Consider the following 50,914-nt stretch of genomic DNA (forward strand, 5'->3'; position numbering starts at 1 on the left):
ACCGCAAGGAAGCCAAGGACCACGGCGAAGGCGGCACGCTGGTCGGGGCCAAGCTGCAGGGCAAGGTGGTCATCGTCGACGACGTGATCTCCGCCGGTACCTCGGTGCGCGAATCGGTAAACATGATCCGCGCCGCCGGCGCCGAGCCGGCCGCGGTGCTGATCGCACTGGACCGCATGGAGAAGAGCGGTACCGCCGAGCAGGTCGGCACCCATTCCGCCGTGCAGGACGTGCAGCGTGAGTATGGCATCCCGGTGATCGCCATCGCCAGCCTGAAGGACCTGCTGGCTTACCTCGATGCGTCGCAGGACCCCGCGCTGTCGGCCTCGCGCGAGGCGGTGGCGGCCTATCGTCAGCGCTACGGCGTCTGAAACCGTTGATGGCAAGGGGCGCCGCCAAGCGGCGCCCGTTAAGCATCTGGCGGGCAGGCGGACTTTCCAATCGGCAGGAGCGCGGCGTGGCGGAAAAAGAACGGCAGGAGCGGCAAGTACGGCAAGTGCCGCAAGAGCGGCAGGAAAAGACGGCACGGCAGATGGCACGGCAGCCAACGCAGGCCAAGGCTGAAAGCGGCGCCAATGCCGATTCCCTGGCCGAACGCGGCGCGCAGGTGCAGCCGCGCAAGCCGGTGCGCCGGGCCGCCAAGGCCCCGGACCGGCCGGCGCACGAGGCCTATGCCGTGCGCGCGCTGGTGCTGCAGGGCGGCGGCGCGCTCGGGGCCTACCAGGCCGGCGTGTACCAGGGCCTTGCCGAGGGCGGCATCTACCCGAACTGGGTTGCCGGCATCTCGATCGGTGCGCTCAACGCCGCCATCATCGCCGGCAATCCGCCCCGGCGCCGCGTGGAACAACTGCGCGCCTTCTGGGAGTACATCTGCGCGCAGCCGTGGCTGCCCAGCCTGTCGCATTCCTGGTTCGCCGACCATGCCGAAGGCTGGCCCGAGCCAATGCGGATCTGGTTCGATGGCCTGCATGCAGCGCGTGCCATGCTGGAAGGCCAGCGTGGCTTCTTCCAGCCGCGCGGCTGGCCGGAGCTGATGTCGCGCTACTCGGACCCGAGCCATGTCAGCTTCTACGACACCACGCCGCTGAAGGCGACGCTCGAGCGTTTTGCCGACTTCGACCTGATCAACCACCGCCCCGACCTGATGCGCGTCTCGGTGGGGGCGGTCAATGTGCGCACCGGCAATTTCGCCTACTTCGACAATACCCGCGACAAGCTCTGCCCCGAGCATTTCATGGCCTCGGGCGCGCTGCCGCCGGGCTTTCCGGCGGTGGAGATCGATGGCGAGTACTACTGGGATGGCGGGCTGGTATCGAACACGCCGCTGGCCGAGGTGCTGACGGCGCAGCCGCGGCGCGACGCGCTGATTTTCCAGGTCGACCTGTGGAGCGCGCGCGGCAAGCTGCCGCACGACCTGGTCGACGTGGCCGAGCGCCAGAAGGACATCCAGTACTCCAGCCGCACGCGGGCCATTACCGACTACATGCGCGAGCAGCAGAACATGCGCCGCATGCTCAACGAGGTAATGGCGCTGGTGCCGCCGTCAAAGCGCGACAACGCCTGGTACCGCCGCGCGGCGGAGCAGGCCTGCGACGCGCGCCGCAACGTAATCCAGCTGATCTACCGCGACAAGTCGTTCGAGAACCTGGCCAAGGACTACCAGTTCGGCGCGCTCACCATGCATGAGCACTGGACCAGCGGGCTGGACGATATCCGCCAGACCCTGCGCCACCCGCAATGGCTGGCGATGCCCAGCCGCGAGCACCCCTTCGTCACGCACGACGTGCACCGCGGCAACGGTGGCTGAGGCGGCCGGGCGGCTCAGTCGACCTTGGTACTGGCCAGTTCCGGCCGGGCGGGCGGGTAGGCCGGCTTCAGGTCCTCGAAGACCCTGGTCAGGATCTCCGCCACCATCAGGTTGCGGTGTGTCTTGGAGTCGGCCGGCACCACGTACCACGGGCATTCGGGCGTGCTGGTCGCCATGATGGCAGCCTCGTAGGCGTCCATGTAGGCCTTCCAGTGCTTGCGCTCGGCGAGGTCGTTGGTGTCGAACTTCCAGTGTTTCTCCGGATCCGCCAGGCGCGCTTCGAGCCGTGCCTTCTGCTCGTCGCGTGATATGTGCAGGAAGCACTTGACGATGGTGGTGCCGGTCTCGGTCAGCATCGACTCGAAGTCCCGGATCTGGCGGAAGCGCCGCTCGCACTCGGCGGCGTCGATCCAGTTGTGCACGCGCGTGATCAGTACGTCTTCATAGTGGCTGCGGTTGAAGACCACGATCTCGCCCGTCTTCGGAACCTGCAGGTGGATGCGCCATAGAAAGTCGCGCGCCAGTTCCTCCGGCGACGGGGACTTGAAGCCCACCACGCGGATGCCCAGCGGATCGAAGCTGCGGAACACGCCGCGCACGGTGCCGTCCTTGCCGCTGGTATCCATGCCCTGCAGCACCACCAGCAGCCTGCGCCGGTGCTCGGCGTAAAAGATATCCTGCTGCGCGTCGAGGGCGTTGCTCAGCTCGATGATGCGGGCCAGGTCTTCTTCTTTCTTGCCGCACGACAGCGGCTTGCTGCCCGGGTCGAAGTCGGCAAGGCGAAAACGCTTGCCCGAGGTAATGCGGAAATCGTCCAGCGGCATGGGCGCTCCATCGGTCTGACCAGCAAGATCAAGGGAATGAGCGCCCCGGCTGGGGCTCCGCGGCAAGGAATGCGGGGCGTGTGGACAGGGGCGCACAGCCCCTATGGTCAGGCCGGCAGGGCTGCCAGGTCAATGCTGCCTTCAAACACGGTGGTGGCCGGGCCGGTCATGCGCACCGGTTCCGCGCCGCCGTCCCAGGCAATGGTCAGATCGCCGCCGTGGGTATGCACCCGCACCGGCGAGTCCAGCAGGCCGCGCCGGATGCCGGCCACCACGGCCGCGCAGGCGCCGGTGCCGCAGGCCAGGGTTTCGCCGGCACCGCGTTCGTAGACGCGCAGCCGGATGGCATGGCGGTCCTGCACCTGCATGAAGCCGGCATTGACGCGGTTGGGGAAGGCGGCATGGTGCTCCACCACCGGGCCGTCCTGCAGCACCGGGAAGTTCTCCACGTCGTCCACCACCTGCACCGCGTGCGGATTGCCCATCGATACCGCCGAGATCCATTCGGTGCGGCCGTTGACCTCCAGGCCGTACAGCGTGTCCGCGCCTTCCGCGCGGGTGGGCAGGCCTTCCGCACGGAACGGCACGCGCGCCGGTTCCAGTTCGGGCGCACCCATGTCCACCGTGACCTGGCCGTCGTCCTGCAGCGTCAGGGTAATGACGCCGTTCATCACTTCGACGCGCACCGAGCGCTTGTCGGTCATGCCCTTGTCGGTGACAAAACGCACAAAGCAGCGCGCGCCGTTGCCGCAGTGCTCCACCTCGCTGCCATCGGCATTGACGATCCGGTAGCGGAAGTCGACATCGGGGCGGGACGGCTTTTCAACGATCAGGATCTGGTCAGCGCCAACGCCGAAATGCCGGCTGGCCAGCGCACGCCATTGCGCCGGGGTCAGGTCGATCTGCTGGTGGATGCCGTCGAGCACGACAAAGTCGTTGCCCGCGCCGTGCATCTTGGTGAACTGGAGTTTCATGGTGGGGATTGTAGCTGCGCGGCGCCGGACGTGCCGGCGCGCTCAGTAGATCTCGGGCTCGCCCGGCAGGCGGTGCTTGAAGCGCTTGTGCACCCAGTAGTACTCGGGTACGCGCGGGCGGATGCAGTCCTCGAAGAAGGCATTCATGCGGCGCGTGTCGTCGGTGACGCTTGCGCCGGGGTAGTCTTCCCAGGGCGGCAGGATGCGCAGCACATAGCCCTGGTAGTCGGGCAGCATCTCGGTGTAGATCGGCACGACCTTGGCCCCGGTCAGGCGCGCCAGCCGCGACACCGAGGTCAGTGTCAGCGCCTGCACGCCGAAGAACGGCACGAACTCCGAGTCGCGCTCGCCGAAATCCATGTCGGCGATCAGCTGCAGCGCCTCGCCCTTCTTCAGGCAGCGCAGGATGTCGCGCGCGCTGTCGTTGCGCGAGATCATGTTGGCGCCGAAGCGCCCGCGCGCGTGCTTCAGGAAGTGGTCGAACAGGTCGTTCTTCTGCCTGGTATAGAGCGATGCGCCGGAGCGGCCGAGATGCTCGCGCAGGTCGATGGTGAGTCGGATCGCACCGGCTTCCACGCCCGACAGGTGCAGCGTCACCAGGATATGCGGGGTGCCATCCAGGGCCACCAGGCCGGCCTGGTCGTCGATCTGCACCCAGCGGCGCATCTGCGCCTCACTGCCGGTCCAGAAGATGCCGCGTTCGGCAAAGCTGCGGAACAGGATGCGGAAGCTCTGCCGCGACAGTTCATCGATTTCGGCCTCGGTCCGGTCCGGGAAACACAGGCGCAGGTTGGCCTGCACCACGCGGCGCCGCTCGCTCGGCACCAGGTAGAGCAGGCTTCCCAGCGCCTCGCCGAAGCGCGCGACGAACGGATATGGCAGCTTGCCCAGCACCGTCAGCAAGCCGATGCCAAGCCACGTGAACACACGGCTCATGAAATCGATCGATCAGTGGCCGGCTCGGTATCATTGCCCGGCGCGTCCGGGGTACCCGCTCCGGCGGGTTGCTTGTAGCGGTTGTAAGCCCACAGGTACTGCGTGGGGCACAGGCCCACCAGTTCCTCGATAGTCCGGTTGATGACCGCGGCAGCGGCGGCAGGATCGTCCGGCAGCATGCCGCCGTCGTTGATCACGCGCAGGTGACCGCGATAGCCGGCGCCGCGCGGCAGGCGCTCGGCAAAGACCGCCACCACCGGCGCGCCGGTCAGCTGCTGCAGCCGGTGCACCAGTGCCATGGTATAGGCCGGCTTGCCGAAGAACGGCGCCCAGTTGCCCTCGCCGCCGCTGGGCACCTGGTCGGGCAGGATGCCCACCGCCTGGCCGCGCTTGAGTGCCTTCACCAGCATGCGCACACCGCGCGGCGTGGCCGGCGCCATGTGCATGCCGGGCCGGGTGCGCATTTTTTCGATCCAGTCGCGCAGCCAGGGCTGGTGCGGCGGCTTGAACAGGGCGGTGACCGGGCGCTGCAGCGCGTGGGACTGCGGCAGCACTTCAAAGCAGCCCAGGTGCGGGGTCAGGATGATGATGCCCTTGCCGCGCGCCTGCAGCTTGCCCAGCTCGGGCCACAGGTAGTCGTCAAAGCCATGCAGCTTCGCACCGATCTTGCTGCGGCTCCAGAAGTAGGGCATCTCGACGATCATGCGTCCGGCCGAACGGGCCGCTTCGTCGATCATCGCATCGGTGGCGTCGGGAAACGCCTGGCGGAAGTTCTCCCGCAGGCGCTGGCCGTAGCGGCCGGGCAGGCGCGCGCTCAGCAGTCCGAGCGCGCCGCCCGCGGCTTGCAGCAGCCGCAGGGGAAAACGGGAGATCAGCCAGAATAAAAAGGTCATCAGGCGCGAAAAGCGGGTCTGCTACGGGTCTGTGCCGGGGAACAGACGGGCAGGCAGCGTTTTTTCTATGGCGGTATTCAGTTCCGCGCGCAGCGTGCCGTCATCGGATTCATCTGGGCACGGTGCCCCCGGCTGGTTGGCAGGGTGCCGTACCGTACCGTTGGCGCGCTGCAACGAGCCCGGCAGGCGCGTATAATAGCGTGTATCGCCGAGTTAACTGACAACTTGCGGGGCGATGCGGCTCTAACCGGGCTGCTTGAAATACCGCTAAAGCGTCGCCGCCATGAACTGATCGGGCTGGCACGCAATAGCCAACCTGGAGAATAAGTTCGTGGCAAACGACTTCCTTTTTACTTCGGAATCCGTCTCCGAAGGCCATCCCGATAAGGTCGCCGACCAGATTTCCGACGCCGTCCTCGACGCCATCCTGGCCCAGGACAAGTACGCGCGTGTGGCGGCCGAGACGCTTTGCAACACCGGTCTGGTGGTGCTGGCTGGGGAAATCACCACGACCGCCAACGTCGACTATATCCAGATCGCGCGCGACACGATCAAGCGCATCGGCTACGACAACACCGATTACGGCATCGACTACAAGGGCTGCGCGGTGCTGGTCGCCTATGACAAGCAATCGCCCGACATCGCCCAGGGCGTGGACCGCGCCTCCGACGACTACCTGAACCAGGGTGCCGGCGACCAGGGCCTGATGTTCGGCTACGCCTGCGACGAGACCCCGGAACTGATGCCGTTCCCGATCTACTATGCCCACCGCCTGGTCGAGCGCCAGTCGCTGCTGCGCCGCGACGGCCGCCTGCCCTGGCTGCGCCCGGACGCCAAGTCGCAGGTGACGGTGCGTTATGTCGACGGCAAGCCGCACAGCGTGGATACCGTGGTGCTGTCGACCCAGCATTCGCCGGACATCACCCAGGCCCAGATCCGCGAAGCCGTGATCGAGGAAATCATCAAGCCGGTGCTGCCGGCCGAGATGCTGAAGGAAACCAAGTACCTGGTGAACCCGACCGGGCGCTTCGTCATCGGCGGCCCGCAGGGCGACTGCGGCCTGACCGGGCGCAAGATCATCGTCGATACCTACGGCGGCGCCTCGCCGCACGGTGGCGGCGCGTTCTCGGGCAAGGACCCGTCCAAGGTCGACCGCTCGGCCGCCTACGCCGCGCGCTACGTTGCCAAGAACGTGGTGGCTTCGGGCCTGGCGCGCCAGTGCCAGGTGCAGGTCAGCTACGCCATCGGCGTGGCCCGCCCGATCAACGTGACGGTCTACACCGAAGGCACCGGCAAGATCCCCGACGCCAAGATCGCCGAGCTGGTGCAGGAGCACTTCGACCTGCGCCCGAAGGGCATCGTGCAGATGCTGGACCTGCTGCGCCCGATCTACGAGAAGACTGCCGCCTACGGCCACTTCGGCCGCGAAGAGCCGGAATTCTCTTGGGAAGCCACCGACAAGGCGGCTGCCCTGCGCGCCGCGGCCGGCCTGTAAGCGCCACCCGCGCCAGCAGCACTGACGGCAAGCCCCGCCGGCCCGCAAGGGCCCGCGGGGTTTTTTTACGCGGGCTTGATCCTGGTCCAGTCGCCGCGTGACGCCGGCGCCACGGCTGACGGCAGGGAGTAAAATCCCGCCATCCCCAGCCGCCACGCCGGCGGCCGACCCCAAACACTGGTGACCGTTTCCAGAGGATGCCATGTCCGAAGCGCCTGTCCTTGCCCCCTCGACCTCAACCCAGCCGCCCGCCGCCGGCCAGCTCAACCTGATCCGCCCGCAGCCATATGCCGACTGGGCGCCGCAGGTCACGGCCGAAGAACGCGCCACGCTGCGCCGCGAGCTGGAGCAGGGCGCCGTGCTGTACTTCCCGAACCTGAATTTCCGCTTCCAGTCGGGCGAAGAGCGCTTCCTTGACAGCCGCTATTCCGACGGCAAGTCCAAGAACATCAACCTGCGCGCCGACGACACCGCGGTGCGCGGCGCCCAGGGCAGTCCGCAGGACCTGGCGGACCTGTACACGCTGATCCGCCGCTACGCCGACAACAGCGAATTGCTGGTGCGCACGCTGTTCCCTGAATACATCCCGCACATGACGCGCGCCGGCACCTCGCTGCGGCCCAGCGAGATCGCCGGGCGCCCGGTCAGCTGGCGCAAGGACGACACCCGCCTGCACGTGGACTCGTTCCCGTCCAACCCGATGCTGGGCAAGCGCCTGTTGCGCGTGTTCCACAACATCGACCCGGCCGCGGCGCGCGTGTGGCGCGTGGGCGAGCCGTTCGGCGATTTTGCGCAGAAGTTCGTGCCCAAGACCCATGGCATGTGGCCGGGGCAGGCGGCGCTGATGAAGCTGCTGCATATCACCAAGCGCAAGCGCTCGGAATATGACCACCGCATGCTGCAGCTGCATGACTTGGCCAAGGCCGACCTGGATTACCAGGCCAAGGTGCCGCAGCAGGAATTCCACTTCCCGCCGGGTTCCACCTGGATCGTCTTCAGCGACCAGCTGCTGCACGCGGCCATGCGCGGACGGGCGATGATGGAGCAGACCATCTACCTGGCGCCGCAGGCGATTTCCGACCACACCCACTCGCCCGAGGCGGTGCTGTCGCGCATGCTCGGGCGGCCGATGCTGGTGTCCTGATCAACGCAGAAGCAGGCGCAACATGGTTTCGAAGGTCTTGCCGTAAGGCGGCTTGAGCAGTCCTGCGCCGTTCAGGCCGGCCTGGTGGAACACCGGCTTCACCTTGGAGAAGGTGTCGAAGCCCGCCTGGCCGTGATAGGCGCCCATGCCGCTGGCGCCGACCCCGCCGAAGGGCAGGCCGTCCTGGGCGATATGGAACAGGGTGTCGTTGACCGTGACGCCGCCGGCAACGGTCTGCCTCATCACATGGCCGATGGCGCCGCGGTCGCGCTCGAACAGGTATAGCGCCAGCGGCCGCGGGCGCGCATTGATGTAGTCCACCGCCTCGTCCAGGGTGCGGTACGTCACCACGGGCAGTACCGGCCCGAAGATCTCCTCGCGCATCGCCGTGACGCCTTCGGGCACATCCAGCAGCAGCACCGGTGGCAGGCGCCGCGCGTGCGCGTCCGGCTGCGCATCGGACAGCGGCACCACGGTCGCGCCTTGCGCCGCGGCTTCATCCACCAGCGCCGCCAGCCGCGCGAAGTGGCGCGGGCTGATGATGCTGGTGTAGTCCCGGTTGCGCGCCAGGTCCGGATAGAGCCGGTCAACGCACCGGCGTGCCGCCTCCACCAGCTGCCCGCGCAGGTCTTCCGGCACCAGCACGTAGTCTGGCGCGATGCAGGTCTGGCCCGCGTTCATCAGCTTGCCCACCAGGATGCGTTCCACCGCACGCGGCAGGTCAGCGCCGGCGCCGATAATCGCCGGCGATTTGCCGCCGAGTTCCAGCGTCACCGGGGTCAGGTTGGCGGCCGCCGCGCGCATCACATGGTGGCCGACCGCGGTCGAGCCGGTGAACAGCAGGTGGTCGAAGGGCAGCGCGGTAAAGGCGCTCGCCACCTCGGCATCGCCATTGACCACCATGATCTCGTCCGGCGCAAAGTGCTGCGGCACCAGTTGCGCGAACAAGGCCGCAAAGCGCGGCGTGTATTCCGACAGCTTCACCATGGCGCGGTTGCCCGCCGCCAGCGCGCCGGCCAGCGGCCCCACCGTCAGGTACAGCGGATAGTTCCAGGGCACCACGATGCCCACCACTCCCAGCGGCTGCGGCACCAGCCGCGAGCGGCCCGGGCGGAACCAGAAGCCGGTGGCGGCGCGGCGCACGCGCATCCAGCGCTTGCCGTGGCGCAGCGCGTCGTCGATGCCGCCGAGGCTCGGGAATACCTCCAGCAGCGCAGTTTCTTGGCGCGGCCGGTTGGTGAAGTCCGCGTGAATGGCGGCGGCAATGGCAGCCTCGTTCTCTGTCACCAGCCGGCGCAGGCGCTGCAGGCGGTCGGCGCGCACGGCCCAGGCGGGCAGCTGGTCGCGCCGCGACGCGGCGTGCATGGCGCCAAAGACGGACGACAGGTCGGGGACTTCTCGCATTGCTGCGCTCCTGGGCAAGGGACGTGCGGGGAAAGTGGATGTGGATCGCGGCGAGTGGCGCTGCAGCGGTCCGCGTGTTCCCGCGCACGATAAGGTAGCGTGCCAGCCATGGCAATGGAAGTTTCCTACCAGAAGGACAATTCAAACGCCCGTCTGCGCAGCGCCGGCGGCCCGCGCCACCGGGCTTCTCCACCGTCCGGGCTAGCGCCTACACTGAATCTCACAGCTTGCCATCCGCTGGACGGACAGGGCGCGCATGCACCGGCGCGGCCCGGCTCACGCACGCGCGCCGCCTGCGGACTCGCGGGGAGACAGATGGAAACCACCTTTGACTACGTCATCGTCGGCGCGGGCTCGGCGGGCTGTGCGCTGGCGGGGCGGCTTGCCGACAGCGGCGACGACACCATTGCCCTGGTCGAGGCCGGGCACCACGATCACCATGTGCTGGTACGCACACCCGCGGCGCTTGCCGCGCTGCTGCCGCGCGCGGGGGCACGCAACTACGGCTATGAAACCGTGCCGCAGCCAGGCCTGAACGGCCGCCGCGGCTACCAGCCGCGCGGGCGCGGGCTGGGCGGCAGTTCCTCGATCAACGCCATGATCTACACGCGCGGCCGCGCCGCCGATTATGACGCGTGGGCCGCCGCCGGCTGCGACGGCTGGTCGTGGGACGACGTGCTGCCGTACTTCCGCCGCGCCGAGTGCAATGAACGCCTGGCCGGCAGCGACGACGACCCGCTGCACGGCGGCAACGGGCCGTTGCACGTGAGCGACCTGCGCACCCCCAACCCCTTTGCCGAACGCTTCATCGAGGCCGCGCAGCAGGCGGGCTTCCCGCGCAACGACGATTTCAACGGCGAAGAACAGGAGGGCGTGGGCTGGTACCAGGTCACGCAGCACGCGGGCGAGCGCTGGAACGCGGCGCGTGCCTACCTGCACGGTGGCAACAAGCGCGACCGGGCCTGCAATGGCGGCCGCGCGCACCTGCGGGTGCTGACCGATACGCAGGCGCTGCGCATAGTCTTTGAAGGCCGCCATGCGGCCGGGGTGCAGGTGGTGCGCGAGGGCCACCGGCAACTGCTGCGCGCGCGCCGCGACGTGATCGTGTGCGCGGGCACGTTCGGCTCGCCGCAGCTGCTGATGGTGTCGGGCGTCGGCCCCGCCGCGCACTTGCGCGAACATGGCATCGCCGTCGTGCATGACCTGCCCGGCGTGGGCGCCAACCTGCAGGACCACCTGGACATCGTGCTGCACAAGCGCGTGGCCGTGCCTGAATTGTTCGGCGTGTCGTTCGGCGGCCTGGCGCGGCTGGTGCCTGAAATGCTGCGCTACCGGCGCGAACGCACCGGCATGATGTCAAGCAACTTCGCCGAGGCAGGCGGCTTCCTGCGCAGCCGCCCGGACCTGCCCGAGCCCGACCTGCAGCTGTATTTCGTGGTCGGCATGGCCGATGACCACATGCGCCGGCTGAACTTCGGCCACGGCTATTCCTGCCATGTCTGCGTGCTGCGCCCGCGCAGCCGCGGCGAGGTGCGGCTGGCCTCGCACGATATCCGGCGCGCGCCGCTGATCGACCCGCAATACCTGAGCGATGCGCGCGACCTGGACGACATGGTCGCCGGCGTTCGCATCGTGCGCAGCATCTTTGCGCAGCCGCAACTGGCCGGCTTCGGCGGGCGCGAACTCTATTCCGCCGGCCTGCGGGCCGATGGCAGCGACGACGCTGCCGTGCGCGAGATGATCCGCGAGCATGCCGACACCATCTACCACCCGGTGGGCACCTGCCGCATGGGCATGGATGCGATGGCGGTGGTGGACCCGCAACTGCGCGTGCGCGGCGTCGAGGGTTTGCGCGTGGTCGATGCATCGGTGATGCCGACCCTGGTCGGCGGCAACATCAATGCGCCCGCGATCATGATCGGCGAGCGCGCGCATGACCTGATCCGCTATGCGCCGCGCGTGATGCTGCGGGTGCTGGAATCGATGGAGGCTTGAATCGCTAGCCTTCGAAGCCGCGCGAGAACACCCGCTTGAGCACGTCGGCATCCGCATCCAGGGTGCCGAACACGCGCCCGTGCTGCCGTCCCAGCCGGCTGGCGACGAACAGCTCGGCATTCTCGGTATCGGCATGCGCCAGCATCAGCGCGGCCTGTGCGGTCAGCACCAACCCCTGCGCAAAGCGTCGGGCGCTGGCTTCCAGCAATTCCGGCGGCTGGCGCAGCAGCGCCTGCAGCGATGCCAGTTCCGCGCGCACCGCCGGATGGCCGCCGGCGCGGCGCGACAGGTCTTGCAGCAAGCGCGCGGCATCGTCGGGATTGCGCTGGATCGCGCGCAGCACGTCCAGGCACATGATGTTGCCCGAGCCTTCCCAGATCGAGTTGACCGGCGCCTCGCGGTACAGCCGCGCCATCGGGCCTTCTTCCACGTAGCCGTTGCCGCCCCAGACTTCCATGGCTTCGCCGGTGGCTTCCAGCGTGCGCTTGCAGACCCAGAATTTGGCCGCGGGGGTGACCACGCGCTTCCACGACGCCGCGAGCGGATCATCGTCAGCGTGCTCGAAGGCGTGGCCCAGTTCCATCATCAGCAGCGTGGCCGCTTCGGATTCCAGCGCCAGGTCGGCCAGCACATTGCGCATCAGCGGCTGGTCGGCCAGCAGGCGCCCGAAGGCGCTGCGGTGGCGCGCATGGTGCAGCGCCTGCACAAAGGCGGCGCGCAGGATCGCGGCACTGCCGATCACGCAGTCCAGCCGCGTGCTGGTGGCCATCTCGATGATGGTCGGGATGCCGCGGCCTTCCTCGCCGATCAGGATGCCGGTGGCGTCGCGGAACTCCACCTCGCTGCTGGAATTGGAGCGGTTGCCTAGCTTGTCCTTGAGCCGCTGGATCAGCACCGCGTTCTTGCTGCCGTCGTCGCGAAAGCGCGGCACGAAGAAGCACGACAGCGGGCCGTCTTCGGCGCCCATGCGCGCGACCACCAGGTGCGCATCGCACATCGGCGCGGAGAAGAACCACTTGTGCCCGGTCAGCGCGTATTCCGCGCCGCGGCCCTCGCCGCGCACCGCGCGCGCCACGGTGGTGTTGGCGCGCACGTCCGAGCCGCCCTGTTTCTCGGTCATGCCCATGCCGATCATGATCGCGCTCTTGCTGCGCCACGGCAGGTCGCGCGCATCGTGTTCGGTCGCATACAGCCGCGGCTCAAGCTCGGCAAACAATGCGGTTTCCTTGCGCAGCACCGGGATGCTGGCGAAGGTCATGGTCGGCGGGCACAGCGAGCCGGATTCCACCTGCGCCTGCAGGAAGTAGCCGGCGGTGCGCGCCACCCATGCGCCCGCGCGCGGCTGCGCGAAGGGCAGGGCCTGCAACTGCTGGCTGCGCAACAGGGCCAGCAGCGCGTGCCAGCTCGGGTGGAAATCCACGGCGTCGATGCGCTCGCCGGTGCGGCTGTGTGTGTGCAGCTCGGGCGTGTGGCGGTTGGCATCGGCTGCCCATTGCTGGACTTCCGGCTCGCCCAGGCGCGCGCCGAACTGGCCCAGCGTGCCGGCGTGCCAGCCGCCTCCCAGCCGTTCCAGCGCGCCGCGCAGCGCCGGATCGGTGGCGAACAGGTTGTAGTGCGCGAGATCGGGCACCTGGTTGAACACGCGGTGGGTGGCAGCTTCGGTCATGGCGGGATCGGAAGATGGACGCGTCTTACTGCATGGTAGAGCACGTCGCCGGCGTTTGAGTGCGCGGTTGTCCCCTTGTGAGTGATTATTGCGCTGCAGCATGCGCGATTCGATACCTTTTCGAACAGGTGTGGCACCACAAACGGCAGGGAACTGGCACTGGCGCCCACCGGCACCTTGTGCTTAAATTCACCCCGTTGGATGAAACAGGGGTGCCGTACGGATGGGCCGTGCGGCTGAGAGAGTCCCTTCGAACCCGATCCGGCTAGTACCGGCGTGGGAAGTTTCACAAGACCAAGTCTCCAGTCCCTCCGGGACTCGCCGCCTCAGGCCTCAGGCCCCGGGCAGCGCTCACAAGGCTCCTGGTTTCGTCCACCCCGCAAGAGAGAGGACGACACCCATGGCCCGTACTGCCCCCGCTGCATCCTTCGAATCGCTCGAAAGCGACCTCGACCAGAAATTCGCCTACCCGGCTTCCAGCAAGACCTACCTGACGGGCAGCCGCCCCGATATCCGCGTACCGCTGCGCACCATCCTGCAAACGTCGACGCGCACCGACAAGGGCGAGATGCAGAATCCGCCGATCCCGGTGTACGACACCTCGGGCCCGTACAGCGATCCGGACGTGCATATCGACCTGAAGGCCGGCCTGCCCGCCGTGCGCGCCAAGTGGATCGAAGAGCGTGGCGACACCGAAGTGCTGCCGGGCCTGTCGTCGGAATACGGACGCGACCGTGCCAACGACCCCGCCACCGCACACCTGCGCTTTGCCCAGCTGACCAATCCGCGCCGCGCCAAGGCCGGTGCCAACGTGTCGCAGATGCACTATGCGCGCAAGGGCATCATCACGCCTGAAATGGAGTATGTGGCGCTGCGCGAATCGCTGAACCTGCAGGCGCTGTACGACAAGCCCGACTACAAGGCGCTGCTGCGCCAGCATCCCGGCAATGCGCTGGGCGCCGGCCTGCCGCTGCGTCCGGAAGACATCACGCCGGAATTCGTGCGCCAGGAAATCGCCTCGGGCCGCGCCATCATTCCCGCCAACATCAACCACACCGAGCTGGAGCCGATGGCGATCGGGCGCAATTTCCGCGTCAAGATCAACGGCAACCTGGGCAACTCGGCGGTGACCTCGTCGCTGGCCGAGGAAGTGGAAAAGATGGTGTGGTCGATCCGCTGGGGCGCCGACACCATCATGGACCTGTCCACCGGCAAGCACATCCACGAAACCCGCGAATGGATCCTGCGCAACTCGCCGGTCCCGATCGGCACGGTGCCGATCTACCAGGCGCTGGACAAGACCGGCGGCATCGCCGAGGACCTGACCTGGGAGATGTTCCGCGACACGCTGATTGAACAGGCCGAGCAGGGCGTGGACTACTTCACCATTCACGCAGGCGTGCTGCTGCGCTACGTGCCGCTGACCGCCGACCGCGTCACGGGCATCGTTTCGCGCGGTGGTTCGATCATGGCCAAGTGGTGCCTGGCACACCACAAGGAAAACTTCCTGTACACGCACTTCGACGAGATCTGCGAAATCATGAAGGCCTATGACGTGTCGTTCAGCCTCGGCGACGGCCTGCGTCCGGGTTGCATCGCCGACTCGAACGACGACGCCCAGTTCGGCGAACTGCGCACACTGGGCGAACTGACCGCCAAGGCATGGAAGCACGACGTGCAGGTGATGATCGAAGGCCCGGGCCACGTGCCGCTGCAGCGCATCCAGGCCAACATGGACGAAGAGCTCAAGCATTGCTACGAGGCGCCGTTCTACACCCTGGGACCGCTGGTGACGGACATCGCCCCCGGCTACGACCACATCACCAGCGGCATCGGCGCGGCCAATATCGGCTGGATGGGCACCGCCATGCTGTGTTACGTCACGCCCAAGGAGCACCTTGGCCTGCCGGACAAGGAAGACGTGCGCGAAGGCATCATCACCTACAAGATCGCTGCCCACGCTGCCGACCTTGCCAAGGGCTGGCCCGGCGCGCAGCTGCGCGACAACGCGCTGTCCAAGGCACGCTTCGAGTTCCGCTGGGAAGACCAGTTCAACCTGGGCCTCGACCCGGAACGCGCGCGTTCCTACCACGACGCCACGCTGCCGGCCGAGGGCGCCAAGATCGCCCACTTCTGCTCGATGTGCGGGCCGAAGTTCTGCTCGATGAAGATCACGCAGGAAGTGCGCGACTACGCGGCGTCGCTGCCCAAGGAAGCGCAGCAGGGCATGGAAGAGAAGTCGATCGAGTTCCTGAAGAAGGGCAGCAAGATCTACTCGTGATGCAGTGACTGGCAGTACGGGCATGGCTTCGCATCCATGCCCGCTCGTGTTTCGCCGCCGCGCAGCGCCTCGCGCGGCGGCACCGACAACAAGGAGGCCGGCGCGGCCGCACGCGCCGTCCGGCACAACACCCCTCATGACAGCAGTGCAGTCGTTTGACGTCGCCATTCTCGGGGCCGGTCTTGCCGGGCGCCTGGCCGCCTGGCAACTGGTACGCAGCGGCGCCCGCGTGGCGCTGGTGGAGCGGGCCGGTCCGGACGGCGCGGGCTCGGCCGCCTATGTGGCCGCGGCCATGCTGGCGCCGCTGGCGGAATCGGCCATCGCCGAGCGCCGCATCGTCGACCTGGGCATCGCCAGCGTCGACCTGTGGCGCGCGTGGCTGGCCGAGTTGCCTGAGCCGGTCTTCTTCCAGGAGGACGGCACGCTGGTGGTCTGGCATGCGCGCGACCGCGCCGAGATGTCGCTGTTCACCAGCCGCGTGCGCGCGGTGGCGCCGCCCGAACTGGTGTCGCAGCGGCTGCGCGCGCTGGACGGCAAGGGCGTGGGCGAAGTCGAGCCCGCGCTGGCGGGCCGCTTCCCGCAGGGCCTGCTGCTGGCCGGCGAAGGCCAGCTCGACAACCGTGGCGCGCTGCGCGCGCTGTTGTCGTGCGCGGTCAGCGAAGGCGTGCATTGCGTCTGGGAGGCTGGCGAGGTCGATGCCGAATCGCTGCCCAAGCTCGGCATCCGTGCCGACGTGGTGCTGGATTGCCGCGGCCTGGGCGCGCGCTCGGCCTGGCCCGCACAGCCGGGCGGCGACAAGCCGGGCCTGCGCGGCCTGCGCGGCGAAGTGGTGCGCGTGCATGCGCCCGACGTCAGGCTGCATCGGCCGGTGCGGCTGCTGCATCCGCGCTACCCGATCTATATCGCGCCCAAGCCCAACGACCTGTACGTGATCGGTGCCACCGAGCTGGAAAGCGAGGATGATTCGCCCATGAGCGTGCGTTCCGCGCTGGAGCTGCTGTCGGCGGCGCATTCGCTGCATCCCGCCTTCGGCGAGGCCCGCGTGCTGGAACTGAACGTGCAGCGGCGCCCGACGCGGCCCGACCACCTGCCGGCGATCCGCGTGGACCAGCGCGCGCGCGTGGTGCGCGTCAACGGCTTGTACCGGCATGGCTTTCTGATTGCGCCGGCGGTGACCGAGGCCGCGTGCGCGGTGGTTGGCGCGCTGCTCAAGGGCGATCCCGCGGCCCATGCCGTGCCGGCCGCGCTGCGCTGGCCTGGCATGATCGAAGCCGTGACCGAAGCGCCCGCTGCCGCTACCATGGCCGCACCCGGCGGGCTGCTGCACTAACGCATGACTGACATGGAAATCCTGCTCAACGGCCGACCGCTCGCCCTTGCCGATTCCGCCACGCTGGCGGACGCGGTGAGCGTGGCGCAGATCGTGCCCCCCTTTGCCGCGGCGGTCAACGGCCAGTTCGTGCCGCGCGGCGCCCACGCCAACACCCTGCTTGCGGCCGGCGACCGCATCGACCTCGTGCAACCCGTAACGGGAGGCTGACCCATGACATTCGAACCTTCCGAAACCTTGCGCGACCCGTTCGTGCTGTATGGCGAGTCGTTCGGCTCGCGCCTGCTGCTGGGCACCGCGCGCTACCCGTCGCCGGCCACGCTGGAGGCGGCCGTGCAGGCCTCCAGGCCCGCCATGATCACCGTTGCGCTGCGCCGCCAGGGCGCGGTCGGCGCCGGCGAGGGCGGCCAGGCCTTCTGGCAGATGCTCAAGGCGCTGGACGTGCCGGTGCTGCCCAATACCGCCGGCTGCTTCACCGCGCAGGAAGTGATCACCACTGCGATGATGGCGCGCGAGGTCTTCGAAACACCGTGGATCAAGCTGGAGCTGATCGGCGACGACTACACGCTGCAGCCCGATACGCTGAACCTGCCGGCCGTGGCCGAGACCCTGATCAAGGAAGGCTTCAAGGTGCTGCCGTACTGCACCGAGGACCTGGTGCTGTGCCGCCGCCTGCTCGACGTGGGCTGCCAGGCGCTGATGCCATGGGCCGCGCCGATCGGCACCGGCCGCGGCGCGGTCAACCCGCACGCGATGCGCGTGCTGCGCGAGCGCCTGCCCGACACGCCGCTGATCGTCGATGCCGGCCTGGGCCTGCCGTCGCATGCGGCGCAGGTGCTGGAGTGGGGCTACGACGGCGTGCTGCTCAATACCGCGGTGGCGCAGGCCGCCTACCCGGTCAATATGGCGCGCGCCTTTGCGCAGGCCGTTGAGGCTGGCCGCACCGCCTACCTGGCCGGGCCGATGCCCGAGCGCGAGGTGGCGCAGGCCAGCACCCCGGTGGTCGGCATGCCGTTCTGGCACGCCGACAGCACGGAGCAGCGCGCATGACCCGCCGCGCCGTGCATGCCGCCAGCGACGGCCCGCTGCGCCAGGCGGTGCTGGAACACTATGGCGAGACCTTCGGCGTCGATGACAAGCCGTGGCAGGCCTGGCGCCTGGCCGACGCGCCCGCGCAACCCGGCGCCCACGACGTGCTGCTGTTCGACGGCGAAGCCGACGCAGGCACGATCGCGCGCGTCGCCGCCGCGGGCGCCACGCTGATCGAGACCGATCGCGAGGGCGGCCAGTGGATCGACACCGTGCGCTCGCCGATGGGCACGTGGGTCTTCTCCGTCGCCGCCGACACCGACCAGCCGCATTCGCCCGCCTTCGTCGCGGTGCTGCTGGCCAGCCTGGCGCTGCATTTCCCCGCGCACGACGCGCTGTGCCTGGCGCGCGCCTGGGAGCCGGGCTCGGCCGACTGGCCGTCTGACTTTGCCCGCTTCCCGCATGTACGGCACGCCGCCCTGGTGGCACCCGAGCAGGCCGCGGCGCCGTTCGCGCCGTGCCCCGCGCTGGGCCTGTACGTGGTGGTGCCAAGCGCCGAATGGATCGAGCGCCTGGCGCCACTGAACGTACCGACGGTGCAGCTGCGCTTCAAGTCCGAAGACCCGGCCGCGGTGCGCGCCGAGATCGCACGCGCGGCGAAGGCCATGCAGGGCTCGTCTTCGCGCCTGTTCGTCAACGACCACTGGCAGGCCGCGATCGACTACCGCGCCGCCAACGGTGGAGATCAGAGCGGCATCTACGGCATCCACCTTGGCCAGGAAGACCTGGATGATGCCGACCTCGATGCGATCCGCGCTTCGGGCCTGCGCCTGGGTGTCTCCACCCATGGCTATGCCGAGATGCTGCGTGTGGCCGCGATCCGCCCCAGCTACCTGGCGCTGGGCGCGATCTTCCCGACCACCACCAAGGTGATGCCGACCCAGCCGCAGGGCATGGGCCGCTTCCGCGCCTACGTGAAGCTGATGCAGCCGGTGATCCCGTCGCTGGTGGGCATCGGCGGCGTCAACGCGGCCAATATGCGCGAGGTGCTGGCGGTGGGCGTCGGCAGTGCCGCCGTGGTGCGCGCGGTGACCGAGGCTGACGACGTGCCGGCCGCGGTGGCCCAACTGATCAGCCTGTTCCCGGCTGCCTGAGCGCGGAGCCAGCCATGGCTGCTGCTGCGCACATCCGCCTGGCAGCGGCGGACGAGGTGCCGCGCCTGGCCGATATCGAACTGGCCGCCGCGGCGCTCTTCCCTGATACGGACCTGCCGGCACTGCTGCGCCTGGTCAGCACGCCCGAGCCGGTGCTGGCCGCCGCGCAGCGCGAAGCGCGCCTGTGGGTAGCCGAGCGCGATGGGGAACTGGCCGGCTTTGCGCTGGCCAGCCGCAACGGCGAGTGCGCCTACCTCGATGAAATGGATGTGCACCCCGACCACGGGCGCCGCGGCATTGGGCGGGCGCTGGTAGGGGCGGTGCAGGGCTGGGCGCGGGCGGGGGGATCGCACTCGCTCAACCTGACCACGTTTGCCCACCTGCCCTGGAATGCGCCGTTCTATGCATCGCTCGGGTTTCGCCAGTTGCGTGACGACGAGCTGTGTCCGCTGCTGGCCGATGCATTGGCGGCGCAGCGTGCTGCGGGGCTGCGGCAGCGGGTGGCGATGCGGCAGGTGCTCTGAAGGGCGCGCGCGGTGCCAGGATTTGTGCGACATTCGCCCAGCCGCGGGAACCGAACGGGACCCCGCCGTTATGATGTTGGGCAGCATTCCCCGCCAACCACCCAGCATCCCCCATCATGTCCAGCCAGACCGCCCCCGAAATCACCCCCGTCGCCCCCGGCACGCCCGAGAAGCCCTACTTCGGCATCGACGTGCCGCTGATGCGCTATTTCGGCCTGCAGCCGGAGCTTATCGAGGAGGGCTATTGCCGCACGCGGCTGCCGGCGCACCCGTCGCTGGTCAACAGCCGCGGCGATGTGCATGGCGGCACGCTGATGGCGACGCTGGACTTCACCCTGAGCGGCGCCGCGCGCTCGCATGCGCCGCTGGAAACCGGCGTGATCACGATCGACATGTCCACGCATTTCCTGGCGGCAGCGCGCGGCGAGCTGATGCTGGAGGCGCGCTGCCTGCGCCGCGGCGCGCGCATTGCATTCTGCGAGGGCGAGGTCAAGGATGCTGCCGGCACCGTGGTGTGCGTGGCGCGGGCCGCGTTCAAGCTGGTGCCGCTGTCCGCCGGCGGCAACTGACCCCGGCATCGGCCTGGCCGCTCAGTCCTGCAGCGGCCGGTACACCTGTTCGAAGCGTGCGCGCTCGGTGATGCCATAGTCGCCGGGCGCGTATTGCATCAGCCAGTCGCCCGGCTTGCCGTGCAGCACGTCGCCGCCGGCGCTGCGCGCGATGCTGAAGGCCTCGTGCATCTCGCGCGCCAGTACCGGGATCGGCTTGTTGCGGTAGGCGCCGTCCTGGCCGTGCGCGAGCGGCGGCACGGCCTCGTACTTGGGGTCGAAGCGGTCGCGCGAGACGCACCAGCGGTCGCCGCCGCGGCTGGTGATGAGCGCATCGCCGGGTTGGTAGCGGTTGGGTCCCTCGCGGCTGATCAGCTCCCCGGGCCCGGTGGCGAACACCACGTCGACGACCTCATGCTTGAGGTAGAACGCGGCAGCGGGGTCGCTGCGCAGGTCAATATCGGCCAGCATCGTCATGTCTGTCAACCCAGCGCGCGCGGCGCGAACAAATGGTTCAGCGGCCCGTTGCCGGCGCCCAGCCGCAGCCCTGCGCCCGCGGCGATGGCCTGCGCCACATAGTCCAGCGCCGTGCCCACTGCCGCCTCCAGCGCATCGCCGCGCGCCAGCTGCGCGGCAATCGCCGCGGCCAGCGTGCAGCCGGTGCCGTGCAGGTTGCGGGTATCGACACGCGGATGCGTGAACACGCGCACGCTGCCGTCGGCCAGCATCAGCAGGTCATCCAGGCCGCCGGCGGCGCCGTCTTCGAGGTGGCCGCCCTTGAGCAGCACCGCGGGGCAGCCCATCGCGATCAGCTCGGTGGCGGCCTGTTCCATCTCGGCGCGGCGCGTGATCCTGCGGCCCAGCAGGTACGAAGCCTCGGGCAGGTTGGGCGTTACCAGCAGCGCGCGCGGGAACAGCAGCCGCACCATGGCCTGCGTGGTGGCATCATCGGACAGCGTCGCGCCCGAGGTCGAGATCATCACCGGGTCCACCACCAGCTTGCGGATGCCGTGCCGGTCCGCCGCCGCGGCCACGGCCTCGACGATGGCGGCGGTGCCCAGCATGCCGGTCTTGGCCGCGTCCACGCCGATATCGCCGGCCACGGCATCGATCTGCGCGGCCACCATGTCGGCGGGAATGGCGTGCACGCCGGTCACGCCCAGCGTGTTCTGCGCGGTGATCGCGGTGATGGCGCTCATGCCGAAGCAGCCCAGCGCGGAAAAGGTCTTCAGGTCGGCCTGGATGCCGGCGCCGCCGCCGGAGTCGGAACCGGCGATGGTCAGGGTGCGGGGTGGCGTTGGGATCATCTGTGCAGGAATCGGAGGGAGCCGGTGCGCAAGGCGCCCGGGCACGCTACAATACCGCCACTCCGAGGAGCGTTGCAACGGATGGAGGCCTGCGAAGCACATCGCGCGGCCGGCGGCACAGCCGCCCCATGCCATCCGCCAGGCTCGGACTGTCTTCAACGGCGCTCGCTGATCCGTGGTCCGCACGGAGGCGAGTCGACCTATCCGCGAGCTTCGCATGTGCCCTTGCGCCATGCCACAGCTGCCAGATTCCCCGTACTCGTCACCTGCGTGCCACTCTTCACCGGGAGTGAAACATGAACGCTGTGACCGACCTGAAGCAAGACTACCTCGTCGCCGACATCAACCTGGCCGGCTGGGGCCGCAAGGAAATCGCCATTGCCGAGACCGAAATGCCCGGCCTGATGGCGATCCGCGACGAATTCGCCGCCGCGCAGCCGCTCAAGGGCGCGCGCATCGCCGGCTCGCTGCACATGACGATCCAGACCGCCGTGCTGATCGAGACGCTCAAGGCACTGGGCGCCGACGTGCGCTGGGCCTCGTGCAACATCTACTCGACCCAGGACCACGCCGCTGCCGCGATCGCCGCCGGCGGCACGCCCGTGTTCGCCTTCAAGGGCGAATCGCTGAAGGAATACTGGGACTTCACGCACCGCATCTTCGACTGGTCGGACGGCGGCACCCCCAACATGATCCTGGACGACGGCGGCGACGCCACGCTGCTGCTGCACCTGGGTGCGCGCGCCGAGAAGGACGCGTCGCTCATCGCCAAGCCGGGCAGCGAGGAAGAGACCTACCTGTTCGCCGCCATCAAGGAAAAGCTGGCCAAGGATCCGAGCTGGTACAGCCGCAACCTGGAGGCCATCCGCGGCGTGACCGAGGAAACCACCACCGGCGTGCACCGCCTGTACCAGATGGCTCAAAAGGGTGAGCTCCGTTTTCCGGCCATCAACGTCAACGACTCCGTGACCAAGAGCAAGTTCGACAACCTGTACGGCTGCCGTGAGTCGCTGGTGGACGGCATCAAGCGCGCCACCGACGTGATGATCGCCGGCAAGGTTGCCATCGTGGCCGGCTACGGCGACGTGGGCAAGGGCAGCGCACAGGCGCTGCGCGCGCTGTCGGCGCAGGTGTGGGTGACCGAGATCGACCCGATCTGCGCGCTGCAGGCCGCGATGGAAGGCTACCGCGTGGTGACCATGGACTACGCCGCGGAGCATGGCGATATCTTCGTCACCTGCACCGGCAACTACCATGTCATCACCCATGACCACATGGCCAAAATGAAGGACCAGGCCATCGTCTGCAATATCGGCCACTTCGACAACGAGATCGACATCGCCTCGATCGAGAAGTACGAATGGGATGAGATCAAGCCGCAGGTCGATCACGTCAAGTTCCCGGACGGCAAGAAGCTGATCATCCTGGCCAAGGGCCGCCTGGTGAACCTGGGCTGCGCCACCGGCCACCCGTCGTACGTGATGAGCAGCTCGTTCGCCAACCAGACCATCGCCCAGATCGAACTCTGGCAGGAACGCGACAGCGGCAAGTATCCGGTCGGCGTCTACACGCTGCCCAAGCATCTGGACGAGAAGGTGGCGCGCCTGCAGCTGCGCAAGCTGAACGCGCAGCTGACCGAGCTGACCGAACAGCAGGCCGCGTATATCGGCGTGAAGAAGGAAGGCCCGTACAAGGCCGACCACTACCGCTACTGATCCGCGCAGGAAGGCAGGGCTCCCCCTCTCCCGCTTGCGGGAGAGGGGGAGAAACCAAATTCAAGGAGCCGTCATGAGACTACTGGTCGTCTGGATCATCAACGCCGTTGCGCTGTTCGTGTTGCCGTACCTCATCTCGTCGATCCACATCAAGAGCTTCGGCTCGGCGATGCTGGCGGCGCTGGTGCTGGGCCTGGTCAATACGCTGATCCGTCCGATCCTGGTGATCCTGACGCTGCCGGTCACGCTGCTGACGCTGGGGCTGTTTATCTTCGTCATCAACGCGCTGCTGTTCCTGTTTGTCGGCAACCTGCTGTCGGGCTTTACCGTCGGCGGCTTCTGGGCGGCCCTGCTGGGCTCCATCCTGTACAGCGTGATCTCGTGGCTGCTGGCCAGCCTGCTGCTGGGCGAACGCACCGCCTGAGGCGGCCTGCACTGACACGAATCCCATACCGCGCGCCGCGCCAACGCGGCGCGCCACCATCATGCAAGACCGCTACTTCAGCTTTGAATTCTTCCCGCCCAAGACGGCGGAGGGCACGGAGAAACTGCGCAACACGCGTGCGCAGCTGGCTCCGCTCAAGCCCAAGTACATCTCGGTGACGTTCGGCGCCGGCGGCACCACGCAGCAGGGCACGCTGGACGCGGTGCTGGAAATCCAGCGCGAAGGCATCGAGGCCGCGCCGCACCTGTCGTGCGTGGGCTCGTCGCGCGACAGCATCCGCGAGATCCTGAAAAAATACCGCGAGGGCGGCATCCGCCATATCGTCGCGCTGCGCGGCGACATGCCCTCGGGCATGGGCGAGATCGGCGAGTTCCGCTACGCCAACGAACTGGTCGAGTTCATCCGTGCCGAGACCGGCGACTGGTTCAATATCGAAGTCGCGGCCTATCCTGAGTACCACCCGCAGGCCAAGTCCCCGCGCCACGATCTCGAGAATTTCGTGCGCAAGGTCAAGGCCGGCGCCAACTCGGCGATCACGCAGTATTTCTACAACGCTGACGCCTACTTCCGCTTTGTCGATGACGTGCGCGCGACGGGCCTCGAGGTGCCGATCGTGCCGGGCATCATGCCGATCACCAACTACACGCAGCTGATGCGCTTCTCCGAGTCGTGCGGGGCCGAAGTGCCGCGCTGGGTGGCCAAGCGGCTGGAGAGCTTCGGCGACGACCGCGAATCGATCCGCGCCTTTGGCCTGGACGTGGTCACTGCCCTGTGCGAGCGGCTGCTGGCCGCGGGCGTGCCGGGGCTGCATTTCTATACGCTCAATGCGGCTGGCGCGACCAAGGCGATCTGGCAGCGCCTGAAGCTGTAACGCCCGCCCATGGCCACGCGCCGCCCCGATCCCTTCATCGAACATCTGCTCGAGCTGATGGGGCCGCTGGCGGCGCGCATCGGCCCTGTCAGCGCCAGGCGCATGTTTGGCGGCCATGGCCTGTTCTATGACGGGCTGATGTTTGCGCTGGTGTCGGGCGGCACCTGCTACCTGAAGGCCGATGGCGCCACGCGCGGCAAGTTCGAGGCCGAGGGCAGCGAGCCCTTCCGCTACCAGTCGGCAAAGCGCGAGGTCACCATGCGCCACTACCTGAGCCTGCCGCCGGCGGCGCTGGAATCGCCCGGCGCGATGACGCCCTGGGCGAAGCTGGCGGTGGAGGCGGCGCTGCGGCTGGGGAATGCGGGCTGAGGCAAGGTCCCGCTATCGCGCCGATCTGCCGACAGTGCCATACTCGGCACCATGGTCACCGCCACCTTCCGCTTCTACGAGGAACTGAACGACTTTCTCGCGCCGGACCAGCGCCGGCGTGACCTGTCCTGCGCCTGCGCGCGCGCCGCCACGGTCAAGCACATGATCGAGGCGCTGGGCGTGCCGCATACCGAAGTCGAGCTGATCCTGGTCAATGGCGAATCGTCCGGCTTCGAGCGGCAGCTGTGCGATGGCGACCGGGTCTCGGTCTATCCCAAGTTCGAACGGCTCGACGTGTCCCCGCTGCTGCGGGTACGCGAGCAGCCGCTGCGGGTGATGCGCTTTGTCGCCGACGCGCACCTGGGCGGCCTGGCGCACCTGCTGCGCATGACCGGCTTCGACACCCTCTACGACAACCATTTCGAAGACAGCGAGATCGAGCGCATCGCCGTCGACCAGGGCCGCGTGGTGCTGACGCGCGACCGCGAGTTGCTCAAGCGCCGCGGCATCACCCACGGCTGCTATGTGCGCGCGATCAAGTCGCAACTGCAGGTGCGGGAGATCTTTGCGCGGCTGGACCTGGCGCGCAGCGCACGGCCGTTCTCGCTGTGCCTGGACTGCAACGCGCCGCTGCGCGCGCTGGATGCGGCCGGCGCGGCCGGCCGAGTGCCGGACGGGGTGCTCGAGCGCCATCGCAGCTTTGTTACCTGCGACCTGTGCCGGCGCGTGTTCTGGGAGGGCTCGCACTGGCGCTGCATGCGTGCGCTGGTGGATGAGCTGGTGCGGGGCGCCGCCGAGGCCGGGCCGGGTTAGTGTCCTTTTCCGCAAAAACGGAACAGGACACTAGAACTGACCGGATTCCGTAACGATCCAGTCCATGGCAATGTCATGCGGCTGCGCCTGCAACGGTAGCCGGCAGCTTTCGTAGCCAATGCCGATCGCTACTGGCCGCTGCGCCATGGCCGCCAGCGTGCGGTCGTAGAAGCCACCGCCGTAGCCCAGGCGGAACTTGTCCGGGCTGAAACCGACACAGGGTATGAGCAGCGCATCGGGCGTCACGGCCTCGGTGCCGTCCGGCACCGGGATGCCGTAGTGGCCGGTGGCCATGGGCGTGTCCGGTGTCCACAGGTGGAAATCCAGCGGCGCGCCCGGGCGGCTGACCGACGGCAGCGCGGCGCTGCGGCCAGGCATGGCGGCGAGCCAGCGGCCCACCGCGTCGCGCGCATCGAACTCCTGCTGGATCGGCCAGTAGAAACCCAGGCAGCGCACGCCCAGTCCGGCCAGCAATCCGGACAGCGCGGCGGCGATGCGTGCGTCGGCTTCGGCGCGTGCGGGCAGGGCGGCGCGTTGCGCCAGCAACTGCGTGCGCAGTGCACGACGGTCGGCGGCGGCGGGGTTGGGTGCGGTCGTGACAGGAGTGGATGACATGGCGTGGGATAATGCCCCTCGTCCGAACCAACACGAACGGCGGAACCGCGGCTGGGCACAAGATTGCAGGCGCCGGCGCCGCCGTCATCGACAAGGAAGCAAAGAATGCTGAAGGGAGTATATCTGCAGCGTGCCGGCCGGGCCGCCTGGATCGCGCTCGCATGTGCACTGCTTGTCACGCCCGTCCATGCGCAGAAGCGCCCGCAGGCGGTGTCGCGCCCGCAGGCGGCGGTGATCCCGAGCGATCCCGACGAGGCCTTCACCGCGCTGCGCGAAGCCGCGCGCAAGAACGACGTGGAGCGTGCCTACGCGATCTCGGCCACGCTGGTGGACTACCCGGTCCCGTCCTATGTCGAGTACTTCCGCATCAAGCCGCAATTGTTCGACGCCAGCGGCCTGGCGCGCATCGATGCGCCCGACGACCAGGTGCGCGTGTTCCTGCAGCGCTACAAGGGCGACGCCATTGCCGACCGCATGCGCAATGACTGGCTGCTGGTGCTGGGCAAGAAGCGCGACTGGGCCAATTTCGATGTCGAATATCCGCAGTTCGCGCTCAAGGACGATACCCAGGTCGAGTGCTATGCGCTGCTGTCGCGCGCGCTCAAGGGCCAGAACGTGGCCGCCGATGCGCGCAATGTGCTGAGCGACCCCAGGTACTACGGCGAAGGCTGTGTCGACCTGATCGGCTACCTGGCGCAAAGCCAGCAGATCCAGCGCAGCGATGTCGCCTACCAGGCGCGGCTGGCGCTGGAGCAGAACTATGTCACGCTGGCCGGCAAGATCGCCGCGCTGGTGCCCGACGCGCGCGCGGATGGCGATACGCTCGCCACCATCGTCAAGATGGCGCGCAGCGACCCGTCGCAGGCTGCCGCCTACCTCGGCACGGCCCAGGGCGCGCTGTCGCGCGACGAGCAGGGCGCGGCCTGGGGCGTGATCGGCCAGTTCGCGGCCAGGAAGCTGTTGCCCGACGCGGCCGGCTACTACCGCCGCCAGATGGACCTGGGCGGCAACCAGTGGCTCTCCGACGACACCCAGGAATGGCGCGTGCGCGCCGCGCTGCGCCAGGGCGACTGGAAGCAGGTGCGCCAGGCGGTGGAGCTGATGCGCCCCGAACTGCGCGCCAAGGACCCGGCCTGGATCTACTGGTATGGCCGCGCGCTCAAGGCCGACGGCCGCGACACCGAGGCCCAGCAGAACTTCCAGCAGATCGCCGGCCAGTTCAACTTCTACGGGCAGCTGGCCAGCGAAGAGCTGGGCAACCGCATCACGCTGCCGGCGCGCACCACCGTCAGCGACGCCGAGGCCATGGCCATGCGTTCGCGCCCCGGTTTTCAGCGGGCGCAGAAGTTCTACAACATGAACCTGCGCTTCGAAGGCAACCGCGAGTGGAACTGGGAACTGCGCAATATGAGCGACCGGGAGCTGCTGGCCGCGGCCGAGTATGCGCGCCGCCTGGAGCTGCTGGACCGCACCGTCAACTCCGCCGACCGCACCCGCAACGAACATGATTTCACGCTGCGTTTCCTGATGCCGTACCGCGACATCATGCAGCGCGCCACCGACGATGTCGGCCTTGACATGGCGTGGGTTTACGGCCTGATCCGCCAGGAATCGCGCTTCATCATGAATGCGCGCTCGTCGGCGGGCGCACATGGCCTGATGCAGGTGATGCCGGCCACGGCCAAGTACGTCGCGCGCAAGATCGGCATGAACGACTTTTCGCCATCGATGATGGGCGATCCCAATATCAACATCCTGCTTGGCACCAATTACCTGAACATGGTGCTGACCGACCTGGACAGCTCGTGGACGCTGGCTTCGGCTGCGTACAACGCCGGCCCGGGCCGGCCCAAGGCCTGGCGCAGCACACTGGTGCGGCCGGTGGAAGGCGCGATCTTTGCAGAGACCATTCCGTTCAATGAAACGCGCGGCTATGTGAAGAATGTGCTTTCCAACGCCACGTACTATGCTGCATTGATGAGTGGCCGTCCGCAGTCGCTGAAATCGCGCCTGGGCATGGTCGCGCCGTCGGCGGTGACTACCACCAGCCTGCCCTGAAATTGCCCCTGCGGGGGCGGGCAGGACGGGCCCTGCCGGGACGATCCGGCGGGCCCGGGCTGGCTCAGGGTGCCGCGGCGTGCAGTTTTCTTGGCACGGAGGCATCATGCAGACCAGCAACGTCCTCATTATCGGTGGCGCCGGCTTTATCGGCAGCCACCTCGTCTCGCGCCTGGCCGGGGCTGCCTCGGCCTCGGGCGCGCCGCTTGAGCCTGGCGCCAACCCCGATTCCCCCATCGCCCCCGACCGCATCGTGGTCGGCACGCGCAATATCGAGCACGCGCAGCACCTGCTGCTGCTGCCGCGCGTGGAAGTGGTGGAGCTGGGCCTGGCCGACAATGCCGCGCTGGACGACGCCATCGGCTCGCTGGGCGTGGATGGCATCGTCGTCAACCTGGTGGGTGTGCTGCACGGCGAGCGCGCCGACCCCTACGGCGAAGCCTTTGCCAGCGCGCATGTGGAGATGGTGCGGCAGATCGCGGCGTCATGCCTGTCCACCGGCGTGCGCCGGCTGTTGCATATGAGCGCGCTGGGCGCGGACAGCAATGGGCCGTCGATGTACCTGCGCAGCAAGGGCGACGGCGAGCGCGTGGTGCGTGCCAGCGGGCTGGACTGGACCATCTTCCGGCCCTCGGTGGTGTTCGGCCCCGACGACCATTTCCTGAACCTGTTCGCCCACATGCAGCAGATGGCCCCGGTGGTGCCGCTGGCGTGCGCGCATGCGCGCTTCCAGCCGGTATTCGTGCAGGATGTGGTGCAGGCCTACCTGAATGCCATGGTGAACCCGGCAACCATCGGCCACGGCTATGAGTTGGGCGGCCCGCGGGTCTATACACTGGAAGAGCTGGTGCGCTTTGCCGGCCGCGCTTCCGGGCATCCGCGCCCGGTGATCGCGCTGCCCGATGCGCTGGCACGGGTGCAGGCCACCATCATGGAGCATATGCCGGGCGAACCGATGCTGTCGCGCGACAACCTCGACTCGATGCAGCTCGACAATGTGCTGGAGCACCCGGTCGCACCCGAACTGAACCTGCATCCGGTCAGCCTGGAGTCGGTCATGACCGACGCGCTGGCCGGGCGCAACCGCGATACCGCGATGACGCATATGCGGGCCAGCGTGCACCGCTGACGCGCCGGCAGCCCGGTGCGCCCTATGTGACCGGATTTCATATCGGTTGCTAGCGCAATTCACTTTGACGCGGGCGGCAGCACTGGCAGAATGACCAGTCCGGCGCGCGGCCGCCACGCCGTCCTGCAGGCGGCAGGCGCCGCGCCTGCGCCGTCTCCCTCCGTTTCCTCCCCCAAGGACCCACGATGAAGCTTGTCATCGGCAACAAGAACTATTCCTCCTGGTCGCTGCGTCCGTGGCTGTTGCTGCGCCAGGCCGGCATTGATTTCGAAGAAGTGCAGGTGCGCCTGTTCACCGGCAGCTTCGCCGCCGAGATCGCGCGCTACTCGCCCGCGGGCAAGGTGCCGGCGCTGGTCGATGGCGAGGTCACGGTGTGGGATTCGCTGGCGATCTGCGAATACCTGGCCGAGCGTTTCCCGGAAAAGAACCTGTGGCCGGCCGAGCGCGCCCAGCGCGCGGTGGCGCGCGCCGTCTGCGCCGAGATGCATTCGGGCTTCGGCAACCTGCGCAGCCAGTTGCCGATGAACGTGACCGCGGTGCTGCCCGGGCGCGGCTGGAACGTGGCCGTGCAGCGCGACGTGGAGCGCATCGCCGCGATCTGGGAAGGGCTGCGCCAGCAGCACGGCGCCAGCGGGCCGTTCCTGTTCGGCGAGTTCACCGTGGCCGACGCGTTCTTTGCGCCGGTGGTGAGCCGCTTTGCCACCTACGGCATCCACCTGCCCGATGACGCCGAGGACGCCAAGGCCTACGCCGACTTCATGCTGGCGCTGCCGGCAATGCAGCAATGGATTGCCGGCGCACGCGAGGAGCGCGACTTCCTGGCCGACGACGAACCCTACCGGCTGGCCCCTGATCGTCCCGATGCGATAATCATCAACCACTGAGCAATACCGCCGGCGGGCCAGGTCCGGGCGCCGGCCCATGATGAGGCCAGAACGATGCAGGTGTATGCCGTCGGCGGCGCGATCCGCGACGAATTGCTGGGCAAGCCCAGCCAGGACCGCGACTACGTGGTAGTGGGCGCGACCCCGGCGCAGATGGAAGCTGCCGGCTACAAGCCGGTCGGCAAGGACTTCCCGGTGTTCCTGCATCCGCGCACCAAAGAGGAATACGCGCTGGCCCGCACCGAACGCAAGACGGCGATGGGCTACAAGGGCTTTGCCTTTTATTGCGAGCCCGATGTCACGCTGGAAGACGACCTGGTGCGGCGCGACCTCACCATCAACGCGATGGCGCGCGCGGTCGATGCCGACGGTAACCTGACCGGCCCGGTCATCGATCCGCACGGCGGCCAGCGCGACCTGGCCGCGCGCCTGTTCCGCCATGTCTCCGACGCTTTTGCCGAAGACCCGGTGCGCATCCTGCGCGTGGCCCGCTTTGCCGCGCGCTTCCATGAATTCGGCGTCGCCGCCGAGACCATGCGGCTGATGCGTGAGATGGTCGCCGCGGGCGAGGTCGACGCGCTGGTGCCCGAGCGCGTCTGGCAGGAGCTGGCGCGCGGGCTGATGGAAGCGAAGCCGTCGCGCATGTTCGAGGTGCTGCGCGAATGCGGCGCGCTGGGGCGGCTGCTGCCCGAGCTGGAGCGGCTGTGGGGCGTGCCCCAGCGCGCCGATTACCATCCGGAAATCGATACCGGCGTGCACGTGATGATGGTGATCGATCAGGCCGCCGCCATGGGCGCGCCGCTCACGGTGCGCTTTGCCGCGCTGGTGCATGACCTGGGTAAGGGCACCACGCCCGCGGACGTGCTGCCGCGCCATATCGGTCACGAATCGCGCAGCGCGCAGCTGCTCGAAGACGTCTGCGTGCGCCTGCGCGTGCCCAATGAATGCCGCGACCTGGCGCTGGTGGTGGCGCGCGAGCACGGCAATATCCACCGTTCGCAAGAGTTCAGCGCCGCGGCGGTGATGCGCCTGCTCGAGCGCTGCGATGCGCTGCGCAAGCCGGCACGCTTCGCCGAGGCGCTGCAGGCCTGCGAGGCCGACCTGCGCGGGCGCAAGGGCTTCGAGTCGAGCGCCTACCCACAGGCGGCGCGCCTGCTGGCGGCGCTGGAGGCGGCGGCGGCGGTCGACGCCGGCGCTATCGCGCGTGCCTGCGGCGATGACGTCGGCCAGATCCGCGACCGTGTCCAAGCGGCGCGCGTGGCGGCGGTGGCGGCGCGCATCGGCGGTTGAGCGCAGCGCACCGGGCGCACCGGCGCGCTAGGTCCTGTTCCGCAGATAACTTGCCAAAGTGAAATTGTCCAGTTGGCTGTCAGGCTAGGCGCGAGGAGGCGCCATAGCCGTAGCTATGGCAACGACGAGCAACGACGCACGGCGGCCAACTGGGCGATTTCATGGCAAGGTATTTGCGGAACAGGACACTAGCGGTAGACCAGCACCGGGATCTTCGTGTGCGTGAGCACCTTCTGCGTCTCGCTGCCGATCACCAGCGCCTGCATCCCGCGCCGCCCGTGCGAGGCCATCACGATCAGGTCGCACTTCCTTGCCTCGGCCTCATCGACGATGGCCTGGAAGATGTGGTCGCCGGTGGGGCAGGCGATTTCGCAGGGCACGCCGGCCGCGGCAGCCTCCTGCACGATCGTCGCCAGGTAGGCCTCGGCCTGCCGGTAGGCTTCCTGCATGAAGCGTTGCCGGGTTTCCTGGAGCATGGCGGTCTGCAGGCGCATCACGTCATAGTGCGCAACGACCTGGATCGCGGTAAGGCGGGCCTGTATCGAGCTGGCCAGCGCGATGGCTTTGCGGTAGGCCGTATCGGACAGGTCCGAGCCGTCGACCGCTACGAGCAGATGCTTGAACATTTGGATCTCCTTGTAAGGCGTCACCGCGCCGCAGCAGTGGTTCAGGCGCCAAGAAACAACCTGCCGACCTCCGGGTCCCGGCCCAGTTCGCTACCCGTTCCGGCCATGGCCAGCTGGCCGGCCACCAGGACATAGCCGACCTTCTCCGTATCGAACGAGCCGGCACGCTCGAAGGCGTCGGCGAAGGCCAGCACCGCGGCGGTGGACCCGGCTGCCTGGTATGGCGCCTCGTAGCGGTACTCCTTCTCGAAGCGCTGCGCATACTGGTCGGCCGTGCCGAACCAGCGGACCTTGTAGCTCAGCGTGCGGTCCCATTGCGAGCCGCACACCGCGAATTCGGCACTCTTGCCGAATTGCCGCTGCCGTCGAAGGGATTCCGAAAACTACAGCAGCTTGCCGATCGCCAGCGCCATCAGCGAAATCAGGATCGTCGACGCAAACGGAAGCACGAATTCGCGCCCGAAAACGCGGAAGCGCACGTCGCCGGGCAGCCGTCCCAGTCCGATCCTCTGCAGCCATGGCAGCGCCGCGGACAGGATGATCACGCTCAGGAAAATGGTCAGGGTCCAGCGCAGCATGGCGGCTCCGGTGCCGTTACAAGGTATGGCAGCGGTCGCCGCGGGTAAAGCCGTCCATCGGTTCGCTGTCGTCCAGGCCGCGCGTGAGCGCGATCACCTTGAACAGCTCGCCCATCTCGGCTTCCGACAACAGCTTCTGCACCGCATTGGCCTGCGGCAGGAAGGCGCGGGCGTCGGACGGGTCCAGCGCCATCAGCAGCTCGGTGATGCCTGCATTCATCAGGAAGCGCGCCTGCGAGGCAAAGCCCGCCACGGTCAGTCCCGCATCCACCGCGGCGAGCGCAATGCCGCTGAAATTCACGTGCGCGGTGATGTCCTGCAGGCCCGGGTACAGGAACGGGTCCGGGTGCGCATGATGGCGGTAGTGGCACATCAGCGTGCCGCCGGCGCGCTGCGGGTGGTAGTACTCGCCCGCCGGGAAGCCGTAGTCGATAAAGAAGGCCGCGCCGCGCGCCAGCATGGCGCCGACCGCGCGGATAAAGCCCTCGGCCTCGGCATGGGTCTCGGTGACGAGGTCGTGGTCGCCGGGGATGGCGCGCAGTGCCTCGGGCATGTCGGCATCGGCCAGCGGGCGGTCCTCGAAGCGGAAGGCGGGGGCGGCATCGTCGCTGCGCGCTACGCTGTGCACTACGCCGCGCTCATGCCAGCGGCCGCCGCTGCGTGCGTAGAGCTGCACCGGCATCGCATCCAGCACTTCATTGCCGACGATCACGCCTTCAAAGCTGGCCGGCAGCGTATCGAGCCAGGTGACGCGGTCCGCCAGGTGCGGCGCGCGCTGCGCCAGCGTGGCCTGCTGGCGCGCACGCAGTTCGCCCGACAGCTCGACGATGGCGTACGTGTCCGGCAACTGGCCTTCCTGCTCCAGCCCCAGCAGCAGGTCCGCCGCCAGCCGGCCGGTGCCGGCGCCGAATTCCAGCATGCGCGGCAATCCCTGTGCCATCAGCGGCGCGAACTGGCGCGCCAGCGTGCGCGCGAAGAAGGGGCTCAGTTCCGGGGCGGTGATGAAGTCGCTGCCGTCGCGGGCATCGCGCCCGAACTTGGCCGAACCGCCGCTGTAATAGCCCAGGCCGGGCGCGTACAGTGCCAGCGCCATATAGCGGTCAAAGCCGATCCAGCCGCCGGCCGCATCGATGGATTCGCCAATGCGGGCCGTAAGGGTATCGGACGCGGCCTGCGCGTCGGCGGGGGGAAGGGGTAAACTAGCGGCTTTCTGCATCCTGCGATTGTAGCAATGCCCGCATCCAAGACTCCTGCCAGCCAGACCGCTGACCAGACCCATAGCCAGACTGGTAGCCAGCGCGCCACCGCCCGCGGCGTGGCGCTGGTGACCGGCGGCGCGCGCCGCCTGGGCCGCGCCATCGCGCTTGAACTGGCGGCGCAGGGCTGGGACGTGGCCGTGCACTGCCATCGCTCGGTGGACGAGGCCGAGGCCCTGGCCACGCAGATCCGCGCGCTGGGCCGCCGTGCCGCGGTGCTGCGCGCCGACCTGGCCGACGAGGCCGCCACCGGCCGCCTGGTGGCCGACTGCACCGCCGTGCTGGGCGTGCCCGCTTGCCTGGTCAACAACGCTTCGCTGTTCCAGTACGACGTGGCGACCAGCTTCTCATATGCGTCGCTGGATACGCATATGCGCACCAACGTCGCCGCGCCGCTGCTGCTGGCGCGGGAACTGCACAAGGCGCTGGGCGCCGCCGCCGGCAAGGACAAGGCCGCCGAACCGCGCGGGGTGGTGATCAACCTGCTGGACCAGAAGCTGGATAACCTGAATCCGGACTTCCTGTCCTACACGCTGTCCAAGGCCGCGCTGCAGACCGCCACGGTGCAGCTGGCCCAGGCGCTGGCGCCGCGCCTGCGCGTGGTGGGCGTGGCCCCGGGTATCACGCTGGTGTCGGGCGAGCAGTCCGAGCAGAGCTTCCGCCGCGCGCACCGGGTGACGCCGCTGGGCCAGTCATCCACGCCCGAGGACATCGCCCAGGCGGTGGCCTACCTGGCGCAGGCGCGCGCCGTGACCGGCACCACGCTGTATGTGGACGGCGGCCAGCACCTGATGCCGCTGGCGCGCGACGTGATGTTCCTGACCGAGTAAGCTGGAAGCCAGCAACCGAATACCGTAGTGCCTGATGTGCCGCGCCCGCCGGGCGCGGCTTCCTTTTCCCCCTCAGCAGCCCGCTCATGACCATGCTCGCCGCCCTTTCCCACCCCAGCCTGCAAGACTGCCGACGCATGTTCCTGCGCAACTACGAAGTGCAGATCAATATCGGCGTGCACGAATTCGAGAAGAAGGGCGAACAGCGGGTGCTGATCAATATCGACCTGTTCGTGCCGCTGGCGCAGAGCACCCCGCAGGCCGACAAGCTCGACGAAGTGGTCGACTACGACTTCATGCGCAACACCGTGGCCGAGCGCATGGCGCAGGGCCACGTGCACCTGCAGGAAACCTTGTGCGACGACGTCGCGCGCGCCATGCTGAAGCATCCCAAGGTGCGCGCGGTGCGTGTCTCGACCGAGAAGCCCGACGTGTACCCGGACTGCGATTCGGTCGGCGTCGAGGTCTTCCATATCAAGCAGGCCTGAGTCGCGGTTCCACTGGCGCCAGCACCGTGCGGGCGCCTAAAGTAAAATGTTGCCCCTTCGCGCCGCGCCGGCCATTCCATCCGGCGGGCGCCACGCAACAGGATGCTCCATGAGCCACTCTAACAACTTCTACCGCCTCGAGACGAGGCTGCAATCGCAAACCGGCAAGGCCATCGGCGACTTCGGCATGATCGAGGACGGCGACACCGTGCTGGTCTGCATGAGTGGCGGCAAGGACTCGTACACCATGCTGTCGGTCCTGATGGCGCTGCAGAAGCGCGCGCCGATCAAGTTCAAGCTGATCGCGATGAACCTGGACCAGAAGCAGCCCGGCTTCCCGGAACACATCCTGCCGGAGTACCTGAAGTCGGTCGGCGTGGAATATGTGATCGTCGAGGCGGATACCTACTCGATCGTCAAGGAGAAGGTGCCCGAGGGCAAGACCACCTGCTCGCTGTGCTCGCGCCTGCGCCGCGGCGTGATCTACCGCACCGCCAAGGAGCTGGGCGCCAACAAGATCGCGCTGGGCCACCACCGCGACGACATCGTCCAGACCTTCTTCCTGAACATGTTCTTCGGCGGCAAGATGAAGGCGATGCCGCCCAAGCTGTCGACCGACGACGGCCAGCACATCGTGATCCGCCCGCTGGCGTATTGCTCGGAGAAGGACATCGCGTCGTACGCGCGCGCCATGGAATTCCCGATCATCCCGTGCAACCTGTGCGGCTCGCAGGAAAACCTGCAGCGCAAGAAGGTCAGCGAGATGCTGCAGGACTGGGAGCGCCAGAACCCGGGCCGTATCGACAATATCTTCTCGGCGCTGCGCAACGTGGTGCCGTCGCACCTGGCCGATATCGACCTGTTCCCGTTCACCGGGCTGGCCACCGGCCTGGCCAAGGTGGATGAGGCGTCACTGTTCGGCGAAACCACCTTCCAGCAGCAGCCGCTGATGTTTGCCGGCAACGTGGAAGAGAACCGGATGGAGTTCGTGCGCTTCGAGCGCCCGCCCGCGGCTGCTGCGGCACCGGCGGCGGAGCAGGCCGGCACGCAGTAGCGCCAGCGCCCGCCGCATGGAAAAACGCCCGCTTGCGCGGGCGTGCTTCGTTTTGGGCAGGGCTTCAGTTTGTCGCCGCCGACTGCACCGGGGCGTTTGCCTTCTCGCGTATCAGCGCATGCGTGTCGTCGATCCATTTCTGGAACCGGTCTTGCGCATGCGCTTTCTGCTGCGGCGTGGTCATGTTGGCGATGGCCACGGTCAGCGCGATGCCCGCATTGATGCTGGCCTCGTGGCTGGCGGCATGCTTGGCTGGCGGGTTCTGCCAGTATTCGCGGAAGCGGCGCAGCACGTCTATCACCTGCGCCTTGGGCGGCTGCGTGGCCTGCACGTAGCGCACCATCCTGAGCCATTCCTGCTGCCGGGCGACGCGCTCGGCGTAGCGCGCCTCGGCATTCTGCACCACCGGGCCCATCCTGGCGCGGATGGCCTTTTCCTGATCGCTGGAGAAGTTGCCGTAGACCAGCCTCGCGTAGTCCATCACCTTGTCATAGCGCGCTTCCTCGCGCTCGGCAGGGTCTGGATTCAGGAATTTCTTGCGGTACTTGGCATTGCCCTCGGCAAATTTCTTTTCCATGCGGCCGATCTGCTCAGGCGTCAGCGTCAGCAACAGGTCGGCGAGGTCGGGCATCGCCTGTTCGAACGACTTGCGCGCCAGTTGCTGCGAGGCATCCTGGAAGTGCTCGACCGTGGCCGGGGTCACCGGTTGGCGCACGTCGGCCTTGGCCTGCTGCAGCAAGGTGGCGATTTCCGGCAACTGCGCCTTGCGATGCCAGGCAAAAAAGCGTGCAATGGCCTCGCGCGTGAGCGGTTCCTGGGCCGTGCTGACATCGACGTAGTTGTCGATCCACCAGTAGGCCAGGTGGTCACCCTGCTGGTATCCCAGCTTCATGGCGCTGCAGGCGCACAAGGCCGCCGCGCCCAGAATCGCGAAAATCCGCCGGGCCCAGCAATTGTGAAATTCGGAAACGACGGTCTGATGCGCAGAAACCGCCATGTTAAAATCGGCGCGCATCGCAACCGGGCCACCCAGATGACTGCCAGCCAAGTCCTGGCAAGGGTTTGCGGGATTATGCGCAGGCCTGGCTGCAGGTTTTCGCCAAGCCTGGCGGCGCAGTCCGCCAAACACCCGGCTGGCGTTTTCAAGAATATTTTCGGACACACTCACTTAGGGGTCTCCTTGTGAATATCGTCATTCTCGCCGCGGGCATGGGCAAGCGGATGTATTCCGATTTGCCCAAGGTACTGCACCCGGTAGCCGGGCGGCCCATGCTCGCGCATGTCCTGGACACCGCACGTGCGCTGTCGCCGTCGCGGCTGGTGGTCGTGGTCGGCCACGGTGCCGGGCACGTGCGCGAGGCCGTTGCCGCCGACGATGTCGCCTTTGCCGAACAGCCCCAGCAGCTGGGCACGGGCCATGCGGTGATGCAGGCACTTCCCTTGTTGGACGACAGCCAGCCCACGTTGGTTCTGTATGGTGACGTGCCGCTCACCAGCGCTGCCACGCTCCAGGCACTCGTGGCCGAAGCCGGCACCCAGCGCTTTGGCGTGCTGACCGTGGAAATGCCTGACCCGACCGGCTATGGCCGCATCGTGCGCGATGCCGCGGGCAGCATCGTCCGCATTGTCGAGCAGAAGGACGCCAGCGAGGCCGAGAAGGCAATCCGCGAGATCAACACCGGCATTATCGTGTGCCCCACCGGCCACCTGCGCAAGTGGCTGTCGACGCTGCGCAACGACAATGCCCAGGGCGAGTACTACCTGACCGACACGGTCGAGCGCGCCGTGGCCGATGGCGTGGAAACCGTCTCGGCCCAGCCGGCGGCGATCTGGGAGACACTCGGCGTCAACAGCAAGCTGCAGCTGGCCGAGGTCGAGCGCATCCACCAGGGCAACCAGGCCCGGCGGCTGCTGGAAGCCGGCGTGACGCTGCTGGATCCGGCCCGCATCGACGTGCGCGGCGAACTGAGCTGCGGGCGCGACGTCACCATCGACGTCGGCTGCGTATTCGAAGGGCGCGTGCACCTGGAAGACGGTGTGCGCATCGGCGCCCATTGCGTGATCCGCAACAGCGCCGTCGGCGCCGGCGCCCAGGTGCACCCGTTCTGCCATATCGACGAGGCCAGGGTTGGCCCCGCCGGGCGCATCGGGCCGTACGCGCGGCTGCGCCCCGGCACCGAGCTGGGCGAGGACGTGCATATCGGCAACTTTGTCGAGGTCAAGAATGCCCAGGTGGCCGCGCACAGCAAGGCCAACCACCTGGCTTATGTGGGCGATGCCACGGTGGGGTCGCGCGTCAATATTGGCGCGGGTACCATCACCTGCAACTATGACGGCGTGAACAAGCACCGCACGGTGATCGAGGACGATGTCTTTATCGGCTCCGACACCCAGCTGGTGGCCCCGGTGACGGTGCGCCGCGGCGCCACGCTGGGCGCCGGCACCACGCTGACCAAGGAGGCGCCCGCCGACAAGCTGACGCTGTCGCGGGCCAAGCAGCTGACCATCGACGCCTGGCAGCGGCCGGTCAAGCAGCCGAAGAAGTAAGCGTCAGAGGGCCGCCCGCGGGCGGCCAGGGCACGCGCCGCCTCGGCGAGGCGGCGCCACAGGATTCATACCGGCGCCTGAGGTCTACGGGCAGGCGCCAGCAAACGGGGGTTCAGCATGTGTGGCATCGTCGGCGCGGTTTCCACGCGCAATATCGTTCCGGTCCTGATCGAAGGGCTGCGCCGCCTGGAGTATCGCGGCTATGACTCGTGCGGCGTCGCCGTCGTGCGCGACGATGCGGTCGAGCGTGCGCGCACCGTGTCGCGCGTGGCCGACCTGGACGCGCAGACGCAGGCTTCCGGCCTGTCCGGCTTCACCGGCGTGGCGCATACGCGCTGGGCCACGCATGGCAAGCCCGATACCGTCAACGCGCACCCGCACCTGTCGGGCGAGACCATCGCGCTGGTGCACAACGGCATCATCGAGAACTACGAGCCATTGCGCGAAGAACTGCGCGCGGTCGGCTACGGCTTTGAATCGCAGACCGATACCGAGGTGGTTGCCCACCTGATCCACCAGGCCTACACCTACCCCAGCAGTGCCACGCGCGGCGACCTGTTCGCCTCGGTGCGCGCGGTGACCAAGCGCCTGCACGGCGCCTACGCCATCGCCGTGTTCGCCAAGGACCAGCCCGGCCGCGTGGTCGGCGCGCGCGCCGGTTCGCCGCTGGTGGTGGCGCTGGGCGAGAACGAGGCCTTCCTGGCCTCCGACGCGCTGGCTGTGGCCGGCACCGCCAACCGCATCATCTACCTGGAAGAGGGCGATGTGGTCGAGCTCACGCTGGACGGCGTGACCATCCACGACGTCGACGACCATCCGGTCGAGCGCGAGGCGCGCGTGGTCGAAGCGCACGCCGCGTCGGTGGAGCTGGGCCCGTACCGCCACTTCATGCAGAAGGAGATCTTCGAGCAGCCGCGCGCGCTGGGCGACACGCTGGAAGGCATTGAAAGCATTTCGCCGGAGCTGTTCGGCAGCGGCGCCGCCGAGGTCTTTGCCGGCATCGACAGCGTGCTGATCCTGGCCTGCGGCACCAGCTACTACTCCGGCTGCACCGCCAAATACTGGCTGGAGAGCATTGCCAGGATCCCGACCCAGGTCGAGGTCGCCAGCGAATACCGCTACCGCGAGACCGTGCCCAATCCGCGCGCGCTGGTGGTGGTGATCTCGCAGTCCGGCGAGACCGCCGACACCATGGCCGCGCTGCGCCATGCGCGCGCGCTTGGCCACGTGCACACGCTGGCGGTCTGCAACGTGGCCACCAGCGCCATGGTGCGCGAGACCGAGCTGCGCTTCCTGACGCGCGCCGGCACCGAGATCGGCGTGGCCTCGACCAAGGCCTTCACCACGCAGCTGGCCGCGCTCTACATGCTGACGCTGGCGCTGGCCAAGGTGCGCGGCCTGCTGACCGAAGACGCCGAGGCCAAGGCCCTGACCAACCTGCGCCACCTGCCCGCCGCGCTGCATGGCGTGCTGGCGCTGGAGCCGCAGATCATCGCCTGGTCGGAAGACTTCGCGCGCCGCGAGAACGCATTGTTCCTCGGCCGCGGACTGCATTACCCGATCGCCCTGGAAGGCGCGCTCAAGCTCAAGGAAATCTCCTATATCCATGCCGAGGCCTACCCGGCGGGCGAGCTCAAGCACGGCCCGCTGGCACTGGTCACCGAAGCCATGCCGGTGGTCACCGTCGCCCCCAACGACGCACTGCTGGAAAAACTCAAGTCCAACATCCAGGAAGTGCGCGCCCGCGGTGGCCGCCTGTACGTGTTTGCCGACAGCGACACCCAGATCCAGTCGTCCGACGGCATCCAGGTGATCCGCCTGCCCGAGCACTACGGCGATCTCTCGCCGATCCTGCACGTGGTGCCGCTGCAGCTGCTGGCCTACCACACGGCCTGCGCGCGTGGCACCGACGTGGACAAGCCGCGTAACCTGGCGAAGTCAGTGACGGTGGAGTAAGGCGCGGGCAGCCCCGCTGCGCTTGCTGGAAGAACCAAGAGGCCCCGCGGGGCCTCTTGGCATTGGCGGCGCGTGGCTATGCCACGTACAGCAGGAACGCCCGTGCCATCTCCATATCCAGCCGCCGGTCCGACAGCGCAAAGGTGCTGTCGCGGTTGATCAGCGCGTACAGCAGCGTGCCGGCCAGCGCCTGGTGCGCAAAGCGGATGCGCAGTTCCAGTTCCGGCGAGGCGCCCGCCGGGTGGAGTTGCGCAAGCGGCTCGGCCATGCCCTTGCGCAGCGTGGCCAGCACCAGGGCTTGCAGCGCCCTGAAATAGCTATCCTTGCCTTCGAAGCGGCTGTAGAACGCGCCGGTCGTGACGCCGGCCTGCGCGCAGATTTCCTGGATCGAGACCTGTTCCAGCGTGCGCTCGCGCAGCAGCCGGCGGCCGGCTTCCAGCAGCAGCGTGGTGCGCAGGCCACGCGAATAGCGCGGTGCGATCCTCGCCATCGACGCATCGGTGTCGTCGCTGGCCGGCGTGCTGGTGGCGCTGGCCGGGCTGTACGTGGTCAACCCTGAGCGCTCGCGCCGCCGGCTGGCCGCGCACCTGCCGTCGCGTGTCGAAGCTGTGCAGCCCGCGGTCGCTGCTGGCTGAATCCCCAACTCCCGGGCCATGACCTGGGCCTACAGCGCGGCACCGCCGCCGGCTTGCGCCACTGCTTCATGCACCAGCGCCGCGAAGACGCGCATGGCCGGCGACGGTGAGCGCCCGGCCAGCGACACGATCCCATACTGCGCCCTCAGCTCGGTTGGCGGGTGCATCGGCAGGGCCACGGCCAAGCCTTGCGCGCAGGCCTCGGCCATCATCGCCACGGGTACCAGCGCCACGGCATCGACGGCCAGCAGCAGCGAGCGCAGCGCGTGCATGTCGTTGCAGGTGACGGTCATCAGCCCGGGCGCGTCCTCGGAAACCGGGCCGCTGCCACCGCTGGCTTGATGCAGTGCCTGCCGGAAGAAGCGCAGGATATGCGCCGGCAGCCGCGTCCCTGCCACCGGATAGGCGCGCAGCTCGGCCAGGGTGACTTCGCGCTGCCGCGCCAGCGGGTGCCCGCTGCGCACGAAGAATGCCGTTTCCAGTGCCGGCAGCCGGTCAATCTGCAGGTGTCCCAGTTCCGCCAGGCTGCGGCTTTCGCCTACAAAGACATCGAGGCGTTCCGCTTCGAGCGAACGCCGCATGGCCGGCGTGTCCGCGGTCTCCAGGTCGATGCGCAGATGCGGGTAGCGCCGCACCAGCGTCTCGAGCACGGGATCGAGCAGGAACGATGCCGCGAACGGCCCGAAGCCCGCGCGGATCGTGCCGATCTCTACTTCCTCCAGCAGTTGCAGGTCGCGCCGCAACTCGCGCTGTTCGCGCAGCATGCGGCGCGCGCGTTCGAGCGCCAGCATGCCCGCCGCGGTTGGCCGCACCTTGCCGTAGCTGCGGTCGATCAGCGGCCCCAGGTCCGCTTCCAGCGCCTGGATGCTGCGGGTGAGCGCCGGCTGCGACAGGTGCAGGGCGCCGGCGGCTCGGGCAAAACTGCCTTGCTCGACCAGCGTGACGAAGTGATGCAGCTGCCTTAGACCCATGAATTAATCATTCTTGCATCAAAAACTGAAAAATATTGCATTGGACGTAATTTCTCAAGCCAGCTAACGTTGTCCTCCAAAACCATAAAGACGACCTGGAGACGACATGAACCGACGCGCATCGCTCGCGCTGGCCGCTGGTGGGCTGATTGGCGGGCTTTCGCTCAGCCTGGCCCTGCCCGCCGCGGCACAGACCTATCCCGCCAAACCGATCCGCATCGTGGTGCCTTATGTGGCCGGCGGCGGCACTGACACCATCGCCCGTGCCATGGGCGAAAAGCTCAGCAAGCGCCTGGGCCAGCCCGTGGTGGTGGACAACAAGGCGGGCGCCTCGGGCATCATCGGCACCGACGCCGTGGCCAAGGCCGCGCCGGATGGCTACACGTTGTTGATGACCCTGACGCAGTCGGTGCTGACCAACCAGTTCCTGTACCAGAAACTGCCCTACGACCCGCGCAAGGACCTGACCATGATCAGCGTGCTGGCCGATGCGCAGCTGGTGCTGGTGGCCCATCCGTCGGTGCCGGCGCGCACCGTGCGCGAGCTGGGCGATTACGCGCGCAGCCGGCCGGGCAAGCTCAGCTATGCCTCGTGGGGCGTGGGTTCGCTGTCGCACCTGAGCGGCGCCTACTACAGCAAGCTGGTGCATGGCCAGGCCGCGCACGTGCCCTACAAGGGCGAGGCGCCGATGATGCAGGACCTGCTGGGCGGGCAGGTGCAGTTCGGCTTTGCCAGCATCCTGACCGCCAAGCCCTATATCCAGAGCGGCAAGCTCAAGGCGCTGGCGGTGACCGGCACGCAGCGCAGCAGCGCGCTGCCTGACATGCCCACCTTCGCTGAGTCCGGCATGCAGGACAGCGCCTTCAAGACCGTCGGCTGGATCGGCCTGGTGGCGCCGGTGGGCGTGCCCGCGCCGATTCTCGCCAGGCTTGAAGGCGAAGTGCGCGCCATCCTGCAGGCGCCCGACATGCAGGAGCGACTGGTCGCGCTGGGGCTGCGCACGGTGGGCAGCTCGCCGGCCGAGGCGCAGGCGCTGTATGCGCGCGACTGGCCGGTGCTGAAGACGCTGGTGGCGGATTCGGGCGCGAAGCTCGACTGATTTTCACGGGTGGCTCCCGATGGCGGGCGGCGCGGCAATTGCCGTGTGCGCCCGCTCTTCTATTTGCACGATGCCGAGCGAAGCGCTTTTGAAAACCGAATGGAAACCATTGGTATTCGCATCCGCAATGGCGCGTGAAAACCCGGCGAAAATGCGGCGGCGAGGCCGAATCTGCTTGATGTCCGCTCTTGCCGGACTACCATGAAGTTCGCGGCGGGATAATCACTGCGGGGTTTTCGTGATTACGAAAATGAGAGTGGGTCCATCGGTTTTGAGGGGGCGTTGGGGGCAGTCATGAAAAGCGACAAAAAGGTGATCCAGTTGCTCAATGGCCAGCTACGCCATGAGTTGACTGCGATCAACCAGTATTTCCTGCATGCCCGCATGTACCGGCATTGGGGGCTCGGTGCGCTGGGCAAGCACGAGTACGAGGAATCGATCGAGGAAATGAAGCACGCGGACAAGCTGATCGAGCGCATCCTGCTGCTCGATGGCCTGCCCAACCTGCAGGACCTGGACAAGCTGCTGCTCGGCGAGAACACCGAGGAGATGCTCGGCTGCGACCTGAAGCTCGAACAGGTGTCGCAGGCCAGCTGCAAGGAAGCGATCAAGTTCTTCGAGTCAGTCGGCGATTATGTTTCGCGCGAGATCGTGGTCGATATCCTTGCCGACACCGAGGAACATATCGACTGGCTCGAGGCGCAGCTGGAACTGGTGAACAAGGTCGGGTTGCAGAACTACATCCAGTCCGCGATGGGCGGCATCGGCTAGCCTTGCCGTCTCCTGCAAAGATTTCCATTTCCCGCTACACTGCGGCCCGCAGCACGTAGCGTCGCACAGACGCGGCGTCAGCGGCGGGGTGGCAGAGTGGTGATGCAACGGCCTGCAAAGCCGTATACGACGGTTCGATTCCGTATCCCCGCCTCCAGTTTTCTTTGCCCGGCACAAGTTGCCGGGCAGTCTTGCGTGCGCCCGCGCAATTTCCCCCATTTTCATACGCGTGTCACAGGGACCTTTCATGCACGGCAGCCATGTCGTGGTGCGCGTAGTTGCCGTGATCGCGAGGGCCATTTCGGACACCTCTGTTCCGTTACTTCCCCAATAGAACAACGCCACTGAATCGGGTAATGTTGCCTGCCAGGCCACATGGCCTGCGTGCAACCCGTGCCGCCGGATGGCGGCACAACCATGTCCGGGCTTCCATGGTGTCCCCGTCGCGAGGTGATGTGAGAAAGAGAGGCTCCAGATGATCAAGGACTTGCGGATCCGGGCGGCCATGCCCTCGGACGCGCCAGCCGTGGGCAGCGTGCTGGAACGCTGCGGCCTGCCCGTGGACGATGTGGCCCGCTTGCTCGAGCACTTCCACGTCGCCATCCTTGGATCGCAGATCATTGCTTGCGCTGCCGGCGAGCGTTTCGGCGAGACCGTGGTGATCCGCAGCGTTGCCGTATTGCCGGAACACCGCGACCAGGGCGTGGCCACGCATGTGGTGCGCGCCGCGCTGATGCGCGCACGCGCCAACGGCGCGCGGCGCGCGGTGCTGCTGGCCTCAAGCTGCCCGAGCTATTTCTCGCGTTACGGTTTTACGCTGGTGCCGGCCGCGAAGCTGCCGGCCGAGGTCATGTCATCGAGCGAATTCCACCGCCATACCGATACGCCGCCGCTATGCATGTGGTGCGAGTTGGACTGAACCCGCAAGCACCGCTGGCACGCCTCAGTGCGCGCCCTCGCAGCGGCTGATCTCCACCGTCACGTGCACCAGTTCCTCATGCACGGATAGCGCCTCGCGCACGCGCTGCGGGGTCAGCGCCGGATCGTGCGTGACCAGGCAGGCGATGCAGGCAAACTGCTGCCGACCCACGCGCCAGACATGCAGGTCGGTCACACTGGTGCGCTTCTCGCCGTTGGCGTCGGCAGGGTCCAGGCCCGCCAGCACCTCGCGCACTTCTTCCACCACCGGGTGGTCCATCTCGCGGTCCAGCAGCACGGCGCCGCTCTGGCGCAGGAGGCAGACGGCCCACCTGCCGACCAGCGCGGCGCCCACCAGACCCATCACCGGATCCAGCCACGCCCAGCCCAGCCACCAGCCGCCGGCCAGCGCGACCAGCGCCAGCACCGAGGTCGCGGCGTCGGCCAGCACATGCATGTAGGCGGCGCGCAGGTTGATGTCGTGGTGGTGGCTGTGGCCGTGATCATGGTCGTGGCCGTGGTGATGGTGGCCATGGTCGTGCCCGTGGTCGTGTCCGTGCGCATGGCCGCCCAGGATCAGCGCGCAGCCCAGGTTGACCAGCAGGCCGAGCGCGGTCACGGCCATGGCCTCGCGGTAGTGGATGTCCTGCGGGCTGAGCAGCCGCTCGACCGAGCCGGCCGCCATCAGCGCCGCGATGCCAAGCAGGAACACCGCGCTGGCAAAGCCGGCCAGCACCTCGATCTTCCACGTGCCGAAGGCAAAGCGCCGGTCGCCGGCGTAGCGGCGCGCGGCGGCGTAAGCGAAGGCCGACAGGCCGATGGCCAGCGCGTGCGAGCTCATGTGCCAGCCATCGGCCAGCAGCGCCATCGAGTTGAACCAAAGGCCGGCAGCGATCTCTACCACCATAGTGGCGGCGGTGATCGCCATCACCAGGCGTGTGCCGCGTTCGGCGGCGCGGTTGCCGGCGTCGAAGGCGTGGCTGTGGGTCCAGGCGGACAGGTCGTGGCTATGCATGGTCTGGTTTTGCTGCGCTGAGAGCTGAAATCGTCACCCCGTGTGGGGCAATGCAGGCACAAGGGTAGCAGAGCCCCGGCGCTTCGGCGGCCGCGTCCCTGACGGCTGCAGGGACAGCTGGCGCGTACTTTGTGTGCTCCCTGCGGTACAAATAGACCCTGGCTGCCAGCCGGGAATCCATGCTGTCCTTACATACATTCATGAATGGATGTATGATTTAGCGAAAAATTCACACTGCCTCCACGACTTTGTTGTCCATTCCAAGATGAGTTATCGCTTTATCGCTATCTGCCTGACCGCCTGGCTGGGACTCTGCGCCACCGCGGGCTGGCTCGTCGAGCGCCTCTGGAGCTGACCGCTCCATGCTGCCCGGGTGCTACGCCGCGCGCGGCGCCTGCGCCAGGCGGTCGAAGAACTGCCACAGCTGTGGCGCATCGCCGGTGGCCACGTTGAAGCGGATCCATGGCGAATCGGTCTCGTCCGGCTCGAAATACGACCCTGGCGCGAGCCAGATGCCATGCTCCAGCGCCAGCGTGGCGAGGCGGTTGCCGTGCAGCGGCCCGCCGCGGCGGCTGGCCTGCAGCCGCGCCTGCGCCGCCTCGGTCAGGCGCGCCCAGGCGAACATCCCGCCCTCGGGGCGCAGCAGCACTTCCAGCCCGTGGGCTTCCATCTTTTCCGTCACGCGATCCTGCTGCGCACGCAGCCGCTCGGCCAGCGCCGCCACATGGCGGCCGTAGTGGCCGCTGGTCAGCACCGAGTAGACCAGCCGCTCGGTGACTTCCGATGAGGTCAGGCCGACCGCCATCTTGGTGCGCGCGAAGGCCTTGGCCAGGTCGGGGCTGGCGGCCAGATAGCCGACACGCAGCGACGGCGTGATGGTCTTGGAAAAACCATTGATGTAGACCACCTGCGACAGCCCGTCCATGGCCGCCAGCATCGGCGAGCCGGCCGGCGCCAGCTCGCGGTAGATATCGTCCTCGACCACCAGCAGCCGGTGCTGCTCGGCCAGCTGCAGCACGCGGAAGGCGTTCATGCTGCTCAGGCTGGCGCCGGTCGGGTTCTGCAGCACGGTATTGATAAAGAGCGCGCGCGGGGCATGGGCGCGGATGGCATCGTCCAGCGCGTCGGTATCCAGCCCCGCCGCCGAGCGCGGCACGCCCACCACGCGCAGCCCCGCCAGCCGCAGGATCTGCAAGAGGTTGCAGTAGCAGGGCGATTCCACCAGCACCCTGTCGCCGGCACGCAGCAGTGTGCGCACCACCAGGTCCAGCGCCTGCGTGGCGCCCTGCGTCAGTACTACCTGCTGCGCCTGCAGCGGGATGCCGTACTGGCCCAGGCCGGCGGCGATATGCTCGCGCAGCGGAGCAAAGCCATACGGATGGCCGTAGCCCGACAGCTGCGCCGCCGGCACCCGCGCCGAGGCGCGCATGGCCTGGTGCAGCCCTTCCTCGTTGAGCCAGTCGCCGGGCAGCCAGCCGGCGCCGGCTTTGATCGGCACCGAGTGGTCGGCGAACACATCCGACAGCAGCCACGCTGCGTTCAGTCCCGGCGCCTCCCATTGCGGCGCGCGCGCGTGCCCAGCCGGGGCATGGCGATGTGCAACCGTATAGCCCGAGCCCGGGCGCGCCGCCAGGTAGCCCAGCGCCGTCAGCCGGCCGTAGGCCTCGGCCACGGTGAAGGTGCTGACATGGTGGTGCTGCGCAAAGCGGCGCACCGAGGGCAGGGCGGTGCCGGCGCGCAGCGCGCGCTGCTCGACCAGTGCGGCGATGCCGGCGACGATCTGCTCGGTCAGGGTGTCGCCGTCGCGGCGGGTGCGGGTCAGGTTCAGGGTCAGCATCAGGCACTCGGGCAGGCGTGAACCTGTACAGTTTAGCGGCTGGAGGCAGGCCAGGATGCGGTGGTCTTCCGCAAAGCGAAATTTGCCGCAGTGCAGCGTGGGACGGCGTACCGCGGTCCAGAGCGGTCGTGGCACAGCGGCGGGCTGGCGGCACCCCGATGACGCTTGCCTGTACGGTTTGGCGTGTTCAAACTGCACGGTAAGGCAATCTTGTCCGGACTGTATATTTTGTCGGCCAGACGCCGCCGGTAGAGTGGCCCTCATTGCCGCCGCGCTGCCAGTCAGCGTGCCACCAGCCAATCCGACCCGATTCCCCCTTAGGAGGACGTATGGACGCCGCCAAGACCGTGATTCCCGATCTCGATGCCCTGTGGATGCCCTTCACCGCCAACCGCCAGTACAAGGCGGCGCCGCGCCTGCTGGCGTCGGCCAGCGGCATGTACTACACCACCCACGACGGCCGCCAGATCCTGGACGGTTGCGCCGGCCTGTGGTGCGTGGCTGCCGGCCACTGCCGCACGGAAATCGCCGAGGCGGTAGCGCGCCAGGCCGCCACGCTGGACTATGCGCCGCCGTTCCAGATGGGCCATCCGCTGTCGTTCGAGGCCGCCACCAAGGTGGCCGCGATCATGCCGCAGGGGCTCGACCGCATCTTCTTCACCAACTCTGGCTCGGAGTCGGTCGACACCGCGCTGAAGATCGCGCTGGCCTACCATCGTGCACGCGGCGAAGGCCAGCGCACGCGCTTTATCGGGCGCGAGCGCGGCTATCACGGCGTGGGCTTCGGCGGCATGGCTGTGGGCGGCATCGGCCCCAACCGCAAGGCGTTCTCGGCCAACCTGATGCCGGGCACCGACCACCTGCCGGCCACGCTGAATATCGCCGAGGCCGCCTTCTCCAAGGGCCAGCCGCAATGGGGCGCGCACCTGGCCGATGAGCTGGAGCGCATCCTCGCGCTGCACGACCCGTCCAACGTTGCCGCCGTGATCGTCGAGCCGCTGGCCGGCTCCGCCGGCGTGCTGGTGCCGCCGGTCGGCTACCTGGAAAAGCTGCGTGAAATCACCAGCAAGCACGGCATCCTGTTGATCTTCGACGAGGTCATCACCGCCTTCGGCCGCCTCGGCGCCGCCACCGCGGCCGAGCGCTTCAAGGTCACGCCGGACCTGATCACCATGGCCAAGGCGATCAACAACGCCGCGGTGCCGATGGGCGCCGTCGCCGTGCGCCGCGAAGTGCATGACACCGTGGTCAATTCGGCTGCGCCGGGCGCGATCGAGCTGCTGCATGGCTACACCTACTCCGGCCACCCGCTGGCCGCGGCTGCCGCCATTGCCACCCTCGACTTGTACCAGCGCGAAAACCTGTTCGGCCGCGCCGCCGAACTGGCGCCGGTGTTCGAAGCCGCGGTGCACGGCGTACGCGGCGCGCCGCACGTGAAGGACATCCGCAACTATGGCCTGGTCGCCGGCATCGAGCTGGAGCCGCGTCCCGGCCAGCCCGGCGCGCGCGCGTATGAGGCCTTCCTGAAGTGCCTGGAACTCGGCGTGCTGGTGCGCTACACCGGCGACATCCTGGCGTTCTCGCCGCCGCTGATCATCTCTGAAGCCCAGATCGGGGAACTGTTCGATACGGTGAAGAAGGCGCTGCAGGACATCAAGTAAGCGGCGCGCGCCGCATCGCATTGCCGCCGGACCTGCGGGTCCGGCCTCCCTGATTGCATGCCGGGGGCGCGCTGACTTGCGTGCCGCGGCTATCGAAGGAAATCCCAAGTGAGCATCGCAGAAAACCGGCAACTGGCCGAGATCCACCATTTCATCGGCGGCGCTGTGCGCCGCGCCGGCGGCCAGCGCCTGGCGGACGTGTTCAACCCCGCCACCGGCGAAGTCGCAGCACGCGTGGCGCTCGGCACCACGCAGGACGTGGCCGACGCCGTTGCCGCCGCCCATGCGGCATTCCCCGCCTGGGCCGACACCCCGCCGCTGCGCCGCGCGCGCATCCTGTTCAAGTTCAAGGAACTGCTCGACCAGCACCACGACGACCTGGCCGCGCTGATCACGCGCGAGCACGGCAAGGTGTTCTCGGACGCCAGGGGCGAAGTCACGCGCGGCATCGAGGTGGTGGAATTCGCCTGCGGCATCCCCAACCTGCTCAAGACCGATTTCACCGACAACATCGGCGGCGGCATCGATAACTGGAACCTGCGCCAGCCGCTGGGCGTGGTGGCCGGCATCACGCCGTTCAACTTCCCGGTGATGGTGCCGATGTGGATGTTCCCGGTGGCGCTGGCGTGCGGCAATACCTTCGTGCTGAAGCCGTCGGAACGTGATCCGTCGCCGAGCCTGCTGATTGCCGACCTGCTGCGCCAGGCTGGTTTGCCCGATGGCGTGTTCAATGTCGTGCAGGGCGACAAGGAAGCCGTCGATGCATTGCTTGCGCATCCGGATGTGCAGGCGCTGTCGTTCGTCGGCTCGACGCCGATCGCCGAGTACATCTACACGGAAGGGACCAGGCACGGCAAGCGCGTGCAGGCATTGGGCGGCGCCAAGAACCACCTGGTGGTGATGCCCGATGCCGATCTCGACCAGGCGGTCGATGCGCTGATCGGTGCCGCGTATGGTTCTGCCGGCGAACGCTGCATGGCGATCTCGGTCGCCGTGGCCGTGGGCGATGTCGCTGACAAGCTCGTGCCGCGCCTCGCCGAACGTGCGAGCTCGCTGAAGATCCGCAACGGCATGGAGTCCGACGCCGAAATGGGTCCGCTGGTAACCGCTGCGCACAAGGCGAAGGTGGAGGGCTATATCGCCAAGGGCGTGGAAGAGGGCGCGACGCTGGT

At 67.8% G+C, this 50,914-nt stretch carries 50 protein-coding genes, 1 tRNA gene and 2 riboswitches (1 of these 53 only partly in view); of the genes, 33 read left to right on the top strand and 18 right to left on the bottom strand.

Annotated features, from left to right (window positions below; genetic code table 11):
• Both pyrE and C265_RS06515 read left to right on the top strand, forming a co-directional pair.
• A protein-coding gene (gene pyrE, locus C265_RS06510; protein WP_010813312.1) for an orotate phosphoribosyltransferase crosses the window boundary here: on the top strand, nucleotides 1–371 show its 3' portion. 316 nt of this gene lie to the left of the window's left edge; only the last 371 of its 687 coding nucleotides appear in the window; its start codon lies off the left edge, out of view; the stop codon is at nucleotides 369–371.
• Between the two features lie 161 nt (nucleotides 372–532).
• Complete coding sequence (locus tag C265_RS06515; protein WP_010813313.1) at nucleotides 533–1,807, top strand: patatin-like phospholipase family protein; 1,275 nt, start codon at nucleotides 533–535, stop codon at nucleotides 1,805–1,807.
• Nucleotides 1,808–1,821: 14 nt separating this feature from the next.
• Here C265_RS06515 and C265_RS06520 read toward each other — a convergent pair whose 3' ends face one another.
• From C265_RS06520 to C265_RS06535, 4 genes are all read right to left on the bottom strand, one after another.
• Nucleotides 1,822–2,631, bottom strand: a complete 810-nt coding sequence (locus C265_RS06520; RefSeq protein ID WP_010813314.1) for a polyphosphate kinase 2 family protein — start codon at nucleotides 2,629–2,631, stop codon at nucleotides 1,822–1,824.
• 107 nt (nucleotides 2,632–2,738) lie between these two features.
• Nucleotides 2,739–3,605: a diaminopimelate epimerase gene (dapF, locus tag C265_RS06525; protein ID WP_010813315.1), complete on the bottom strand. Its 867-nt coding sequence runs from the start codon at nucleotides 3,603–3,605 to the stop codon at nucleotides 2,739–2,741.
• 42 nt (nucleotides 3,606–3,647) lie between these two features.
• Nucleotides 3,648–4,541: a lipid A biosynthesis lauroyl acyltransferase gene (locus C265_RS06530; RefSeq protein ID WP_010813316.1), complete on the bottom strand. Its 894-nt coding sequence runs from the start codon at nucleotides 4,539–4,541 to the stop codon at nucleotides 3,648–3,650.
• Entirely contained in the window at nucleotides 4,538–5,434 is an 897-nt protein-coding gene (locus C265_RS06535) for a lysophospholipid acyltransferase family protein (RefSeq protein WP_010813317.1), read from the bottom strand. The genes C265_RS06530 and C265_RS06535 overlap by 4 nt, the downstream gene beginning before the upstream one ends.
• Before the next feature lie 331 nt (nucleotides 5,435–5,765).
• Between C265_RS06535 and metK the strand changes: the two genes are divergently transcribed.
• Together metK and C265_RS06545 are read left to right on the top strand one after the other, a co-directional pair.
• On the top strand, nucleotides 5,766–6,929 hold the full coding sequence (gene metK, locus C265_RS06540; protein WP_010813318.1) for a methionine adenosyltransferase: 1,164 nt from the start codon (nucleotides 5,766–5,768) through the stop codon (nucleotides 6,927–6,929).
• Between the two features lie 202 nt (nucleotides 6,930–7,131).
• Entirely contained in the window at nucleotides 7,132–8,073 is a 942-nt protein-coding gene (locus C265_RS06545; RefSeq protein WP_010813319.1) for a Kdo hydroxylase family protein, read from the top strand.
• Here the strand turns inward: C265_RS06545 and C265_RS06550 are convergent, their stop codons facing one another.
• Nucleotides 8,074–9,477: a coniferyl aldehyde dehydrogenase gene (locus C265_RS06550; protein ID WP_010813320.1), complete on the bottom strand. Its 1,404-nt coding sequence runs from the start codon at nucleotides 9,475–9,477 to the stop codon at nucleotides 8,074–8,076.
• A 315-nt stretch (nucleotides 9,478–9,792) separates the two neighbouring features.
• Here C265_RS06550 and C265_RS06555 point away from each other — a divergent pair, with 315 nt between their 5' ends.
• Entirely contained in the window at nucleotides 9,793–11,472 is a 1,680-nt protein-coding gene (locus tag C265_RS06555; protein ID WP_010813321.1) for a GMC family oxidoreductase, read from the top strand.
• Nucleotides 11,473–11,476: 4 nt separating this feature from the next.
• On the opposite strand, the gene C265_RS06560 is transcribed toward C265_RS06555, so the two are convergent.
• Nucleotides 11,477–13,138 carry an acyl-CoA dehydrogenase family protein gene (locus tag C265_RS06560; RefSeq protein ID WP_010813322.1) on the bottom strand — a complete coding sequence of 554 codons (1,662 nt, stop codon included), beginning with the start codon at nucleotides 13,136–13,138 and terminating at the stop codon, nucleotides 11,477–11,479.
• Nucleotides 13,139–13,336: 198 nt separating this feature from the next.
• Nucleotides 13,337–13,438: riboswitch (TPP riboswitch) on the top strand.
• Nucleotides 13,439–13,538: 100 nt separating this feature from the next.
• On the opposite strand from C265_RS06560, the gene thiC reads away from it, so the two are divergent.
• From thiC to C265_RS06595, 7 genes are all read left to right on the top strand, one after another.
• Nucleotides 13,539–15,419: a phosphomethylpyrimidine synthase ThiC gene (gene thiC, locus C265_RS06565; protein WP_010813323.1), complete on the top strand. Its 1,881-nt coding sequence runs from the start codon at nucleotides 13,539–13,541 to the stop codon at nucleotides 15,417–15,419.
• Nucleotides 15,420–15,555: 136 nt separating this feature from the next.
• A complete protein-coding gene (locus C265_RS06570; protein WP_011614417.1) occupies nucleotides 15,556–16,749 on the top strand; it encodes an FAD-dependent oxidoreductase in 1,194 nt (397 codons plus the stop codon).
• A 12-nt stretch (nucleotides 16,750–16,761) separates the two neighbouring features.
• Nucleotides 16,762–16,959, top strand: coding sequence for a sulfur carrier protein ThiS (gene thiS / locus C265_RS06575; protein WP_010813325.1), 198 nt, complete (start codon nucleotides 16,762–16,764; stop codon nucleotides 16,957–16,959).
• A gap of 3 nt (nucleotides 16,960–16,962) precedes the next feature.
• Nucleotides 16,963–17,799 (top strand): thiazole synthase, encoded by an 837-nt coding sequence (locus tag C265_RS06580; protein ID WP_010813326.1) that lies wholly within the window; start codon nucleotides 16,963–16,965, stop codon nucleotides 17,797–17,799.
• A complete protein-coding gene (locus tag C265_RS06585; protein WP_010813327.1) occupies nucleotides 17,796–18,932 on the top strand; it encodes a thiamine phosphate synthase in 1,137 nt (378 codons plus the stop codon). The genes C265_RS06580 and C265_RS06585 overlap by 4 nt, the downstream gene beginning before the upstream one ends.
• Before the next feature lie 14 nt (nucleotides 18,933–18,946).
• Complete coding sequence (locus C265_RS06590) at nucleotides 18,947–19,456, top strand: GNAT family N-acetyltransferase (RefSeq protein ID WP_010813328.1); 510 nt, start codon at nucleotides 18,947–18,949, stop codon at nucleotides 19,454–19,456.
• A 116-nt stretch (nucleotides 19,457–19,572) separates the two neighbouring features.
• Nucleotides 19,573–20,025, top strand: coding sequence for a PaaI family thioesterase (locus tag C265_RS06595; RefSeq protein WP_010813329.1), 453 nt, complete (start codon nucleotides 19,573–19,575; stop codon nucleotides 20,023–20,025).
• 21 nt (nucleotides 20,026–20,046) lie between these two features.
• On the opposite strand, the gene C265_RS06600 is transcribed toward C265_RS06595, so the two are convergent.
• The gene (locus tag C265_RS06600) at nucleotides 20,047–20,481 is read right to left on the bottom strand and encodes a PGDYG domain-containing protein (RefSeq protein WP_010813330.1); all 435 of its coding nucleotides are present in this window, start codon (nucleotides 20,479–20,481) and stop codon (nucleotides 20,047–20,049) included.
• Nucleotides 20,482–20,486: 5 nt separating this feature from the next.
• Nucleotides 20,487–21,311, bottom strand: coding sequence for a bifunctional hydroxymethylpyrimidine kinase/phosphomethylpyrimidine kinase (gene thiD, locus C265_RS06605; protein ID WP_010813331.1), 825 nt, complete (start codon nucleotides 21,309–21,311; stop codon nucleotides 20,487–20,489).
• 58 nt (nucleotides 21,312–21,369) lie between these two features.
• A riboswitch (S-adenosyl-L-homocysteine riboswitch) is annotated at nucleotides 21,370–21,485 on the top strand.
• A gap of 122 nt (nucleotides 21,486–21,607) precedes the next feature.
• Between thiD and ahcY the strand changes: the two genes are divergently transcribed.
• The 5 genes from ahcY (at nucleotide 21,608) to C265_RS06630 (ending at nucleotide 25,524) form a co-directional block, all read left to right on the top strand.
• On the top strand, nucleotides 21,608–23,026 hold the full coding sequence (gene ahcY / locus C265_RS06610; RefSeq protein WP_010813332.1) for an adenosylhomocysteinase: 1,419 nt from the start codon (nucleotides 21,608–21,610) through the stop codon (nucleotides 23,024–23,026).
• A gap of 73 nt (nucleotides 23,027–23,099) precedes the next feature.
• On the top strand, nucleotides 23,100–23,450 hold the full coding sequence (locus C265_RS06615) for a phage holin family protein (RefSeq protein ID WP_010813333.1): 351 nt from the start codon (nucleotides 23,100–23,102) through the stop codon (nucleotides 23,448–23,450).
• Between the two features lie 61 nt (nucleotides 23,451–23,511).
• Complete coding sequence (gene metF, locus C265_RS06620) at nucleotides 23,512–24,342, top strand: methylenetetrahydrofolate reductase [NAD(P)H] (protein WP_010813334.1); 831 nt, start codon at nucleotides 23,512–23,514, stop codon at nucleotides 24,340–24,342.
• Nucleotides 24,343–24,351: 9 nt separating this feature from the next.
• A complete protein-coding gene (locus tag C265_RS06625) occupies nucleotides 24,352–24,711 on the top strand; it encodes a TfoX/Sxy family protein (RefSeq protein ID WP_010813335.1) in 360 nt (119 codons plus the stop codon).
• A 51-nt stretch (nucleotides 24,712–24,762) separates the two neighbouring features.
• Complete coding sequence (locus C265_RS06630; protein WP_010813336.1) at nucleotides 24,763–25,524, top strand: Mut7-C RNAse domain-containing protein; 762 nt, start codon at nucleotides 24,763–24,765, stop codon at nucleotides 25,522–25,524.
• Between the two features lie 30 nt (nucleotides 25,525–25,554).
• Here C265_RS06630 and C265_RS06635 read toward each other — a convergent pair whose 3' ends face one another.
• On the bottom strand, nucleotides 25,555–26,139 hold the full coding sequence (locus tag C265_RS06635) for a 5-formyltetrahydrofolate cyclo-ligase (protein WP_010813337.1): 585 nt from the start codon (nucleotides 26,137–26,139) through the stop codon (nucleotides 25,555–25,557).
• Between the two features lie 105 nt (nucleotides 26,140–26,244).
• Here C265_RS06635 and C265_RS06640 point away from each other — a divergent pair, with 105 nt between their 5' ends.
• The 4 genes from C265_RS06640 to C265_RS06655 all read left to right on the top strand — a co-directional run bounded on the left by C265_RS06640 (nucleotide 26,245) and on the right by C265_RS06655 (nucleotide 31,500).
• On the top strand, nucleotides 26,245–28,197 hold the full coding sequence (locus C265_RS06640; protein WP_010813338.1) for a lytic transglycosylase domain-containing protein: 1,953 nt from the start codon (nucleotides 26,245–26,247) through the stop codon (nucleotides 28,195–28,197).
• Nucleotides 28,198–28,303: 106 nt separating this feature from the next.
• Complete coding sequence (locus C265_RS06645) at nucleotides 28,304–29,326, top strand: complex I NDUFA9 subunit family protein (RefSeq protein ID WP_010813339.1); 1,023 nt, start codon at nucleotides 28,304–28,306, stop codon at nucleotides 29,324–29,326.
• A gap of 185 nt (nucleotides 29,327–29,511) precedes the next feature.
• Nucleotides 29,512–30,210 carry a glutathione S-transferase family protein gene (locus C265_RS06650; RefSeq protein WP_010813340.1) on the top strand — a complete coding sequence of 233 codons (699 nt, stop codon included), beginning with the start codon at nucleotides 29,512–29,514 and terminating at the stop codon, nucleotides 30,208–30,210.
• A gap of 54 nt (nucleotides 30,211–30,264) precedes the next feature.
• Nucleotides 30,265–31,500, top strand: coding sequence for a multifunctional CCA addition/repair protein (locus C265_RS06655; RefSeq protein ID WP_010813341.1), 1,236 nt, complete (start codon nucleotides 30,265–30,267; stop codon nucleotides 31,498–31,500).
• Between the two features lie 188 nt (nucleotides 31,501–31,688).
• Here C265_RS06655 and C265_RS06660 read toward each other — a convergent pair whose 3' ends face one another.
• Genes C265_RS06660 through C265_RS06675 form a run of 4 tightly spaced genes read right to left on the bottom strand, consistent with a single transcriptional unit; the run spans nucleotide 31,689 to nucleotide 33,920 of the window.
• Nucleotides 31,689–32,126 (bottom strand): universal stress protein, encoded by a 438-nt coding sequence (locus C265_RS06660; protein ID WP_010813342.1) that lies wholly within the window; start codon nucleotides 32,124–32,126, stop codon nucleotides 31,689–31,691.
• A gap of 41 nt (nucleotides 32,127–32,167) precedes the next feature.
• Nucleotides 32,168–32,455, bottom strand: a complete 288-nt coding sequence (locus tag C265_RS32770; protein WP_010813343.1) for a hypothetical protein — start codon at nucleotides 32,453–32,455, stop codon at nucleotides 32,168–32,170.
• 54 nt (nucleotides 32,456–32,509) lie between these two features.
• Nucleotides 32,510–32,704 (bottom strand): DUF2905 domain-containing protein, encoded by a 195-nt coding sequence (locus C265_RS06670; RefSeq protein ID WP_010813344.1) that lies wholly within the window; start codon nucleotides 32,702–32,704, stop codon nucleotides 32,510–32,512.
• A 16-nt stretch (nucleotides 32,705–32,720) separates the two neighbouring features.
• Nucleotides 32,721–33,920, bottom strand: a complete 1,200-nt coding sequence (locus C265_RS06675; RefSeq protein WP_010813345.1) for a class I SAM-dependent methyltransferase — start codon at nucleotides 33,918–33,920, stop codon at nucleotides 32,721–32,723.
• A 15-nt stretch (nucleotides 33,921–33,935) separates the two neighbouring features.
• Between C265_RS06675 and C265_RS06680 the strand changes: the two genes are divergently transcribed.
• From C265_RS06680 to ttcA, 3 genes are all read left to right on the top strand, one after another.
• Nucleotides 33,936–34,790, top strand: a complete 855-nt coding sequence (locus tag C265_RS06680) for an SDR family oxidoreductase (protein ID WP_010813346.1) — start codon at nucleotides 33,936–33,938, stop codon at nucleotides 34,788–34,790.
• Between the two features lie 86 nt (nucleotides 34,791–34,876).
• Nucleotides 34,877–35,278: a dihydroneopterin aldolase gene (locus tag C265_RS06685; RefSeq protein WP_011614433.1), complete on the top strand. Its 402-nt coding sequence runs from the start codon at nucleotides 34,877–34,879 to the stop codon at nucleotides 35,276–35,278.
• Nucleotides 35,279–35,387: 109 nt separating this feature from the next.
• Nucleotides 35,388–36,332 (top strand): tRNA 2-thiocytidine(32) synthetase TtcA, encoded by a 945-nt coding sequence (gene ttcA, locus C265_RS06690; protein WP_010813348.1) that lies wholly within the window; start codon nucleotides 35,388–35,390, stop codon nucleotides 36,330–36,332.
• Nucleotides 36,333–36,396: 64 nt separating this feature from the next.
• Here the strand turns inward: ttcA and C265_RS06695 are convergent, their stop codons facing one another.
• Complete coding sequence (locus tag C265_RS06695) at nucleotides 36,397–37,224, bottom strand: DUF6279 family lipoprotein (protein ID WP_010813349.1); 828 nt, start codon at nucleotides 37,222–37,224, stop codon at nucleotides 36,397–36,399.
• A gap of 290 nt (nucleotides 37,225–37,514) precedes the next feature.
• Between C265_RS06695 and glmU the strand changes: the two genes are divergently transcribed.
• Complete coding sequence (gene glmU / locus C265_RS06700; protein ID WP_010813350.1) at nucleotides 37,515–38,879, top strand: bifunctional UDP-N-acetylglucosamine diphosphorylase/glucosamine-1-phosphate N-acetyltransferase GlmU; 1,365 nt, start codon at nucleotides 37,515–37,517, stop codon at nucleotides 38,877–38,879.
• A gap of 117 nt (nucleotides 38,880–38,996) precedes the next feature.
• The gene (glmS, locus tag C265_RS06705; protein WP_010813351.1) at nucleotides 38,997–40,835 is read left to right on the top strand and encodes a glutamine--fructose-6-phosphate transaminase (isomerizing); all 1,839 of its coding nucleotides are present in this window, start codon (nucleotides 38,997–38,999) and stop codon (nucleotides 40,833–40,835) included.
• 76 nt (nucleotides 40,836–40,911) lie between these two features.
• On the opposite strand, the gene C265_RS06710 is transcribed toward glmS, so the two are convergent.
• A complete protein-coding gene (locus C265_RS06710; RefSeq protein WP_010813352.1) occupies nucleotides 40,912–41,325 on the bottom strand; it encodes a helix-turn-helix domain-containing protein in 414 nt (137 codons plus the stop codon).
• A gap of 10 nt (nucleotides 41,326–41,335) precedes the next feature.
• On the opposite strand from C265_RS06710, the gene C265_RS33070 reads away from it, so the two are divergent.
• Nucleotides 41,336–41,470 (top strand): hypothetical protein, encoded by a 135-nt coding sequence (locus C265_RS33070; protein WP_256375517.1) that lies wholly within the window; start codon nucleotides 41,336–41,338, stop codon nucleotides 41,468–41,470.
• A gap of 29 nt (nucleotides 41,471–41,499) precedes the next feature.
• Here the strand turns inward: C265_RS33070 and C265_RS06715 are convergent, their stop codons facing one another.
• The gene (locus tag C265_RS06715) at nucleotides 41,500–42,441 is read right to left on the bottom strand and encodes a LysR family transcriptional regulator (protein WP_010813353.1); all 942 of its coding nucleotides are present in this window, start codon (nucleotides 42,439–42,441) and stop codon (nucleotides 41,500–41,502) included.
• A gap of 106 nt (nucleotides 42,442–42,547) precedes the next feature.
• Here C265_RS06715 and C265_RS06720 point away from each other — a divergent pair, with 106 nt between their 5' ends.
• The 4 genes from C265_RS06720 (at nucleotide 42,548) to C265_RS06735 (ending at nucleotide 45,230) form a co-directional block, all read left to right on the top strand.
• Nucleotides 42,548–43,540: a tripartite tricarboxylate transporter substrate binding protein gene (locus tag C265_RS06720; RefSeq protein WP_010813354.1), complete on the top strand. Its 993-nt coding sequence runs from the start codon at nucleotides 42,548–42,550 to the stop codon at nucleotides 43,538–43,540.
• A gap of 294 nt (nucleotides 43,541–43,834) precedes the next feature.
• Nucleotides 43,835–44,311, top strand: a complete 477-nt coding sequence (bfr, locus tag C265_RS06725) for a bacterioferritin (protein ID WP_010813355.1) — start codon at nucleotides 43,835–43,837, stop codon at nucleotides 44,309–44,311.
• A gap of 82 nt (nucleotides 44,312–44,393) precedes the next feature.
• A tRNA-Cys gene (locus tag C265_RS06730) sits at nucleotides 44,394–44,468 on the top strand.
• A gap of 318 nt (nucleotides 44,469–44,786) precedes the next feature.
• Complete coding sequence (locus C265_RS06735) at nucleotides 44,787–45,230, top strand: GNAT family N-acetyltransferase (protein ID WP_010813356.1); 444 nt, start codon at nucleotides 44,787–44,789, stop codon at nucleotides 45,228–45,230.
• A gap of 24 nt (nucleotides 45,231–45,254) precedes the next feature.
• Here C265_RS06735 and dmeF read toward each other — a convergent pair whose 3' ends face one another.
• Both dmeF and C265_RS06745 read right to left on the bottom strand, forming a co-directional pair.
• Nucleotides 45,255–46,244 carry a CDF family Co(II)/Ni(II) efflux transporter DmeF gene (gene dmeF, locus C265_RS06740; protein ID WP_010813357.1) on the bottom strand — a complete coding sequence of 330 codons (990 nt, stop codon included), beginning with the start codon at nucleotides 46,242–46,244 and terminating at the stop codon, nucleotides 45,255–45,257.
• A gap of 376 nt (nucleotides 46,245–46,620) precedes the next feature.
• The gene (locus tag C265_RS06745) at nucleotides 46,621–48,081 is read right to left on the bottom strand and encodes a PLP-dependent aminotransferase family protein (RefSeq protein WP_010813358.1); all 1,461 of its coding nucleotides are present in this window, start codon (nucleotides 48,079–48,081) and stop codon (nucleotides 46,621–46,623) included.
• A gap of 329 nt (nucleotides 48,082–48,410) precedes the next feature.
• On the opposite strand from C265_RS06745, the gene C265_RS06750 reads away from it, so the two are divergent.
• Both C265_RS06750 and mmsA read left to right on the top strand, forming a co-directional pair.
• Complete coding sequence (locus C265_RS06750) at nucleotides 48,411–49,742, top strand: aspartate aminotransferase family protein (RefSeq protein ID WP_010813359.1); 1,332 nt, start codon at nucleotides 48,411–48,413, stop codon at nucleotides 49,740–49,742.
• A 108-nt stretch (nucleotides 49,743–49,850) separates the two neighbouring features.
• Nucleotides 49,851–50,914, top strand: a 1,064-nt coding sequence (mmsA, locus tag C265_RS06755) for a CoA-acylating methylmalonate-semialdehyde dehydrogenase (protein WP_010813360.1), incomplete at its 3' end; no start/stop codon positions are given.

The organism is Cupriavidus sp. GA3-3, assembly GCF_000389805.1.
In the GTDB taxonomy this organism is placed as follows: domain Bacteria; phylum Pseudomonadota; class Gammaproteobacteria; order Burkholderiales; family Burkholderiaceae; genus Cupriavidus; species Cupriavidus necator_D.

Coding starts and splice junctions, on each gene's coding strand:
- ahcY (WP_010813332.1), top strand. CDS start 21,608: ATGAACGCTGTGACCGACCTGAAGCAAGACTACCTCGTCGCCGACATC.
- C265_RS06560 (WP_010813322.1), bottom strand. CDS start 13,138: ATGACCGAAGCTGCCACCCACCGCGTGTTCAACCAGGTGCCCGATCTC.
- bfr (WP_010813355.1), top strand. CDS start 43,835: ATGAAAAGCGACAAAAAGGTGATCCAGTTGCTCAATGGCCAGCTACGC.
- C265_RS06585 (WP_010813327.1), top strand. CDS start 17,796: ATGACCCGCCGCGCCGTGCATGCCGCCAGCGACGGCCCGCTGCGCCAG.
- C265_RS06645 (WP_010813339.1), top strand. CDS start 28,304: ATGCAGACCAGCAACGTCCTCATTATCGGTGGCGCCGGCTTTATCGGC.
- C265_RS06635 (WP_010813337.1), bottom strand. CDS start 26,139: ATGTCATCCACTCCTGTCACGACCGCACCCAACCCCGCCGCCGCCGAC.
- C265_RS06655 (WP_010813341.1), top strand. CDS start 30,265: ATGCAGGTGTATGCCGTCGGCGGCGCGATCCGCGACGAATTGCTGGGC.
- C265_RS06530 (WP_010813316.1), bottom strand. CDS start 4,541: ATGAGCCGTGTGTTCACGTGGCTTGGCATCGGCTTGCTGACGGTGCTG.
- C265_RS06590 (WP_010813328.1), top strand. CDS start 18,947: ATGGCTGCTGCTGCGCACATCCGCCTGGCAGCGGCGGACGAGGTGCCG.
- C265_RS06555 (WP_010813321.1), top strand. CDS start 9,793: ATGGAAACCACCTTTGACTACGTCATCGTCGGCGCGGGCTCGGCGGGC.
- C265_RS06550 (WP_010813320.1), bottom strand. CDS start 9,477: ATGCGAGAAGTCCCCGACCTGTCGTCCGTCTTTGGCGCCATGCACGCC.
- ttcA (WP_010813348.1), top strand. CDS start 35,388: ATGAGCCACTCTAACAACTTCTACCGCCTCGAGACGAGGCTGCAATCG.
- C265_RS06615 (WP_010813333.1), top strand. CDS start 23,100: ATGAGACTACTGGTCGTCTGGATCATCAACGCCGTTGCGCTGTTCGTG.
- C265_RS06595 (WP_010813329.1), top strand. CDS start 19,573: ATGTCCAGCCAGACCGCCCCCGAAATCACCCCCGTCGCCCCCGGCACG.
- thiS (WP_010813325.1), top strand. CDS start 16,762: ATGGAAATCCTGCTCAACGGCCGACCGCTCGCCCTTGCCGATTCCGCC.
- C265_RS06745 (WP_010813358.1), bottom strand. CDS start 48,081: ATGCTGACCCTGAACCTGACCCGCACCCGCCGCGACGGCGACACCCTG.
- thiD (WP_010813331.1), bottom strand. CDS start 21,311: ATGATCCCAACGCCACCCCGCACCCTGACCATCGCCGGTTCCGACTCC.
- C265_RS06545 (WP_010813319.1), top strand. CDS start 7,132: ATGTCCGAAGCGCCTGTCCTTGCCCCCTCGACCTCAACCCAGCCGCCC.
- C265_RS06715 (WP_010813353.1), bottom strand. CDS start 42,441: ATGGGTCTAAGGCAGCTGCATCACTTCGTCACGCTGGTCGAGCAAGGC.
- C265_RS06710 (WP_010813352.1), bottom strand. CDS start 41,325: ATGGCGAGGATCGCACCGCGCTATTCGCGTGGCCTGCGCACCACGCTG.
- C265_RS06580 (WP_010813326.1), top strand. CDS start 16,963: ATGACATTCGAACCTTCCGAAACCTTGCGCGACCCGTTCGTGCTGTAT.
- C265_RS06675 (WP_010813345.1), bottom strand. CDS start 33,920: ATGCAGAAAGCCGCTAGTTTACCCCTTCCCCCCGCCGACGCGCAGGCC.
- C265_RS06625 (WP_010813335.1), top strand. CDS start 24,352: ATGGCCACGCGCCGCCCCGATCCCTTCATCGAACATCTGCTCGAGCTG.
- metF (WP_010813334.1), top strand. CDS start 23,512: ATGCAAGACCGCTACTTCAGCTTTGAATTCTTCCCGCCCAAGACGGCG.
- C265_RS06515 (WP_010813313.1), top strand. CDS start 533: ATGGCACGGCAGCCAACGCAGGCCAAGGCTGAAAGCGGCGCCAATGCC.
- C265_RS06570 (WP_011614417.1), top strand. CDS start 15,556: ATGACAGCAGTGCAGTCGTTTGACGTCGCCATTCTCGGGGCCGGTCTT.
- C265_RS06600 (WP_010813330.1), bottom strand. CDS start 20,481: ATGACGATGCTGGCCGATATTGACCTGCGCAGCGACCCCGCTGCCGCG.
- C265_RS06735 (WP_010813356.1), top strand. CDS start 44,787: ATGATCAAGGACTTGCGGATCCGGGCGGCCATGCCCTCGGACGCGCCA.
- C265_RS06520 (WP_010813314.1), bottom strand. CDS start 2,631: ATGCCGCTGGACGATTTCCGCATTACCTCGGGCAAGCGTTTTCGCCTT.
- C265_RS06680 (WP_010813346.1), top strand. CDS start 33,936: ATGCCCGCATCCAAGACTCCTGCCAGCCAGACCGCTGACCAGACCCAT.
- C265_RS06720 (WP_010813354.1), top strand. CDS start 42,548: ATGAACCGACGCGCATCGCTCGCGCTGGCCGCTGGTGGGCTGATTGGC.
- glmS (WP_010813351.1), top strand. CDS start 38,997: ATGTGTGGCATCGTCGGCGCGGTTTCCACGCGCAATATCGTTCCGGTC.
- C265_RS06750 (WP_010813359.1), top strand. CDS start 48,411: ATGGACGCCGCCAAGACCGTGATTCCCGATCTCGATGCCCTGTGGATG.
- C265_RS06695 (WP_010813349.1), bottom strand. CDS start 37,224: ATGAAGCTGGGATACCAGCAGGGTGACCACCTGGCCTACTGGTGGATC.
- C265_RS06660 (WP_010813342.1), bottom strand. CDS start 32,126: ATGTTCAAGCATCTGCTCGTAGCGGTCGACGGCTCGGACCTGTCCGAT.
- C265_RS06640 (WP_010813338.1), top strand. CDS start 26,245: ATGCTGAAGGGAGTATATCTGCAGCGTGCCGGCCGGGCCGCCTGGATC.
- C265_RS06650 (WP_010813340.1), top strand. CDS start 29,512: ATGAAGCTTGTCATCGGCAACAAGAACTATTCCTCCTGGTCGCTGCGT.
- thiC (WP_010813323.1), top strand. CDS start 13,539: ATGGCCCGTACTGCCCCCGCTGCATCCTTCGAATCGCTCGAAAGCGAC.
- dapF (WP_010813315.1), bottom strand. CDS start 3,605: ATGAAACTCCAGTTCACCAAGATGCACGGCGCGGGCAACGACTTTGTC.
- dmeF (WP_010813357.1), bottom strand. CDS start 46,244: ATGCATAGCCACGACCTGTCCGCCTGGACCCACAGCCACGCCTTCGAC.
- C265_RS06670 (WP_010813344.1), bottom strand. CDS start 32,704: ATGCTGCGCTGGACCCTGACCATTTTCCTGAGCGTGATCATCCTGTCC.
- C265_RS06630 (WP_010813336.1), top strand. CDS start 24,763: ATGGTCACCGCCACCTTCCGCTTCTACGAGGAACTGAACGACTTTCTC.
- C265_RS06685 (WP_011614433.1), top strand. CDS start 34,877: ATGACCATGCTCGCCGCCCTTTCCCACCCCAGCCTGCAAGACTGCCGA.
- C265_RS06535 (WP_010813317.1), bottom strand. CDS start 5,434: ATGACCTTTTTATTCTGGCTGATCTCCCGTTTTCCCCTGCGGCTGCTG.